This window comes from Sphingomonas sp. UV9 (assembly GCF_004101245.1).
In the GTDB taxonomy this organism is placed as follows: domain Bacteria; phylum Pseudomonadota; class Alphaproteobacteria; order Sphingomonadales; family Sphingomonadaceae; genus Sphingomonas.
In genome coordinates this window covers 57,260-111,337 of sequence record NZ_SCIN01000003.1, presented here as the reverse complement: position 1 = coordinate 111,337, position 54,078 = coordinate 57,260, and the positions used below count along the sequence as shown (strand labels likewise).

60 protein-coding genes and 1 tRNA gene (1 of these 61 running past the window's edge) are annotated in these 54,078 nt (G+C 67.1%); 27 read left to right on the top strand and 34 right to left on the bottom strand.

Annotated elements, in window-relative coordinates:
- The first annotated feature begins 87 nt into the window (after nt 1–87).
- Nucleotides 88–807 carry a TerC family protein gene (locus EQZ23_RS12875; protein ID WP_206364287.1) on the top strand — a complete coding sequence of 240 codons (720 nt, stop codon included), beginning with the start codon at nt 88–90 and terminating at the stop codon, nt 805–807.
- A gap of 205 nt (nt 808–1,012) precedes the next feature.
- On the opposite strand, the gene EQZ23_RS12870 is transcribed toward EQZ23_RS12875, so the two are convergent.
- On the bottom strand, nt 1,013–1,714 hold the full coding sequence (locus EQZ23_RS12870; protein ID WP_128454860.1) for a dienelactone hydrolase family protein: 702 nt from the start codon (nt 1,712–1,714) through the stop codon (nt 1,013–1,015).
- Nucleotides 1,711–2,184, bottom strand: coding sequence for a methylated-DNA--[protein]-cysteine S-methyltransferase (locus EQZ23_RS12865; protein WP_128454859.1), 474 nt, complete (start codon nt 2,182–2,184; stop codon nt 1,711–1,713). The genes EQZ23_RS12870 and EQZ23_RS12865 overlap by 4 nt, the downstream gene beginning before the upstream one ends.
- A 56-nt stretch (nt 2,185–2,240) precedes the next feature.
- Here EQZ23_RS12865 and EQZ23_RS12860 point away from each other — a divergent pair, with 56 nt between their 5' ends.
- From EQZ23_RS12860 to EQZ23_RS12835, 6 genes are read left to right on the top strand one after another with little or no spacing between them, the layout of a single operon-like run.
- Nucleotides 2,241–2,474, top strand: coding sequence for a DUF6489 family protein (locus tag EQZ23_RS12860; protein ID WP_128454858.1), 234 nt, complete (start codon nt 2,241–2,243; stop codon nt 2,472–2,474).
- 7 nt (nt 2,475–2,481) lie between these two features.
- Nucleotides 2,482–3,759, top strand: coding sequence for a tRNA uridine-5-carboxymethylaminomethyl(34) synthesis GTPase MnmE (gene mnmE / locus EQZ23_RS12855; protein WP_128454857.1), 1,278 nt, complete (start codon nt 2,482–2,484; stop codon nt 3,757–3,759).
- Nucleotides 3,760–3,813: 54 nt separating this feature from the next.
- Entirely contained in the window at nt 3,814–5,649 is a 1,836-nt protein-coding gene (gene mnmG / locus EQZ23_RS12850; RefSeq protein ID WP_128454856.1) for a tRNA uridine-5-carboxymethylaminomethyl(34) synthesis enzyme MnmG, read from the top strand.
- Nucleotides 5,646–6,266, top strand: coding sequence for a 16S rRNA (guanine(527)-N(7))-methyltransferase RsmG (gene rsmG, locus EQZ23_RS12845; RefSeq protein ID WP_128454855.1), 621 nt, complete (start codon nt 5,646–5,648; stop codon nt 6,264–6,266). The genes mnmG and rsmG overlap by 4 nt, the downstream gene beginning before the upstream one ends.
- A complete protein-coding gene (locus EQZ23_RS12840; RefSeq protein ID WP_128454854.1) occupies nt 6,263–7,045 on the top strand; it encodes an AAA family ATPase in 783 nt (260 codons plus the stop codon). The genes rsmG and EQZ23_RS12840 overlap by 4 nt, the downstream gene beginning before the upstream one ends.
- Nucleotides 7,042–7,938 (top strand): ParB/RepB/Spo0J family partition protein, encoded by an 897-nt coding sequence (locus EQZ23_RS12835; protein WP_128454853.1) that lies wholly within the window; start codon nt 7,042–7,044, stop codon nt 7,936–7,938. Before EQZ23_RS12840 ends, EQZ23_RS12835 begins: the two co-directional genes overlap by 4 nt.
- A 110-nt stretch (nt 7,939–8,048) precedes the next feature.
- Here EQZ23_RS12835 and holA read toward each other — a convergent pair whose 3' ends face one another.
- The 4 genes from holA to EQZ23_RS12815 are packed head-to-tail and all read right to left on the bottom strand — an operon-like array spanning nt 8,049 to nt 12,628.
- Nucleotides 8,049–9,068 (bottom strand): DNA polymerase III subunit delta, encoded by a 1,020-nt coding sequence (gene holA / locus EQZ23_RS12830; protein WP_128454852.1) that lies wholly within the window; start codon nt 9,066–9,068, stop codon nt 8,049–8,051.
- Entirely contained in the window at nt 9,065–9,598 is a 534-nt protein-coding gene (gene lptE, locus EQZ23_RS12825) for an LPS assembly lipoprotein LptE (RefSeq protein WP_128454851.1), read from the bottom strand. Before lptE ends, holA begins: the two co-directional genes overlap by 4 nt.
- A complete protein-coding gene (gene leuS / locus EQZ23_RS12820; RefSeq protein WP_128454850.1) occupies nt 9,595–12,186 on the bottom strand; it encodes a leucine--tRNA ligase in 2,592 nt (863 codons plus the stop codon). The genes lptE and leuS overlap by 4 nt, the downstream gene beginning before the upstream one ends.
- A 10-nt stretch (nt 12,187–12,196) precedes the next feature.
- On the bottom strand, nt 12,197–12,628 hold the full coding sequence (locus tag EQZ23_RS12815; RefSeq protein WP_121886534.1) for a DUF3576 domain-containing protein: 432 nt from the start codon (nt 12,626–12,628) through the stop codon (nt 12,197–12,199).
- Nucleotides 12,629–12,919: 291 nt separating this feature from the next.
- On the opposite strand from EQZ23_RS12815, the gene EQZ23_RS12810 reads away from it, so the two are divergent.
- A complete protein-coding gene (locus tag EQZ23_RS12810; protein ID WP_206364255.1) occupies nt 12,920–13,627 on the top strand; it encodes a hypothetical protein in 708 nt (235 codons plus the stop codon).
- A gap of 42 nt (nt 13,628–13,669) precedes the next feature.
- Here the strand turns inward: EQZ23_RS12810 and EQZ23_RS12805 are convergent, their stop codons facing one another.
- Nucleotides 13,670–14,134, bottom strand: a complete 465-nt coding sequence (locus EQZ23_RS12805) for a thiamine phosphate synthase (protein ID WP_346427831.1) — start codon at nt 14,132–14,134, stop codon at nt 13,670–13,672.
- Nucleotides 14,135–14,219: 85 nt separating this feature from the next.
- Here EQZ23_RS12805 and EQZ23_RS12800 point away from each other — a divergent pair, with 85 nt between their 5' ends.
- Together EQZ23_RS12800 and EQZ23_RS12795 are read left to right on the top strand one after the other, a co-directional pair.
- Nucleotides 14,220–14,894, top strand: coding sequence for a YggS family pyridoxal phosphate-dependent enzyme (locus EQZ23_RS12800; RefSeq protein WP_128454849.1), 675 nt, complete (start codon nt 14,220–14,222; stop codon nt 14,892–14,894).
- The gene (locus tag EQZ23_RS12795) at nt 14,891–15,559 is read left to right on the top strand and encodes an HAD family phosphatase (protein ID WP_128454848.1); all 669 of its coding nucleotides are present in this window, start codon (nt 14,891–14,893) and stop codon (nt 15,557–15,559) included. Before EQZ23_RS12800 ends, EQZ23_RS12795 begins: the two co-directional genes overlap by 4 nt.
- Nucleotides 15,560–15,741: 182 nt before the next feature.
- Here the strand turns inward: EQZ23_RS12795 and EQZ23_RS12790 are convergent, their stop codons facing one another.
- The 5 genes from EQZ23_RS12790 to EQZ23_RS12775 form a co-directional block, all read right to left on the bottom strand.
- Nucleotides 15,742–16,239, bottom strand: coding sequence for a YdcF family protein (locus tag EQZ23_RS12790; protein WP_164913450.1), 498 nt, complete (start codon nt 16,237–16,239; stop codon nt 15,742–15,744).
- A gap of 32 nt (nt 16,240–16,271) precedes the next feature.
- Nucleotides 16,272–17,315 (bottom strand): GTP cyclohydrolase II, encoded by a 1,044-nt coding sequence (gene ribA, locus EQZ23_RS12785; protein ID WP_128454846.1) that lies wholly within the window; start codon nt 17,313–17,315, stop codon nt 16,272–16,274.
- Nucleotides 17,312–18,094 carry an exodeoxyribonuclease III gene (locus EQZ23_RS12780; RefSeq protein WP_128454845.1) on the bottom strand — a complete coding sequence of 261 codons (783 nt, stop codon included), beginning with the start codon at nt 18,092–18,094 and terminating at the stop codon, nt 17,312–17,314. Before EQZ23_RS12780 ends, ribA begins: the two co-directional genes overlap by 4 nt.
- Before the next feature lie 197 nt (nt 18,095–18,291).
- Entirely contained in the window at nt 18,292–18,444 is a 153-nt protein-coding gene (locus tag EQZ23_RS19845) for a hypothetical protein (protein ID WP_164913449.1), read from the bottom strand.
- A gap of 106 nt (nt 18,445–18,550) precedes the next feature.
- Nucleotides 18,551–18,637, bottom strand: a tRNA-Leu gene (locus tag EQZ23_RS12775).
- A 112-nt stretch (nt 18,638–18,749) separates the two neighbouring features.
- Between EQZ23_RS12775 and EQZ23_RS12770 the strand changes: the two genes are divergently transcribed.
- Nucleotides 18,750–20,114, top strand: a complete 1,365-nt coding sequence (locus EQZ23_RS12770) for an MATE family efflux transporter (protein WP_240663562.1) — start codon at nt 18,750–18,752, stop codon at nt 20,112–20,114.
- A gap of 34 nt (nt 20,115–20,148) precedes the next feature.
- Here the strand turns inward: EQZ23_RS12770 and EQZ23_RS12765 are convergent, their stop codons facing one another.
- Nucleotides 20,149–20,946: an MJ0042-type zinc finger domain-containing protein gene (locus EQZ23_RS12765; RefSeq protein WP_128454844.1), complete on the bottom strand. Its 798-nt coding sequence runs from the start codon at nt 20,944–20,946 to the stop codon at nt 20,149–20,151.
- Nucleotides 20,947–21,110: 164 nt separating this feature from the next.
- Between EQZ23_RS12765 and ftsE the strand changes: the two genes are divergently transcribed.
- The 4 genes from ftsE to EQZ23_RS12745 are packed head-to-tail and all read left to right on the top strand — an operon-like array spanning nt 21,111 to nt 23,930.
- Nucleotides 21,111–21,830: a cell division ATP-binding protein FtsE gene (gene ftsE, locus EQZ23_RS12760; protein WP_128455567.1), complete on the top strand. Its 720-nt coding sequence runs from the start codon at nt 21,111–21,113 to the stop codon at nt 21,828–21,830.
- Entirely contained in the window at nt 21,827–22,720 is an 894-nt protein-coding gene (locus tag EQZ23_RS12755; protein ID WP_128454843.1) for a permease, read from the top strand. The genes ftsE and EQZ23_RS12755 overlap by 4 nt, the downstream gene beginning before the upstream one ends.
- Complete coding sequence (locus EQZ23_RS12750) at nt 22,717–23,253, top strand: YdcF family protein (RefSeq protein ID WP_128454842.1); 537 nt, start codon at nt 22,717–22,719, stop codon at nt 23,251–23,253. The genes EQZ23_RS12755 and EQZ23_RS12750 overlap by 4 nt, the downstream gene beginning before the upstream one ends.
- Nucleotides 23,250–23,930: a 1-acyl-sn-glycerol-3-phosphate acyltransferase gene (locus tag EQZ23_RS12745; protein WP_128454841.1), complete on the top strand. Its 681-nt coding sequence runs from the start codon at nt 23,250–23,252 to the stop codon at nt 23,928–23,930. Before EQZ23_RS12750 ends, EQZ23_RS12745 begins: the two co-directional genes overlap by 4 nt.
- Nucleotides 23,931–23,968: 38 nt before the next feature.
- Here EQZ23_RS12745 and EQZ23_RS12740 read toward each other — a convergent pair whose 3' ends face one another.
- The gene (locus EQZ23_RS12740; RefSeq protein WP_128454840.1) at nt 23,969–24,877 is read right to left on the bottom strand and encodes a prephenate/arogenate dehydrogenase family protein; all 909 of its coding nucleotides are present in this window, start codon (nt 24,875–24,877) and stop codon (nt 23,969–23,971) included.
- The gene (gene hisC, locus EQZ23_RS12735) at nt 24,878–25,987 is read right to left on the bottom strand and encodes a histidinol-phosphate transaminase (protein WP_240663561.1); all 1,110 of its coding nucleotides are present in this window, start codon (nt 25,985–25,987) and stop codon (nt 24,878–24,880) included.
- Between the two features lie 186 nt (nt 25,988–26,173).
- On the opposite strand from hisC, the gene EQZ23_RS12730 reads away from it, so the two are divergent.
- The 4 genes from EQZ23_RS12730 (at nt 26,174) to EQZ23_RS12715 (ending at nt 28,817) form a co-directional block, all read left to right on the top strand.
- Complete coding sequence (locus EQZ23_RS12730; RefSeq protein ID WP_128454839.1) at nt 26,174–27,313, top strand: homoserine O-acetyltransferase; 1,140 nt, start codon at nt 26,174–26,176, stop codon at nt 27,311–27,313.
- A complete protein-coding gene (locus EQZ23_RS12725) occupies nt 27,310–27,744 on the top strand; it encodes a GNAT family N-acetyltransferase (RefSeq protein WP_128454838.1) in 435 nt (144 codons plus the stop codon). Before EQZ23_RS12730 ends, EQZ23_RS12725 begins: the two co-directional genes overlap by 4 nt.
- Nucleotides 27,741–28,340: a methionine biosynthesis protein MetW gene (gene metW / locus EQZ23_RS12720; protein WP_128454837.1), complete on the top strand. Its 600-nt coding sequence runs from the start codon at nt 27,741–27,743 to the stop codon at nt 28,338–28,340. The genes EQZ23_RS12725 and metW overlap by 4 nt, the downstream gene beginning before the upstream one ends.
- A 96-nt stretch (nt 28,341–28,436) precedes the next feature.
- The gene (locus tag EQZ23_RS12715; RefSeq protein WP_128454836.1) at nt 28,437–28,817 is read left to right on the top strand and encodes a response regulator; all 381 of its coding nucleotides are present in this window, start codon (nt 28,437–28,439) and stop codon (nt 28,815–28,817) included.
- Here the strand turns inward: EQZ23_RS12715 and EQZ23_RS12710 are convergent.
- Genes EQZ23_RS12710 through EQZ23_RS12685 form a run of 6 tightly spaced genes read right to left on the bottom strand, consistent with a single transcriptional unit; the run spans nt 28,814 to nt 34,765 of the window.
- Nucleotides 28,814–30,346: a PAS domain-containing protein gene (locus tag EQZ23_RS12710; RefSeq protein WP_240663560.1), complete on the bottom strand. Its 1,533-nt coding sequence runs from the start codon at nt 30,344–30,346 to the stop codon at nt 28,814–28,816. The two genes, EQZ23_RS12715 and EQZ23_RS12710, sit on opposite strands and share 4 nt — an antisense overlap.
- Nucleotides 30,347–30,351: 5 nt before the next feature.
- Nucleotides 30,352–30,951: a single-stranded DNA-binding protein gene (gene ssb / locus EQZ23_RS12705; RefSeq protein ID WP_128454835.1), complete on the bottom strand. Its 600-nt coding sequence runs from the start codon at nt 30,949–30,951 to the stop codon at nt 30,352–30,354.
- Nucleotides 30,952–30,959: 8 nt separating this feature from the next.
- Nucleotides 30,960–32,822, bottom strand: coding sequence for a ferrous iron transport protein B (gene feoB / locus EQZ23_RS12700; RefSeq protein WP_128454834.1), 1,863 nt, complete (start codon nt 32,820–32,822; stop codon nt 30,960–30,962).
- 13 nt (nt 32,823–32,835) lie between these two features.
- Nucleotides 32,836–33,111 carry a FeoA family protein gene (locus EQZ23_RS12695; protein ID WP_128454833.1) on the bottom strand — a complete coding sequence of 92 codons (276 nt, stop codon included), beginning with the start codon at nt 33,109–33,111 and terminating at the stop codon, nt 32,836–32,838.
- 41 nt (nt 33,112–33,152) lie between these two features.
- A complete protein-coding gene (locus tag EQZ23_RS12690; protein WP_128454832.1) occupies nt 33,153–33,806 on the bottom strand; it encodes a COQ9 family protein in 654 nt (217 codons plus the stop codon).
- The gene (locus EQZ23_RS12685) at nt 33,803–34,765 is read right to left on the bottom strand and encodes a DMT family transporter (RefSeq protein ID WP_128454831.1); all 963 of its coding nucleotides are present in this window, start codon (nt 34,763–34,765) and stop codon (nt 33,803–33,805) included. The genes EQZ23_RS12690 and EQZ23_RS12685 overlap by 4 nt, the downstream gene beginning before the upstream one ends.
- Nucleotides 34,766–34,815: 50 nt before the next feature.
- Between EQZ23_RS12685 and EQZ23_RS12680 the strand changes: the two genes are divergently transcribed.
- Both EQZ23_RS12680 and EQZ23_RS12675 read left to right on the top strand, forming a co-directional pair.
- Nucleotides 34,816–35,904 (top strand): alkene reductase, encoded by a 1,089-nt coding sequence (locus EQZ23_RS12680; RefSeq protein WP_128454830.1) that lies wholly within the window; start codon nt 34,816–34,818, stop codon nt 35,902–35,904.
- 345 nt (nt 35,905–36,249) lie between these two features.
- Nucleotides 36,250–36,741, top strand: coding sequence for a hypothetical protein (locus EQZ23_RS12675; RefSeq protein WP_240663559.1), 492 nt, complete (start codon nt 36,250–36,252; stop codon nt 36,739–36,741).
- A gap of 23 nt (nt 36,742–36,764) precedes the next feature.
- On the opposite strand, the gene EQZ23_RS12670 is transcribed toward EQZ23_RS12675, so the two are convergent.
- The 10 genes from EQZ23_RS12670 to gltX all read right to left on the bottom strand — a co-directional run bounded on the left by EQZ23_RS12670 (nt 36,765) and on the right by gltX (nt 44,499).
- Complete coding sequence (locus tag EQZ23_RS12670; RefSeq protein WP_164913448.1) at nt 36,765–37,580, bottom strand: DUF1206 domain-containing protein; 816 nt, start codon at nt 37,578–37,580, stop codon at nt 36,765–36,767.
- A gap of 153 nt (nt 37,581–37,733) precedes the next feature.
- Nucleotides 37,734–37,934: a DUF4169 family protein gene (locus EQZ23_RS12665; protein ID WP_128454828.1), complete on the bottom strand. Its 201-nt coding sequence runs from the start codon at nt 37,932–37,934 to the stop codon at nt 37,734–37,736.
- Entirely contained in the window at nt 37,927–38,469 is a 543-nt protein-coding gene (locus tag EQZ23_RS12660; RefSeq protein WP_128454827.1) for a GNAT family N-acetyltransferase, read from the bottom strand. Before EQZ23_RS12660 ends, EQZ23_RS12665 begins: the two co-directional genes overlap by 8 nt.
- A 13-nt stretch (nt 38,470–38,482) precedes the next feature.
- On the bottom strand, nt 38,483–38,905 hold the full coding sequence (ribH, locus tag EQZ23_RS12655) for a 6,7-dimethyl-8-ribityllumazine synthase (RefSeq protein WP_128454826.1): 423 nt from the start codon (nt 38,903–38,905) through the stop codon (nt 38,483–38,485).
- Nucleotides 38,905–40,062, bottom strand: coding sequence for a 3,4-dihydroxy-2-butanone-4-phosphate synthase (gene ribB / locus EQZ23_RS12650; protein ID WP_128455563.1), 1,158 nt, complete (start codon nt 40,060–40,062; stop codon nt 38,905–38,907). Before ribB ends, ribH begins: the two co-directional genes overlap by 1 nt.
- Nucleotides 40,052–40,663, bottom strand: a complete 612-nt coding sequence (locus EQZ23_RS12645; protein ID WP_128454825.1) for a riboflavin synthase — start codon at nt 40,661–40,663, stop codon at nt 40,052–40,054. Before EQZ23_RS12645 ends, ribB begins: the two co-directional genes overlap by 11 nt.
- Nucleotides 40,663–41,733 carry a bifunctional diaminohydroxyphosphoribosylaminopyrimidine deaminase/5-amino-6-(5-phosphoribosylamino)uracil reductase RibD gene (gene ribD / locus EQZ23_RS12640; RefSeq protein ID WP_128455562.1) on the bottom strand — a complete coding sequence of 357 codons (1,071 nt, stop codon included), beginning with the start codon at nt 41,731–41,733 and terminating at the stop codon, nt 40,663–40,665. The genes EQZ23_RS12645 and ribD overlap by 1 nt, the downstream gene beginning before the upstream one ends.
- 23 nt (nt 41,734–41,756) lie before the next feature.
- On the bottom strand, nt 41,757–42,104 hold the full coding sequence (locus EQZ23_RS12635) for a hypothetical protein (protein WP_128454824.1): 348 nt from the start codon (nt 42,102–42,104) through the stop codon (nt 41,757–41,759).
- 76 nt (nt 42,105–42,180) lie between these two features.
- Nucleotides 42,181–42,849, bottom strand: coding sequence for a TonB family protein (locus EQZ23_RS12630; RefSeq protein WP_164913447.1), 669 nt, complete (start codon nt 42,847–42,849; stop codon nt 42,181–42,183).
- 318 nt (nt 42,850–43,167) lie between these two features.
- Entirely contained in the window at nt 43,168–44,499 is a 1,332-nt protein-coding gene (gene gltX, locus EQZ23_RS12625) for a glutamate--tRNA ligase (protein WP_128454822.1), read from the bottom strand.
- Nucleotides 44,500–44,596: 97 nt separating this feature from the next.
- Here gltX and EQZ23_RS12620 point away from each other — a divergent pair, with 97 nt between their 5' ends.
- Nucleotides 44,597–45,535 carry a ribose-phosphate pyrophosphokinase gene (locus EQZ23_RS12620; protein ID WP_128454821.1) on the top strand — a complete coding sequence of 313 codons (939 nt, stop codon included), beginning with the start codon at nt 44,597–44,599 and terminating at the stop codon, nt 45,533–45,535.
- Between the two features lie 209 nt (nt 45,536–45,744).
- Here EQZ23_RS12620 and EQZ23_RS12615 read toward each other — a convergent pair whose 3' ends face one another.
- Nucleotides 45,745–46,074, bottom strand: a complete 330-nt coding sequence (locus EQZ23_RS12615; protein WP_128454820.1) for a PilZ domain-containing protein — start codon at nt 46,072–46,074, stop codon at nt 45,745–45,747.
- A 235-nt stretch (nt 46,075–46,309) separates the two neighbouring features.
- Between EQZ23_RS12615 and sucC the strand changes: the two genes are divergently transcribed.
- The 4 genes from sucC to EQZ23_RS12595 all read left to right on the top strand — a co-directional run bounded on the left by sucC (nt 46,310) and on the right by EQZ23_RS12595 (nt 50,823).
- A complete protein-coding gene (sucC, locus tag EQZ23_RS12610; RefSeq protein ID WP_128454819.1) occupies nt 46,310–47,512 on the top strand; it encodes an ADP-forming succinate--CoA ligase subunit beta in 1,203 nt (400 codons plus the stop codon).
- A gap of 380 nt (nt 47,513–47,892) precedes the next feature.
- Nucleotides 47,893–48,639 carry an electron transfer flavoprotein subunit beta/FixA family protein gene (locus EQZ23_RS12605; protein ID WP_128454818.1) on the top strand — a complete coding sequence of 249 codons (747 nt, stop codon included), beginning with the start codon at nt 47,893–47,895 and terminating at the stop codon, nt 48,637–48,639.
- The gene (locus EQZ23_RS12600; RefSeq protein WP_128454817.1) at nt 48,636–49,565 is read left to right on the top strand and encodes an electron transfer flavoprotein subunit alpha/FixB family protein; all 930 of its coding nucleotides are present in this window, start codon (nt 48,636–48,638) and stop codon (nt 49,563–49,565) included. The genes EQZ23_RS12605 and EQZ23_RS12600 overlap by 4 nt, the downstream gene beginning before the upstream one ends.
- Nucleotides 49,566–50,064: 499 nt before the next feature.
- The gene (locus tag EQZ23_RS12595; RefSeq protein ID WP_128454816.1) at nt 50,065–50,823 is read left to right on the top strand and encodes a TonB family protein; all 759 of its coding nucleotides are present in this window, start codon (nt 50,065–50,067) and stop codon (nt 50,821–50,823) included.
- 4 nt (nt 50,824–50,827) lie between these two features.
- Here EQZ23_RS12595 and EQZ23_RS12590 read toward each other — a convergent pair whose 3' ends face one another.
- The gene (locus tag EQZ23_RS12590; RefSeq protein ID WP_240663558.1) at nt 50,828–51,940 is read right to left on the bottom strand and encodes an acyltransferase; all 1,113 of its coding nucleotides are present in this window, start codon (nt 51,938–51,940) and stop codon (nt 50,828–50,830) included.
- A gap of 90 nt (nt 51,941–52,030) precedes the next feature.
- On the opposite strand from EQZ23_RS12590, the gene EQZ23_RS12585 reads away from it, so the two are divergent.
- On the top strand, nt 52,031–53,272 hold the full coding sequence (locus EQZ23_RS12585) for a dipeptidase (RefSeq protein ID WP_128454815.1): 1,242 nt from the start codon (nt 52,031–52,033) through the stop codon (nt 53,270–53,272).
- Nucleotides 53,273–53,441: 169 nt separating this feature from the next.
- Here EQZ23_RS12585 and EQZ23_RS12580 read toward each other — a convergent pair whose 3' ends face one another.
- Nucleotides 53,442–54,078, bottom strand: the 3' portion of a protein-coding gene (locus EQZ23_RS12580) for an MFS transporter (protein WP_240663557.1). The gene runs 608 nt beyond the window's last position; the window shows 637 of its 1,245 coding nt (coding positions 609–1,245); its start codon lies beyond the right edge, outside the window; it ends in the stop codon at nt 53,442–53,444.

Sequence of the window (54,078 nt, the reverse complement as noted above, 5' to 3'; positions counted from 1 at the left end):
CTTTGCTATTAAACCCCATGAAATCCGCCACCCCCGCGCACCGGCGGTGGCCTGTCACCGGGAGCTGACATCTTGAGTATCATCGCCATGCTGGCCGCCGCCGCATCGGAAGTCGCCGGACCCGGCTCGCCGCTGGAGATCTGGCAGCACATCGTCGCCGACTTCTCCAACCTCGGCGATCCCAAGGCGCTCGCCGCGTTCGGATCGGTCCTGATGATCGATCTCGTCCTCGCGGGTGACAATGCGATCGTCGTCGGCGCGCTTGCCGCGGGGCTTCCTGCGGACCAGCGCAAGAAGGTCATCCTGATCGGCATCGGCGCCGCTCTGGTGCTGCGCATCTTCTTCGCGCTGATCGTGACGTGGCTGATGGGCATCGTCGGCCTGATCTTCGCGGGCGGCCTGTTGCTGCTGTGGGTCAGCTGGAAATTCTGGCGTGAAATCCGCGAGGGCGCGGATAATCCCGGCTCCGAAGAGATCGAGGGCGATGAGCATTCCGGCATCAAGTCGCGCAAGAGCTTCGTCGCCGCGGCCTGGGCGGTCGCGGTCGCCGACGTCTCGATGAGCCTCGACAACGTGCTCGCGGTCGCGGGCGCGGCGCGCGAGCATCCCGGCATCCTCGTCATCGGCCTGCTGCTGTCGGTCGCGATGATGGGGCTCGCAGCGAACTTCATCGCGCGCATCATCAACCGCCATCGCTGGATCGCCTATATCGGCCTGGCAGTCATCGTCCTGGTCGCGTTCAAGATGATCTACGAAGGCTGGACCGGCACCACCGACACGTTGGGGATCATCACGCTGTTCAAGTGATCGTGTCGCGCCAATGATAGTAAAAAGGCCTCGCCGGGATCATCCGGCGAGGCCTTTTTCATGCGTGACGTCAGCGCCCCCGTCATGCCGGACTCGTTCCGGCATCCACCGTTCCGCACGCTCGATGGCGGTGAGTTCGCGGGACCGTGGACCCCGGAACGAGGCTCTCCTGAGCTTGTCGAAGGGTCCGGGGTGACGGTGTAGGTTAGGCCAAATTCTCGGCAAAGAACTTGGCCGTCCGCTCGTCCGCCACCCTAGCCGACGCATCCGACCGGCGCTCGCCGAACTCGGTTGCGAAGCCGTGATCCTCGCCCGCATAATCGTAGATCGTCACCTTGGGATGATCGTCGAGGCCCGCGTGCATCGCCGCCTGCGCGGCCTTGTCGACGAAGTGATCCTCCTCGGGAACATGCAGCAGCACCGGGTGTGCGATCGCGTGCTTTTCGCCGAGCAGCCCGTCGATGCCGACCCCGTAATAGCCGACGCTTGCATCGACATCGGTCCGCGCCGCGGTCATGAACGCGAGGCGGCCGCCGAGGCAGTAGCCGACGACACCGACCTTCGCATCGTCACCCAGTTCGGCACGCGCCGCGCGGATCGTCGCCTCGATATCGGCAATACCCTTGTCCTGGTCGAACTTGCCCATCAGGTCGAGCGCGCGATCGAACTCGGGCTTGATGTCGGGATCGAGCTCGATGCCGGGTTCGAGCCGCCAGAACAGGTCGGGTGCGATCGCGAGATAGCCGGCCTCGGCGAGCGTATCGCATTTCCGGCGGATGCCGGCGTTCACGCCGAAGATCTCCTGGATCACGACGATCGCGGCCTTGGGCGTGCCGGCAGGCGTAGCGCGATAGGCATGGAAATCGTTGGCGCCGTCGAGCGTCGCGATGGTGGTGGTGTTCGTCATAACAATCCTCCTTGCGGCCGCTCGAGGTCGAGCAGCCGGGATTTGGTGATCGGGCCTCTACCCGCGGAATACGCACCAAGCGCCCCGCCGGCTCCAAGGATCCGGTGGCAGGGGACGACGATCGGAAACGGGTTGCGTGCACATGCCTGGCCGATCGCGCGGGGGCTCGACTGGATAGCCCTCGCAAGCGCGCCATAGCTCGCGGTCTGGCCGTAGGCGATGTCGACGATCCCTTGGCGCAGCACCGCACCGCGCTCGGTAGGGCAGGGCGCGAGCGGCAGATCGAACGCCGTCAGCCGTCCCGCGAAATACGCATCGACCTGTCGAAGCGCTTCCCGCAACGCTGGCGCATCGCTCGCCACCGCAGCGCCGTCCGCCAGAATCTCGATCGCGTCGATCCGGTCCGCGCTGCCGGTCACGCGGACCAGCCCGATTGGCGTTGCGATCGAGGCTGCATCGCGCGCATACATCCTGATGCTATGCAGCGCGCCAACAGGCGGCTCAAGCGCCATCTGGGGGCCAGTCTATGAAGATGAATATCGAGATCGAATGCACGCCCGAAGAGGCGCGTCGCGCAGTCGGGCTGCCCGATCTGACGCCGATCCACGATCGCTATATCGCGATGATGATGGAAGCGATTCCAGACGGCCAGATGAAGCCCGAGATGCTCGAAACGATGATGCGCGGCTGGCAACCGATGGGCGAGGCGGGGATGGCGATCTGGAAACGCTTGTTCGAGACCGCGACCAAGAGCGGCTGATTTTTACATGGAAACGATTTTCGCGGTATCGAGCGGCCGGCCACCCGCGGCTATCGCGGTTGTCCGGATAAGTGGCCCGCAGGCGTTCGCCGCAGCCGAGGGAATGGCTGGGTCGCTGCCCGCCCCGCGTCACGCGAGCCTGCGTGGGCTACGCGATGCTAGCGGCGCGCTGCTCGATCGCGCGCTGGTCATCGTCTTTCCGGGGCCGACGACGGCGACCGGTGAGGATCTGGTCGAACTCCACTGCCATGGCGGGCGCGCGGTTATCGCCGCGGTGGAGCGCGCGTTGTCGGCACGGCCCGGCCTACGCCCAGCCGAACCGGGCGAGTTCACCCGCCGCGCGCTGACCAATGGGCGCATAGACCTGACCGAGGCGGAGGGTCTCGCCGATCTGCTTGAAGCCGAAACCGAGAGCCAGCGCGTCGCGGCAATGACTGCAGCCGAGGGCCGCGTGAGTCAGGCCGTCCGTGGCTGGATGGATGCCGTCGCGATGCTCTCCGCGCGGATCGAGGCGATGCTCGATTTTGCGGACGAAGACGACGTGGCGAGCGATACCGCGGCATTCGACGCGATCGTTGCGGACATCGACGCGCTGGCCGCGGAGATCGAAGCGGTGGTCGACGCTCCACCGGTCGAGCGCCTGAAGGATGGGCTTCGCGTCGTCATCGGCGGCCCGCCCAATAGCGGCAAGTCGACGCTGCTCAATCTGCTCGGCGAGCGCGACGCAGCGATCGTGTCGCCGATCTCCGGCACGACGCGCGATCGGATCGAGGTGCCGGTGATCCGCAACGGCGTCGCCTATGTGCTGACCGATACTGCCGGCCTGATCGATACGCTGGACCCGATCGAGGCGATCGGCGTGACGCGCGCCGAGGACGCGCTGGCTGCGGCCGACATCGTCCTCTGGCTTGCCGATACGCCGCCACCGCGCGCCGACGCGCTCTGGATCCATGCCCGCGCGGATCTGCCGGGGCGCGGGGATATTCCCGCAGGGCGTGCGCTCGCGGTTGCGCAGACCGACCGCGGTTCGCTCGATCGGCTTTGGATGGAGGTGCACCAGCGGGCGATGGCCATGTTGCCGCGCAATGATGGCATTGCGCTCAAACAGCATCAGCGGCACCAGTGCGGGTCTGCTGCCGATGCGCTGCGCTACCGGAGTTCCGACGCGCTCATCGTCGCCGAGCATCTTCGCGAAGCTCGCGCGATCCTTGCCGGCGTCCTGGGGCTCGACGCGACCGGCGAGATGCTCGACGCTCTGTTCGGACGATTCTGCATCGGTAAGTGATGTTCCACGTGGAACATCTTTGACGCGATCACCGCGTCGCTCTAGGGCAACAACATGTTCGATGTAGTGGTGGTTGGCGGAGGCCATGCCGGAACCGAAGCCGCAGCCGCGGCGGCGCGCAGGGGCGCGCGTACCGCGCTCGTGTCGTTCGACGCGCGGCATATCGGCGCGATGTCCTGCAATCCCGCGATTGGCGGCCTCGGCAAGGGCCACATGGTCCGCGAAGTCGATGCATTCGACGGCTTGATCGGTCGCGCGTCGGATGCCGCGGCGATCCACTACCGGATGCTCAATCGCAGCAAGGGCTCGGCGGTGCAGGGCCCTCGCATCCAGGCCGATCGTCGGCTGTATGCGGGCGCGATCCAGGCGATGTTGGCGGCGACCGAAGGACTACACATCGTCGAGGGTGAAGCGACTGCGCTGCATCTCGACGGTAATCGCGTGGCGGGAATCGTTCTCGCAGATGGCTCGATTGTCGCAGCCCGCGCGGTCGTTCTTGCAACGGGTACGTTCCTCGGCGGCCGTATCTTCCGGGGCGATGACCGCGAGGAGGGCGGCCGGATCGGCGAACGCGCGGCCAAGCCGCTGGCGGATCAGCTCCGCGCTTGCGACCTGCCGATGGCGCGGCTGAAGACGGGTACGCCGCCCCGGCTCGACGGTCGCACGATCGACTGGGGTGCGCTCGCCGAGCAGCCGTCGGATCTCGATCCGTGGACGATGTCGCCAATGACGCAGGCGCGGCAACTCCCGCAGATCGCCTGCGCCATCACGCGGACTACCGACCGGAGCCACGCGATCATCCGCGACGCCTTCCATCGGTCGCCGCTGTTCACCGGCGCGATCGAGGCGGCGGGTCCGCGCTATTGTCCGTCGATCGAGGACAAGGTCCACCGCTTCGGCGACCGCGACGGTCACCAGATTTTCCTCGAACCCGAGGGGCTCGACGACGCGACGGTCTATCCAAACGGTTTATCGACCTCGCTCCCGGTCGAGGTCCAGGCCGAGATGCTCGCCAGCATTCCAGGGCTCGAACGCGTCACGATGACGATGCCGGGCTACGCGGTCGAATATGATTACATCGATCCGCGCGCGCTCGACACGCGGCTCGCGCTCGGCGCGATCGAAGGCGTGTTCTGCGCCGGCCAGATCAACGGCACGACCGGGTATGAGGAAGCGGCGGGGCAGGGCCTCGTCGCTGGACTCAATGCGGCGGCCTATGCTTGCGACTTGGCACCGGTCATCCTCGATCGCGCCTCAAGCTATCTCGGCGTAATGATCGACGACCTGACCTTGCAGGGGGTCACCGAACCCTACCGCATGCTCACCGCCCGCGCGGAGTTCCGCCTCTCGCTCCGTGCGGACAATGCCGAGACCCGACTTGGCGGTATCGCCGAAGCCGCAGGGTGTCTGGGGGCGGAGCGTCTCGCGCATCAGCACGCGCTTGCCGAGGATCGTGCGCGCTTCAGGTCGGCGCTGGATACCGAGCGGACTGCAACCCATGTCGCGGATCAGGGCGTGGCGATCGGCCGCGATGGCGCGCGGCGGACCGCATTCGACTGGCTCCGGTTCGAAGGCGTCACGCTGGCGCATGTCGCGCCGGAGGCTGCGGCAGGTATCCCGGCTGTGGTCGTTGACGAAGTGTTAGAGGACGCGTGCTACGCCCCGTATATCGAACGCCAGGCACAGGAAGTTGCACGGCTGCGTGCCGACGAGGCGATCCGCTTGCCGGAAGATCTCTCTTATGCACGCGTACCGGGACTATCGAACGAGATGATCGACCGCTTGAGCGCTGCGCGACCAACCTCTCTAGCGGCCGCGGCACGCGTACGCGGCATCACGCCGGCCGCGTTGTCGGCCGTCCTGTTACATACGAAACGAGCAACCGCATGACCGAAGACGACGCACAGGCCTGGGCCACCGAGCGGTTCGGGGCAGCGGCGACCGAGCGGCTGGCGGCGTTCGTTGCGATGGTCGTCGAGGAAGCGCCGCACCAGAATTTGATCGCACCGTCGACGATCCCGACGATCTGGGACCGCCATGTCGTCGACTCGCTTCAGCTCGTTGCACTGGCCAGCGAGGACACCGCGGCGAAGCGCTGGGTTGATATCGGTACCGGTGGCGGCTTCCCCGGGATGGTCGTCGCGCTCGTTCGCGAAGGTCCGGTCGACCTCGTCGAACCCCGGCGTCGGCGCGCGGACTTCCTTCAGCTCTGCGTTGCGCGTCTCGGTCTCGGCGAGCAGGTCCGCGTCCACGCCTCCAAGGTGGAGAATGCGACGGCCGACGCAACGATCATTTCGGCTCGTGCGGTGGCATCGCTGCAAAACCTTTTGCGTGGCGCGGCGCACTGCGCCACAACGCAGACGCGGTGGCTGCTTCCTCGGGGGCGTTTCGATGAAGAGGAGCTTGCCGCGCTCAAGCAGCATTGGCGGTTTATGTTCCACGTGGAACAAAGCGTCACGAACCCGGAGTCGTCGATCGTGGTTCTGGATCGGGTAAGCGCGCGATGATCACCATCGCGGTCGCCAATCAGAAGGGCGGGGTGGGCAAGACCACCAGTGCCATCAACCTCGCGACTGCGCTCGCGGCGACGGGGATGCGCGTGCTGCTGGTCGATCTCGATCCGCAGGGCAACGCATCGACCGGGCTAGGCATCGGCCATGCGCAGCGCGAGCGATCGAGCTATGACGTGCTGATCGGCGAGACGTCGATCGCCGAAGCGGTAGTGCACACGCGTGTGCCCCGGCTCGATATCGTCCCGGCGACGGTCGACCTGTCTGGCGCCGAGATCGAACTGGTCGATTTCGATGCGCGCACGCATCGGCTGGATCGGGCGATCAAGGCGGCGCAGGGGCCGTGGGATATCGCGCTGATCGATTGCCCGCCCTCGCTCGGGCTTCTGACGATCAATGCGATGGTCGCGGCGGACTCGTTGCTCGTGCCGCTGCAGTGCGAGTTCTTTGCGCTGGAGGGGTTGTCGCAGTTGCTGAGCACGGTCGAACGCATTCGCCAGCGGTTCAATCCGGGGTTGTCGATCCTCGGCGTCGCGCTGACGATGTTCGATCGGCGCAACCGGCTGACCGACCAGGTTTCGGCGGACGTGCGTGCGGTATTGGGGAAAGTGGTGTTCGAGACGGTGATCCCGCGCAACGTGCGCCTGTCCGAGGCGCCGAGCCACGGGCTCCCTGCGTTGATCTACGACCATCGCTGCTCGGGGTCGCAGGCGTATATCGCGCTGGCCCGCGAGCTTATCGGCCGGCTTCCCGCTACCGCGCAGGCCGCGGCATGAGCGACGGCAACAAACGCGGTCGGCCGGGGCTGGGCAGGGGCCTCAACGCACTGCTGGGCGAGATGGCGCGCGAGACACCGGTCTCTGCCGATGGTGCAGCGCAGCAATCGTCCGGCGTGCGGATGCTGCCGGTCAGTTCGCTGTCGCCGCATCCCGACCAGCCGCGCCGCCATTTCGACGAGGCGATGCTCGACGAGCTGGCCGCGTCGATCGCCTCGCGCGGGCTGATCCAGCCGATCGTCGTCCGCCCGCATGGCCACGACTATCAGATCGTCGCGGGCGAGCGGCGTTGGCGGGCGGCGCAGCGCGCGCGGCTGCACGAGGTGCCGGTCGTCGTCCGCGACTTCGACGATGCCGAGACGCTCGAGATCGCGCTGATCGAGAACATCCAGCGCGAGGACCTCAACGCGATCGAAGAGGCACAGGCGTATCAGCGGTTGGCGGGCGAATATGGCCACACGCAGGAGGTGCTCGCCAAGATCGTCCACAAGTCGCGCAGCCACGTCGCGAACCTGCTGCGGTTGCTGGAATTGCCGGCGCAGGTGCAGTCGCAGGTCGTCGATGGATCGCTGTCGATGGGCCATGCGCGGGCACTGCTCGGCTCGCCCGATGTCGAGGCTCTGGCGGACCAGGTCGTCTCGCGCGGGCTGTCGGTGCGCGAAACCGAGAAGTTGGCGCGCGAGGCCAAGCCCGGGCGCAACCGCAGCGGCAAGCCGGCCGAACCGCGTATCCCTGACGCTGATATCGCGGCGCTCGAACGCCAGTTGGCGGATTTGCTCGGGCTACAGGTTCGCGTCGCGCATACCGAGACGGGGGGCACGCTGACCCTCAGTTATTCGACATTGGACCAGCTCGATATGGTGTGCCAGCGGCTGACCGGTGGGGCGATCTGAGCCACGCTGATCCCAAACCCGTTCGTCCTGAGTAGCCATCGAGTAGGGGCATCGCCGCGTATCGAGATGGCGTATCGAAGGACGAACGGGGGTAGGGGAAAGCGTGCGGACTAGTTCCGCCGCGCGATCGCTTGCGAGAGTGCCACCACGGCCACTTCCGCCACGACCGACCCAGCATTCCCCGACGCCATGATCGCGCGTTCTGCAGTCCGCACGCGCTGGATCGCGGTGGCGAGCATCGTCGGGGACCAGCGGCGCAGCGACCGCGCGGTGCTGGCCTCTTCCTTGAAGAACACCCGGTGGCGTTTCATCACCGCGTCGACCGCGTCGCCCCGGTCGATATCGCCGCGCATCTCGGCGAGCGCGATCAGGCGGCGGACGAGTTGGCGGAGCCACGGGATCGGCGACGTGCCCGCCTCTTCGAGAACCGCGAGTTCGGCGCCCAGATCGTCGACCCGTCCCTCGATCACCGCATCGATCGCGCGGCTCATCTCCGCATCGCCGAGATCTGCACCCACAGCGTCCAGCGCGTGATGATCGAGGTCCGTTGGCCGATCGGGTGCGGCATCGAGATACAGCGCGAGCTTCTCAATCTCGCGCGACATCACCGCACGGTCGCCACCAGTCGTATCGACCAGGCGCCGCGCGACCCCTGGGGCAGGGCGCAAGCCATTCTCACCGGCGATCGTCGTTGCAAGGCGCTCGGCGTCCTGCGCGGTGGGCGCGTAGCAGGCGAACGCCATCGCACGCGGAGACTCGATCGCGAGCTTGACGATTTTGGAGGTCGATTTGACCGTCGGCGCGATCGCCACGACCGGGTTGCCGACGCGCTCGGCCGCGAGCAAATTGGTGAAGGCTTCGAGGCTTTCCTCGCCCGCCGACGCGACGCGGACGAACCGCGCACCCGCGAACAGCGATAGCGAGGCGGCTTCGTCGGTCAATCGGCCGGGATCGCCCTTGAGCGTCGAGCCGTCGAGATCGACGCGCTCGGCATCGGCCCCCATCGCCTTGGCCAGGACCCGCGCGAGATCGCTGGCGCCTGCCTCGTCGGGTCCGTGGAGCAGATACAGGCGGATGTCGGCGCCCGGCTTGGCCAGCGCGCCGCGGATCTGGCCGGCGCTGGCCTTCACTTTGCCGGTGCGCTGCCCTGCGCGGCCGAGATGGCGGGCGTGTTGCGGGCATAGAGCGCGATGCGCGCGACGATCTGGTCCGCGACGATGCCCGACAGGCGTTCGAGCGCGGTGTTCTCCGCCGCGATCGTCGCATATTCGGAGCGGACGACGTCGATGCCGGCATCCGAGCCCGCGGTCGCGTCGAGCAGCACCGAGCCATCGCCGACCCGCACGAGCTGATAGCGCGCGCGCAGAGTCCGGCGTTCGCGCGAGACGCTGTCGTCGGTGCGGACGCCGAGGCCGCTGATCTCGTCGTCGAGCCGGATGTCGATCCGGTACACCGCCGGCGCGCCGTTCGAGGGCAGGCGGTCGCGCAAAGCGGTCGCCATCAGCCAGCCGTTCTTGCCGGCGATCGGCGCGATCTCGACCTGGCCGAGCGCGCCTGCAACCGGGCCGCTGCTGCCGCCCGCGTACAGTGGGTGCAGGCCGCAGCCCGACAGCGTGGAGGTCAGGACGAGTGCCGTGGCAAGGAGCCGGGCGCGGTTCATGCGACGATGTTCACGAGACGGTCGGGCACGACGATCACTTTCCGGGGCGGCTTGCCCTCGAGCAGGCGGACGATCTTCTCGGACGCGAGCGCGGCGGCTTCGACCGCGTCCTTCGGTGCGCCCTTGGGGAACACCAGCGTATCGCGCAGCTTGCCGTTGACCTGCACCGCGATCGTGACCTCGTCGTCGACCAGCATCGCCGGATCGACGATCGGCCACGCGGCGTCGGCGATCAGGCCGTCGTTGCCTCCTGTCGCCCAGGCTTCCTCGGCAACGTGCGGGACCATCGGGCTGACGAGCAGCAGCAACGTGCGGATCGCCTCTTCGCGGTCGGCGGAGGGCGCGGCCTTCTCGATCGCGCTGCACAGCGAATAGAGCCGCGCGACCGCCTTGTTGAACTGCAAGGCGTTGATATCGCTCTCGATACCGACCGTGGTGCGGTGGCACAGCTTGCGCAGTGCGATGTCGTCCCCTTCGGCTTTCGCTGCGCCATCGGACTCGATCAGCCGCCAGAGACGCTGGACGAACCGCCAAGCACCTTCGATCCCGGATTCGCTCCATGGCAGATCGCGCTCGGGCGGCGAGTCGGAGAGCACGAACCAGCGCACCGCGTCGGCGCCGTACTGGTCGACGATCGGCTCGGGATCGACGGTGTTCTTCTTCGACTTCGACATCTTCGTCACGCGACCGACCGTTACAGGGCCGCCGGTCGCGATCTCGATATACCCTGAATCCGTCTTGCGGACCTCGTCGGGAGACAGCCACTTCGTCTTCACCGGCGCGTCGCTCGAATCGTCGTCTTCGTCGGTTTCGACTTCGGGCTGCGCGTCGCCGGCGTCGCCTCGGCTATACGTCTCGTGCGTGACCATGCCCTGCGTGAACAGCCCGGCGAACGGCTCGGCGATGTCGAGCATGCCGATATGCTTCAGCGCGCGCGTCCAGAAGCGCGCATAGAGCAGATGCAGGATCGCATGCTCGACGCCGCCGATATACTGGTTGACCGGCAGCCACTTCTCCGCGCCCGTCCGGTCGAACGGTTTCGCGTCTGGCTGGCTGGCGAAACGGATGAAATACCAAGACGAATCGACGAACGTGTCGAGCGTATCGGTCTCGCGTCGCGCATCGCCGCCGCAAGCAGGGCAGGGGACGCTCTTCCAGGTCGGATGGCGATCGAGCGGGTTGCCGGGGATGTCGAACGAGACATCCTCGGGCAGCACGATCGGCAGCTGGTTCTTGGGCACCGGCACCGCGCCGCATGCGTCGCAGTGGATGATCGGGATCGGCGTGCCCCAGTAACGCTGGCGGCTGACGCCCCAGTCGCGCAGGCGGAACACGGTCGTGCCCTTGCCCCAGCCTTCGCCCTCGGCGCGTTCGATCACGACGCGCTTGGCGTCCTCGATGTCCATCCCGTCGAGGAAGTGCGAGTTCACGAGGGCGCCGGCGCCGGTCCAGGCGGTGTCGCCGACGAACACGGGCGCGTCCTCGTCGCCGTCGCTGACGACTCGCTTGACGGGAAGGTCGTATTTGCGCGCGAAATCGAGATCGCGCTGGTCGTGCGCGGGTACGCCGAACACCGCGCCGGTGCCGTAGTCCATGAGCACGAAGTTCGCGATGTAAACGGGGAGTTCCCACGCCGTATCAAGCGGATGAACCGCGCGCAGGCCGGTATCGAAGCCCAACTTCTCCTGCGTGTCGAGCTCGGCCGCGGTGGTGCCGCCACGCTTGCATAGCTCGATGAAGGCGGCAGCGTCAGGGTTCGTCTCGGCGATCGCGCGCGCGATCGGATGATCGGCGGCAACCGCGACGAAGCTCGATCCGAACATCGTGTCGGGGCGCGTGGTGAACACGTCGACCGAGTCGATCCCGGTCACGTTGCCCGCCAGCGCGAACTTGAACTGCAACCCCTGGCTGCGGCCGATCCAGTTTTCCTGCATCAGCTTGACCTTGTCGGGCCAATGCTTGAGCGCGCCGAGGCCGTCGACCAGCTCGTCGGCGAAGTCGGTGATCTTCAGGAACCACTGCGACAGCTTGCGCCGCTCGACCAGCGCGCCCGAGCGCCAGCCGCGCCCGTCGATCACCTGCTCGTTGGCGAGCACGGTCATGTCGACCGGATCCCAGTTGACCGCAGATTCCTTGCGGTAGACCAGCCCCGCCGCGAACAGATCGAGGAACAGCGCCTGTTCGTGCCCGTAATACTCAGGCTCGCACGTCGCCAGTTCGCGCGTCCAGTCCAGCGCGAAGCCGAGGCGCTTCAGCTGTGCCTTCATTGTCGCGATGTTGGCGCGCGTCCAGTTGCCCGGATGCACGCCCTTTTCCATCGCCGCATTCTCGGCGGGCATGCCGAACGCGTCCCAGCCCATCGGATGGAGCACTTCCATGCCCTTCATCCGACGGAACCGCGCGAGCACGTCGCCCATCGTGTAGTTCCGGACATGCCCCATATGGATGCGCCCCGACGGATAGGGGAACATCTCGAGCACGTACGAACGCGGCTTGGTCGACAGGTCGTCGGCGGCGAACGTCTTGCGCTCGTCCCAGACTTTCTGCCACGCCGCGTCCGCCTTCAACGCATTGAAACGCGACGCCATTATTTAGTCCTCAGCCCGCGATCGAGGCACGGCGCAGGTCGCGGGCCTTGGTCAGGATGATATCTTCCAGCTTCTGCGTGGTCGCAGCCTGAACCGGCGACGAGACCCACTGGCCGCCGCGGTTGACTTCGCGGAGAGCGGCGACGCGCAGCGCATCGGCGCGCAGATCCTGGTCGAGGATCGAGACGGTCACCTTCATCCGCTCCGTCGGCGTCTGCGGGTTGATGTACCAGTCGGTGACGATCACGCCGCCGTTGGAGTCGGTCTGCAGCAATGGCATGAAGCCAAGCGTGTCGAGGCTCGCGCGCCACAGATAGCTGTTGACGCCGATCGTCGTGATCTTCGACGCGGCGAGATCCGCCTTGGGGCGGGCCGAACCGCCGCCGCAAGCGACGAGGGGCAGGGCAAACAGCACGACTGCGATACGCGAGCGGCGGAACATGGGCATCATCCTGGCAAGAAAATCTGGCTTTGCTCTACAGGCCAGCCTGCGTGCCCGCAAGCTGACGCCGGTGCACGGAACGGCGCGCGATGTCGTGGTCCGATCAGCGACCCCGCGGCTCGATACTGTAGCGGTATCGCGGCGATCTGTGTGCTGATTGCAACACTGTCCGACAATTCGGCGACAAACAGGGCAATCCGCAGGTCCTGTGGCCTTTGCGGTGGATCAATTCATGTTAGACGCGGTTTCACGAGGATCCGATTACGGGATTCGAAGGACAGATTCGTTGTGATGACGCGTGGGGGAATATTCGGGATGGTTGCCGGGGCGCTTGTCGCCACCGCTGCTATCGTCGCGCCCGCGTTCGGCGCCAGCGAACAGACCGCCCGCATCGCCAAGCGCAACGTCGCCGCCGTCCGCGGCATCGGTTCGTTCACCCCCGCCGCTGCCGATCCCCGTCTCGCAGCCATGTTCGCGCGTGGCGGCTTCGACGCTGGCAGCTTCCGCTTCACCCCCGCCGAAACCCGGCAGGACAACCGCGCGGTAACCGTCGCGGTCCGTGCGCAGACCAACCGCGGCATCGCAAACACGGCAAGCCTCGCGTCGACGACGCCGACTGTCGGCATCGCCCCGATCGCGTATAATCTCGGTATGTCGGTCGGCTGGAAGCGGTTCGCGATCTCGGGCGACGTAAACAAGCTCGATCTTGGTGGTTTGCCGGGCAGCCGCCAAGCGGCCGATCTGGCGATCAGCTACAGTGCCAAGCGGTTCAGCGGCACCGTCAAGGCCGCCGCGGATCGTCCGCTGGCGAACACGCCGAACCTGATCGAGGAAACACCGAGCTATTCGGTCGATCTCGGCGGCTCCTACTCGCTGACGCGTAACCTGGCCGTGACGGCAGGGGTAAGGTATCGTTCGGACCGCGAGCGCTTCGTCAAGGTCGACGACAATCGCCGCGACAGCCAAGCCGTCTATCTGGGCACCGCGTTCCGCTTCTAAGCTACCGTTTGTCGCGCGTTTGGATCCAGCGGGCGACCAAGTCTAGCAAATCCAGGCGTCTATCGCGGCCCAGCCGTGAAATCCGAAACGGCGAACCCGCTGCCAGCGTGACTCGTCCATTCCCCCAAGCGCGATCACGGGTATCCCAAGCCCGCGCCCGATCCGCATCGCCCGCGCAGATCCAAGTCCGGACGTCCCCGCGTGCGACCGCGTGGCATGAACCGGCGACACGAACAGCGCATCTGCGCCCGCGCGCTGCCCGGCCAGGGCCTCGACACGATCATGCGCCGGCCAGGTCCTGATCCCGGAAGTCTTTCGAGTCCGTGCCCGGCCATGCACCCCATCGGCCCCGATCGACGACGCACCGGCCACCACCAGGACAAGTCCCCGTGCAAACGCAACGCGCTTTACCCGCCGCAACATCACGCGCCGCTCCCGCTCAGGCGTGGCATAATGGCGCAACACCACCCCAGACCCCGGCGGCAACCGGCGTAGAGCAGGCCACATTGCGTCACCCATCCGCTCATCGGTCATCAGCCAGCGCGCGGGGATGGGCTTTCGAAGCGACACGCCGCTGCCTATAGCGCCCGGCATGACATCTGACGACACCACGCCGCTCGCGTCCATCCGCACCCGGATCGCCAAGGCCGCCGAGATCGCCGACCGCCGCGTGACCGACGTCACGCTGATCGCGGTCTCCAAAACGCACCCGGTCGAGGCGATCGAACCGCTGCTCGCCCTGGGCCAGCGCGTGTTCGGCGAGAATCGTGTCCAGGAGGCGGCGGAGAAATGGCCCGCATTGCGCGCGGCCTATCCCGACGTTGAGTTGCACCTGATCGGCCAGCTCCAGTCGAACAAGGCGGCGGAAGCCGTGGCGCTGTTCGACTGCATCCACGCGGTCGACCGCCCGTCGCTGGTCGAGGCGCTGGGCAAGGCGATGGCCGCGAGCGATCGCCGCCCGGACTGTTTCCTCCAGGTCAACATCGGCGACGAACCGCAAAAGGGCGGCTGCGCGATCGCCGATCTCCCTGCGCTGGTCGCGAAGGCGCGCGCCGCCGGACTACCGATCGCCGGGCTGATGTGCCTGCCCCCCGCCGACATCGAGCCGGCACCGTATTTCGCGCTGTTGGCAAAACTAGCGCGGGATAACGGCCTGACCGGCCTCAGCATGGGGATGTCCGACGATTTCGAAACAGCAGTGACGATCGGCGCGACTCATGTCCGGATCGGCAGCGCGCTGTTCGGCGCGCGGGGTGTCGCGGCGTGAAGTTCGACGCACTCCTGTTCGACTTCGACGGCGTCCTGATCGACAGCGAGTCCCTCGGCAACCGCCACATCGCCGAATGGCTTACCGCAGCGGGGCATCCGACGACCGCCGCCGAGTCGATGGCGAACTTCATGGGACTTGCCGGCCCGCAGTTCATCGACGCGATCGAACGCTGGATCGACCGACCTCTCCCCGAAGACTTCTATGCCGCGCGGAAAGCCGAGGACGACCGCGTGATGGCGGCGGGCATCGATGCGATCGAGGGCGCGGTGGCGTTCGTCCGCTCGCTGCCGGCGGACCTTCCCAAGGCGATCGTCTCGTCGAGCCCGGTCAGCTGGATCGCACGGCATCTCGACCATATCGGCCTGCGCGACGCGTTCGGCGACCACCTCTACAGCGGCCGCGAACACGTGACGAACGGCAAGCCGGCGCCGGACCTGTACCTGTTCGGCGCACGCCAACTCGGCGTCGACATCGCGCGGACGGCGATCCTCGAAGACTCCCCCGTCGGCGCGACCGGCGCGGTGGCATCGGGCGGGTATGTCATTGGGTTATCGGCGGGATCGCACTGCGCGCCGGACCACGGCGAGCGCCTAAAGGCGATCGGGGTCGATGCCTCGGCCGATGATTTCGACGACGTGACGCGGTTGCTCGGGCACGTCTGACGGCGGTTTTTGGATCTAGGATCAGGCCAGCCGGTATCCCCTCCTTTAACTACACCTCCCCGGCGAAGGCCGGGGTCCAGCTGGGGGACGGGAGTAACGGCGGACGGACCTACGTTACATCAACCTTCCCAACTGGACCCCGGCCTTCGCCGGGGAAGTGCTCGCTCAAGGCATATGTTTGCTCAACGAATCCGCGGTAGCCCCCACCCCCGCTTGCGCCGCCAGATCGCGCCGATCCCCGCCACCAGGTCATACGGGATCGCCGCCGCCTCGCGCGTGCGCATCTTGAGCTGGTACCGACGGCTGCCGCCATGCGGCACGTGGATCGTGCTTGCGGGCATACCGAGCATCGCGAACAGCATGCGGATGCGCGGCTGGTGATAGCCGTCGGTGCAGATCATGCACTGCGCATAGTCGCCGGCGCGGGCGAACGCGGTCGCCGCGACGACGCTTTGCAATGTGTCCACGCTCGCCTCGTCGAGGTGAATCCGCGACCGATCGACCGTCTCGGCCAGCACCTCCGCCATCACCGACGCTTCCGAAGGCCCATGCGTCCCCTTCGCGCCGGAGCAGAACAGGTCGGCATCGACATACCGCGCCGCCGCGGCCGCCGCGAACGCGATGCGCCGCGCGAGCGTCGGGCTAGGGCTGCCATCGGGACGAACGGCGGCGCCGAACACGACGATCAGGCGCCGGGAGGGTGGAATATCGGTCAGAACTGGTGTCCGGTACGATCGCGCTTTGTTGCAAGATACTGCGCGTTATGCGGGTTCGACGGCAGGAAATGCGGCACGCGCTCGATCACCGCCACGCCGGCTGCTTCCAGCCCCGCAACCTTGGCCGGGTTGTTGGTCAGCAATCGCACCTCGCGCTGCCCCAGCAACGTCAGCATCCGCGCCGCCACGCCGAAATCGCGCGCATCGACCGCAAAGCCAAGCCGCGTGTTCGCGTCGACGGTATCGAAGCCCTGGTCCTGCAAGGCATAGGCGCGCAGCTTGTTCACCAGACCGATCCCGCGCCCCTCCTGCCGCAGATAGAGCAGGATGCCCCAGCCGTTATGCTGGATCGCGTGGATCGCGGCGTGCAATTGAGGCCCGCAATCGCATTTCAGGCTGCCGAGCACGTCGCCCGTCAGGCACTCGCTATGCAACCGAACCAGCGGCGGCTGGCCATTGGGCTGTCCGATCAGCAGCGCGATATGCTCGTCGGCGCTCTCCGGCGACCGGAACGCAACGATCTCCGCATCCTCGGCGCCTTCGACCGGCAACCGCGCACGTGCTGCCAGCGTCAGGCGGTTCGCATCCTCATGCGCGTCGATATCGGCGTGCGTTATCGACACTTCGGGTTCACCGGTGCCGAGGAAGAAGGCCGGCAACAGCCCGGCGATCCGCGCAAGGCGCAAGGCTGCAGCCGCCGCGGCAGGATCGGCCACCGCGACCGTACGAAAGGGCCCCTTCATCGGTGTCGCGAGGTCGAACTGCGGATCGGCCAACGCGGTTGCCGCGGCAAAGTCGATCCACGGCGCGCGGTCGACCAGTACCGGCTCGGTAGGGTCCGCGGCCGCCAACTGGTTCGCCAGCTTCAACGTCGCCGCACGCCCCGACGAGATCAGCACGCCGCCCTGCGCATCGGGATCGAACGCGGCCAACCGCTCGGCATCCGCCGTCTCCACCGCCAGCAGAACCAGCCCGTCGATCGCGATCGGCCAGCCACGCCGCAATGCATCGACCGCCCGGGCGGAGGCGCGCGGGTTCAAAACGCGAACTCGGTCATGATCGGGACGTGGTCGGACGGCTTCAGCCAGCTCCGGCAGCGCTCGTAGACATGGTGCGACACTGCGGCGTCCGCGGCGGCACCGGTCGCCCACATGTGATCAAGCCGACGCCCGCGGTCCGACGCTTCCCAATCCTTGGCGCGGTAGCTCCACCACGTGAACAGGCGGGCAGGGGCAGGGTGAAAGCGGCGGCCGAGATCGACCCAGTCGCCCGCCGCCTGCAACTTGGCCAGTGCTTCGACCTCGATGGGTGTGTGGCTGACGACGTCGAGCAACTGCTTGTGGCTCCACACGTCCGATTCGAGCGGCGCGATGTTGAAGTCGCCGACCAGGATCGTCGGGCCGGGGAGCGTTTCCGACCAACGCGTCATGCGTTCGATGAAGTCGAGCTTCTGGCCGAACTTCGGGTTCACCGCGCGGTCGGGCACATCGCCGCCAGCGGGGACGTAGACGTTTTCGAGCCGTACGCCGTTCTCCAGCCGTACGCCGATGTGACGTGCCTCGCTGTTCGCCTGCCAGTCAAAGCGGTCGTCCTCGACGATGGGTACCCGGCTGAGGATCGCCACGCCGTGGTGCATGCGCTGGCCGTGCAGGACGATGTGCTCGTAGCCGAGCGCGCGGAAGGCCTCCAACGGGAAGTCGCCATCGATGACCTTGGTCTCCTGCAGGCACAGGATGTCGGGTTGCTCGTCACGCAGGAACTGCTCGACGATGGCGATCCGGAAACGGACCGAGTTGATGTTCCAGGATACGATCTTCACGGCCGCGATGTAGCGTTGCGTTGGGGTGGCGACAAGGAAGGGCCGGACGGGACCGAAACGCTTTAGCGAGGGCAGGGCCGGATCGGGTTCCACTCCGGCCGTTCATCGCGCTCGATCGGACTGAGCCAAACCCGAGCCCTGCTGTCGGGGGGGGAACATGGCTATCGTCGGCACCGACCGATCGACCCCAATGCGCGCTATGTCTCGTCGGTCGTCAGCTTCACCTTGTTCGGCAGCTTCTTGCCCTTGGTCCGCCGCGATGGCAGCTGGACCGGGTTCTTCTTCTTCCACTGCGCAAACGTCATCGGGCCCTCGGGCGTTTCGATGATCGTATCGTCGATCGAACTCATGCAATTCCTCCACGCGGCCAACGCACGATCGCGCCATGAGTCGCAATCACAGGGGTCGCAATCACAGGGGTGCCCCTCGAAAGGGTGGTTCATTCTATCGGGAAAATGGTGCGGCCAAGAAGACTCGAACTTCCACGGGCTTTCGCCCACAACGACCTCAACGTTGCGCGTCTACCAGTTCCGCCATGGCCGCCCATGAAACATCACCGGGCGGACCCGGCATCTGGTAGGCGAGCGCCACTAGCAAGGCTTTCCGCATCACGCAACGGCCTTTGCGAAAAAGCGTTCGTCCGGTACCGCGAACGATGCCCGCACCACTTCCTTCCTCCGATCTGAAGGCCGAAACGCGGCGCGTTCTCGCGCTCGCTTGGCCGGTGATGCTGACCAGCCTCAACTGGACGATCCTGCACGTCACCGACGTGATCGTGGTCGGGCTGGTCGGCGCGCACGAGGTGGCCGCGCTGGGCGCGAGCCGTTCGCTGACGTTCATCGCGATCGTCACCGGACTCGCATGGCTGTCGGGCGTACTCGTCCATGCCGCGCGTGCCGACGGGGCGGGGGACCTGCCACGGACCGGGCAGATCTTGCGCGAAGGGCTGGTACTGGGACTGTTGCTGGGGCTGGTGGTCGGCGCGGTGATGTTCGTGTTCGCGGATACGATGCTGGCCGGGATCGGTGTCGCGCCCGCATTGGTCGAGCCGGCGGGACGAGTCGTGCGGGTGATGGCGTTCACCTATCCGCCGCAGCTGATGATCGTCGCCGCCAGCTTCTTCCTGGAGGGCGTCAGCCGACCGCGGCGCGTCGCGGTGGTCAACCTGTCGATCCTGCCGCTCAACGCGCTGCTGGCCTGGGCGATGTCGGGTGGTCATCTCGGGTTGCCGGCGATGGGGGCGGTCGGTGCTGCAACGGCGACTGCGATCGCATCGGGTCTCGGCGCGATCGGCATGATCGCCGCCGCGCTGACCTTGCCGCGAGCCAGGGAACGCGGCGTTCGGCGAACCGATCTTGCGGCGTGGCGCGGCGTGCCGGCCGGAATCGCCGCGCTCGCGGTGTTCGGGATCGTCCCCGCGGTCGCGTCGGGGCTGGAGCTTGCCGGCTTCTCGATCCTGATCGCGCTGTCGACGCAGTTCGGCGACGACGTCGCCCATGCGTTCCAGATCGTCTTTTCGGTCCACAACGTCACGTTCGGGCTGGCGTTGGGGCTGGGTTCCGCATGCGGGGTGCGGGTGGGCAACGCGGTCGGCGAGGGAGACCCGAAAGGCGGTATCTCGCGCGCGCTGATCGCGACCGGGCTGTCGATGCTCGCGCTGGGCGTGTGCGGAATCGTCCTGATCGTTGCGCGTAGTCCGATCGTCGCGGCGTTTCCAGCCGACGCGGCCACCCACGCCGTTGCGTTGGCGATGCTGCCGGTCTGGGCGCCGTTCATCCTGTTCGACGGCGCGCAGGTGGTGCTGGTGTACGCGCTTCGCTCGCTCGGCGATCAGGTTGTGGCAGGGGTGAACAGCATCGTCGCGTATTTCATCGTCACCGGCGGCGCAGGCTGGTGGATGGTGCGCGCGGGGGTCGGGCCGATGGCGCTGGTCTATGCATCCGGGCTCGGGATGCTGACGGCGGCGGTGCTGCACGGCGGGCGGTTCTGGATCGTGAGCCGACGGTTGCGGCGCACCTAGTGTATCCGGCCCCGCCAGGGGGAGGATTGAAGAATTACCGCGTCGCCTCGCCCGCGAAGCTCAGTTCCAGCCGCTTCGAGTTCGCCGGCACGTTCAGCGTTGCCGAGTTGAAATCGATCGCGCCGCCCGGCGCCAGCGTCCGCTGTTGCGGGGTGATCGTCCAGCTATACACCAGCCGCCCCTGCGCATCGCGGAGTTCGGCGCGGATGTCGGGCACGCGCTGGCGCTGGTTGGACGGGTTGGTCACCTGGCCACTGACTGCGAACAGCTCCGAGCCATTGTCGAGTTCGCGCCGCTCGATCGGATTGTCGCGCAGTCGCAGGGGGCTTTCGTCGGTCGCAACGCCGATGCCGAGCTTCGCGGCCACGCCCGGCGCGCCGAGATACACGATCGCTCCCGCCGCGATCAGCATCAGCAGCCCGGCGAGCACGGCCACGATCGTCCAGCGGCGCGTGGTATTGCGACGCGGGCGGAAGGGGGCCTGCTCGGTTACCGGCGGGAAGGTCGGCGCGGCATAGGTGGGCGCACTCACCGGCTCGGGCGTCGCCGGCGCGGCCGTCGTCGGCGCGGCCGTCGTCGGCGCAGGGGGCGCAAAGGGCACGAATCGTTCCGCCGGCTCTGCGATCGGCGTCCGCGCCAGCGGGGCCAACGGCGGTGGTGCAGGCGGAAGTGGGGTCGGTTCGGGCAGGTCGAGCGCGCCCTCGACCACCGACGCGGCGGCCTGGAACCAGCTATGCCGGCAATTGGCGCAGCGCACGGTCCGTCCGTCGGTCCCGATCGCGCTGTCGGGCACCAGATAGCGGGTGCTGCACTCGGGACATTGGAGGATCATGGACACGCTTTACCAGCGGCCGCCGGGGCGCGACCGTTCTAGCGGCGAATAAGCACGCCACCGCCGGATGTGGCAAGCTTGAAGCGGCCCGCGCTTTCATGCGAAAGCGCCGTTACGGGCATTGGCACGGGCATCAAGCGGGCGAGAGCGGGCGCAACACCGTCATGGCGAATATCGTCCAATTCGAGAATGTCGGGCTTCGTTACGGCACCGGTCCGGACGCTGGACCCGAGACGCTCTCAGACGTCAGCTTCACGTTGCGGAGCGGCGCGTTCTATTTTCTTACCGGTGCGAGTGGCGCCGGCAAGACCTCGTTGCTCAAGCTGCTGTATCTCGCGCAACGGCCGACGCGCGGCGTCATCCGGCTGTTCGGCGAGGATGCAGTGGTGCTGTCACGCGATCGCCTGCCGGGTTTTCGCCGCCGGATCGGCGTCGTGTTCCAGGATTTCCGGCTCGTGCCGCATCTGTCGACCTGGGACAATATCGCGCTGCCGTTGCGGGTTGCCGGCATGCCCGAGGCGGATATCGAACAGCCGGTGCGCGAGATGCTCGCCTGGGTCGGGCTTGCCGAGCGTGCCGATGCGCGTCCGGCCACGCTGTCGGGCGGCGAGCAACAGCGCGTCGCAATCGCGCGCGCGGTGATCGCCCGGCCGGAGATCCTGGTGGCGGACGAGCCGACCGGTAACGTCGATCCCGACATGGCCGAGCGGCTTCTGCATCTGTTCGAATCGCTCAACAAGCTGGGCACGACCGTGGTCGTCGCGACGCACGACTTCCATCTGCTCGGGCGGATACCGGGGGCGCAGATGATGCGGCTCGATCGCGGAAGGCTGCTCGATCCGACGGGGGCGCTCCGTTATCCGCCGACGCGGCCCGATTCATGATCGCGTCGAAGGCCCGATCCTCGGCCGAACGCCGCGTGCTCGACGAAGCGGGCGGCCTGCGCGCGATGACGTGGGTGATGGCGATCATGCTGTTCCTGACGATGCTGGCGGCGGCCTTGGGGCTCGCGACGGCAGGGGCGGCGCGGCTGCTCGATCGGCAGTTGGCGGGGCGGCTGACGGTGCAGATCGTCGATGGCGATCCGGTACGCCGCGACGTTGCCGCGGCGCGCGTTCTCGCTGCGTTGCGCAAGATGCCGGCGGTGGCGCGCGCTATGCCGGTCGACCGCGCGGAATTGACGCGGCTGCTGCAACCCTGGCTCGGCTCGGACGGTGCCGATCCGCAATTGCCGGTGCCGGCCATGATCGATGTCGACCTTGCCGCTCAGGACGAAGCGGCGGCCACGCGCGTCGCGGCCATGGTTCGGCGTCTGAACCCGACCGTCCGCGTCGATCGCCACGAAAGCTGGATGTCCCCGGTCAACGACGTGATGCGCTCGCTGACCTTCCTTGCGCTGGCACTGGTCCTGCTGATGGCGAGCGCGACCGCGGCGGTCGTCGTGCTGGCGGCGCGCGCCGGGCTCGAGACGCACCGCGCGACGATCGCGGTCATGCACATGCTCGGCTCGACCGATCTTCAGGTCGCGCGGCTGTTCCAGCGGCGGATCGCGCTCGATGCGACGATCGGCGGCGTCGGCGGCGGGGTGGGCGCGTTGCTGGTGGTCGCGTTCATCGGCATCCGGTTGCACGGGTTGGGCTCCGAACTGCTCGGCGGCGTAACGCTCGGCGGGGTGGATTGGGTGGTGCTTGCCTTGCTCCCGATCGCGTTCGTGATCCTGGCTACACTGGCGGCACGCGTGACGATCGTCCGCGCGTTGAGGCACATCCTGTGATCGTCCGGCTGTTCGGTATCCTCGGCCTCGCCTGGGCATTCGGGTTCGCGGTATTCATGCTGATGCTGCCCCAGCCGCTGGACGGCTTCACCTCGGATGCGATCGTCGTGCCGACCGGCGGCGCCGGGCGAATCGATCGCGGCATCGCGCTGCTGCGCGATCACCAGGCGAAGCGGATGCTCGTGACCGGCGTCGCGCCGGGGGTGCGACCGATCGATCTCGCGCTGGAGTATCGCACGTCGCCCGCCTTGTTCGCCTGCTGTATCGATCTCGGGGCGGACGCGGTCGATACGCGCTCGAACGCGGAGGAGACCGCGCAGTGGGTGCGGGTGCACAAATACCGATCGGTACGGCTGGTGACGTCGGACTGGCATGTCGCGCGGGCGCGGATGGAACTGTCGGCGGCGCTCGACAAGAATGTCGTGATCCTCGGCGACGGCGTGCCGGGCACGCCGCGCCTCGGGACGTTGGTCAACGAATATAACAAGTTGATCCTGCGCCGGATCGCGTTGTGGATTGGATTTGGCGGATGATTTGGTTGCGCAACTGGGCGTTCATGCTCGTTTTCTACACGATTTCGGTGCCGATCGTGGTGACCGTGCCGATCTCCGCGCTGTTCGGATCGCGCGCGGTGATCGTGCATTCGACGATCTGGACGCGGTTTCACCGCTGGTGCGCGCGCGTGATCCTGGGCGTGCATATCCGGATCGAGGGGACGCGGCCGACCGAGCCGGCCTTCTATGCGTGCAAGCATCAGGCGATGTTCGAGACGCTGGAATTGCAGGGTTTGCTCGACGGCCCGGCGATCGTGTTGAAGCGCGAACTCGCGGATATCCCGGCCTGGGGCTGGGCAGCGCGGCGGTATGGCGCGATCGTGGTCGACCGCGAGGCGTCGGCCAAGGCGATGCGCAACATGATGCGCGAAGCGAGCGCGGCCAAGGCGACGGGCCGCTCGATCCTGATCTTCCCCGAGGGAACACGCGTCTTGCCCGGTGAGCATCCGCCATTGAAGCCGGGCTTTGCTGGCCTCTACCGTGCGCTGAAGATGCCGACGGTGCCGATCGCGTGCGACAGCGGGCTCGTCTGGCCGAAAAAGGGGCCGAAGCTGCCGGGCGTCATCACCTTCCGGTTCGGCGAAGTCGTCCCGCCGGGCCTGCCGCGCGAGGAAGCCGAACAGCGCGTCCATGCGGCGATGAACGCGCTCGACTAGAAGTTTACCACCCCGACCTCCCCGGGATGGGTATCCCGTTATTCGTGCGTGCGGCCGAAATCGGGGACGTCGTCATCCTGACCCTGTTCGACGATGCTGCGGCGGATCGTGCGGGTGCGGGTGAACAGGTCGTGCAGCGCGTCGCCATCGCCCCAGCGGATCGCGCGCTGGAGATGGCTCAGATCCTCCGAGAAGCGCTGGAGCATTTCCAGCACCGCTTCGCGGTTGTTGAGGAAGATGTCGCGCCACATCGTCGGGTCCGACGCGGCGATTCGGGTGAAATCGCGGAACCCGCCGGCGGAGTATTTGATGACCTCCGACTGCGTCACTTCCTCCAGATCGCCCGCGGTGCCGACGATCGTATAGGCGATCAGATGCGGCAGATGGCTGGTGACGGCGAGGACGCGGTCGTGATGCTCGGGCGCCATCGTCTCGACCTCCGCACCTAGCCGCCGCCAGAATTCCGAGACGCGCTCAATCGCGACCGGGTCGGCGCCTTCGGGTGGCGTGACGATGCACCAGCGGTGACGAAACAGCGTCGCGAAGCCGGCCTCGGGGCCGCTGCGCTCGGTGCCCGCGACCGGGTGCGCGGGGATCACGGTAGCGTTGGGCAAGGCCTGGGTCAGTGCACGGGCGATCTCCGCCTTGCAGCTCCCCACGTCGCTGACGATCGCATCGGCGGGGAGGTCCGCGGCGAACTCGCTCGCCACCGCGCCCATGATTCCGACGGGTACGCACAGGATCACCAGATCGGCATCGATCACCGCCGCGCCGGCCGATCCCGCGACGTCATCGCAGAAGCCCAGCCGATCCGCCGTCTCGCGCACGCTCTCGTCGGCGTCATAGCCGGTGACGCGCACCGTCGGCATCGTCGCCTGGATCGCGCGCGCCACCGACGAGCCGATCAGTCCCAGCCCGATGATCGTGACGCGCGCGAACGGCAGCATTCAGGCGCGCTCGACCAGCGCGCGCAATGCCGCGATCACGCCGCGCGTCTCGTCCTCGGTGCCGATCGTGATGCGCAGCGCGTTGGGCAGGCCCTGGCCGGGCAGCCAGCGGACGATATACCCCGCCTCCATCAGCCCGTGATACGCCGCGTCGGCGGTCAGCGTGCCCTCGAACAGGATCAGCACGAAGTTCGCTTTTGACGGCACGCAGCGCAGCCCCGCATTGCCCATCTGCTCGACCTGCTCGACGAACCAGCCACGCCACATATCGTTGTGCGCGCGGGTCGCATCGACGAAGCCGGTGTCGGCCAGCGCCGCGACCGCTGCCGCCTGGCCCGCGGTCGTGACGTTGAAGGGCGCGCGGATGCGGTGCATCGCGTCGATGATCGGTCCGCAGGCATAGCCCCAGCCGATCCGCTCCGCCGCAAGCCCGTGGATCTTCGAGAAGGTTCGCGTGACGAGCACGTTCGCCTCGGTCATCGCCAGCGCGAGACCCGCATCATCCTCTTCGGGCGACAGATATTCGGCATAGGCCTGGTCGAGCACCAGCAGCACCGACTTCGGCAGGCCGGCATGCAGGCGCGCGATTTCCGTGCGCGACGTGAACGTGCCGGTCGGGTTGTTCGGATTGGCGACGAACACGACGCGGGTACGCTCGGTCACGGCGGCGAGGATCGCGTCGACGTCGGTGGCATAGTCGCGGTCGTCGACGATGACGGGCTCGGCGCCGACCCGGCGCGTGGCGATCTCGTAGACCGCAAAACCGTAGCGGACGTGGATGATCTCGTCGCCGGGACCCGCATAGGCACCCGCGACGAGGTGGAGGATCTCGTCCGAACCGGTGCCGTAGATCACGCGCGCCGGATCGAGGTCGTAATGCGCGGCCAGCGCCTCGCGCAGTTCGGTCGCGCCGGCGTCGGGATAGCGTTCCAGCGTGCGGTCGGCGGCATCGAACGCGGCCTTGGCGGCGGGGCTGGTGCCGAGCGGATTCTCGTTCGACGACAGCTTGATCACGGTGCGGCCATCGTCGGTCGTCGAGCGGCCGGGCGTGTACGGCGCGATCCCCAGGATCCAGGGCTTCGGCGCGGGTGCGGGCATGATGTTGGTCATGGTCGCGGGGCATAGCGGTCGCGGTGGCGCGGTGGCAAATATTTGTGCGTGGATACGATGTGTGTTGATCGGCTGCAAAGATTGGTGGCCGTGCCCTTCGGATGATCCTCCCCCTGGCGGGGGAGGATAGAGGATGCTGACGACTGCACGCTGGTGCGACCGCGCGCGCTTATGGTAGCGCGCGGCATGCCCGACACGCCTGTCATCGACCACACCATCGACAGCCGCTTCGGTCTCGCGCGGCGCGTGACCCTGCCGGGGCCGCTCAGGCTCGACGGCGGCGTGCTGCTGTCGCCCGTGGACATCGCGTATGAGACCTACGGCACGCTCAACGCCGACGCCTCGAACGCCGTCCTGATCTGCCACGCACTCACCGGCGACCAGCACGTCGCGTCGCACCACCCCCGCACCGGCAAACCCGGCTGGTGGACCCGCATGGTCGGCGAGGGGAAGCCGATCGACCCCGCCCGCCACTTCGTCGTCTGCGCAAACGTGCTTGGCAGCTGCATGGGATCGTCGGGGCCGGCGACGATCAACCCGGCGACCGGCCGCCCCTGGGCGATGGCGTTCCCGGTCATCACGATCCGCGACATGGTGCGTGCGCAAGGCATGCTGCTCGATCATCTCGGCATCGGCGTGCTGCACGCGGTGGTCGGCGGATCGATGGGCGGGATGCAGGCGCTGAGCTGGCCCGCGACCTTCCCCGACCGGGTGAAGGCGTGCGTCGTGATCGCCTCGACCGCGCGCCATACCGCGCAGAACATCGCGTTCCACGAGGTTGGGCGCCAAGCCGTGATGGCCGATCCGAACTGGCGCGGCGGCGACTATCACGACGACGACGCACCGACCGCGGGGCTGGCTGTCGCGCGGATGGCGGCGCACATCACGTATCTGTCGGAAGCCGGGCTGACCGAGAAGTTCGGGCGGCGGTTGCAAGCACGGGATGCGAAGTCGTTCGGGTTCGACGCCGATTTCCAGGTCGAGAGCTATCTGCGGCACCAGGGCCTAGCGTTCACCGACCGGTTCGACGCCAACTCCTATCTCTACATCACGCGGGCGATGGATTATTTCGATCTAGCGGAGGAGCATGGCGGCCTGCTCGCCAACGCCTTCCGCGCAACCAAATCGCGGTTCTGCCTCGTGAGCTTCGACACCGACTGGCTATATCCGACCGCCGAATCGCGCGCGATCGTCCAAGCCTTGAACGCGGCCGGTGCGCCGGTCAGCTTCGTCGAACTGTCGAGCCCGTATGGCCATGACGCGTTCCTGCTGGAGGCGCCCGACCTGAACCGGGTCGTCGACGGCTTCCTGAGGGCCGGGCGATGACGCTCATTCTCTCCGACGACGCGGCCAAGTTGCAGATCGACCGCATCCACGCGTGGTTGGCGAGCAGTTACTGGTCGCCCGGCATCGAGCGGTCGCTGGTCGAACGCGCGATCGCCGGCTCGCATTGCCTCGGCGCATACCAAGCCGGCCTGCAAGTCGGGTTTGCGCGAATGATCACCGATCACGCGACGTTCGCGTGGCTCGCGGACGTCTGGGTCGAGGAGTCGGTGCGCGGGCAGGGGCTTGGGCGGCGAATGGTGAGCTGGTTCCTCGATCACCCGTCGTTCGCCGGACTGCGGCGGATCGGGCTGGTCACGGCCGACGCGCACGGCGTGTATGCAGACCTCGGCTTTCATCCGCTGGTCCGCGCCGATCGCTACATGGAGCGGCTTGCACCGGGCCTCGCCGAGCACTTACGGACCGCATCATGACGCCCCCCGAAACATTGCGGACCGACCTGGCCGTCATCGCCGAGAACGTCGCGCAAGGGAGTCGGGTGCTCGATATCGGCTGTGGCGACGGTGCGCTGATGGCGGCGCTCCGCGACACCCGGGACGTCGATGCGCGCGGGCTGGAGATCGACGCGCGCAACGTCGCCTCGGCGGTCGCACGCGGGTTGTCGGTGATCCAGGGTGACGCGGATATCGACCTCGCCGGCTATCCCGACGGCAGCTTCGATTACGCCATCCTCAGCCAGACGCTGCAGACCGCACGCGCGCCTGACCTGGTGCTCGATCATCTGCTTCGGATCGGTCGGCGCGCGTTCGTCAGCTTCCCAAATTTCGCGCATTGGCGCGTGCGGCTGTCGCTGCTGTGGGGCGGGCGGATGCCGGTGACGCGGCAATTGCCCGAGAGCTGGTACGACACGCCCAACATCCACCACGTCACGATCGACGATTTCCGCAGCTTCGTGAAAGCGCGCGGCATCATCGTCGAGGATGCGTGGTTCCTGTCGGGGGAAAAACGCACCGGGGCGGCGGCGGCGAACCTGCTGGCCGAGCACGCGGTCTTCCTCCTACGCCGGTAACGCGACCGCGATAAAAATGTAACACTATGACACACCATACTGAGTGAGATCAGTATCAGCGCGGAACCGATCGGTCGCCGACCGGTTAACACGCGGATGACCAAGACCGCCCTCATTGTCGAAGACGAGATTTTCGTCGCGCTCGACCTGGAGAGAATTCTCACCGATGCCGGCTATGGCGTCGCGGGAATCGCGGCCGATCGCGAGAGCGCGATCGCGGCTGCACCCGGATGCAGCTTCGCCTTTGTCGATATCAACCTGCGCGACGGACCGACCGGGCCCGAAATCGCGCGACGCATGGCCACGGACTACGGCGTGAAAGTCGTATTCGTCACCGCGAACCCCGCGCAGATCGGCGATGCGGAATGCCTCGGCTATATCCGCAAGCCGTTCAGCGACGCGGCGATCTTGGCTGCGGCTGCACTGGCCTGCGACGAGCAGCCGGCCGTCCACGACGACGTCATCCGCATCGTCTAGCGGCTGAACGCGGCCTTCGGGATGTCGAGCACGACGGTCAGGCCCGAGGCGTTCCACTGCCGATCGATATTGCCGCCCAACTGACGCACCGCGCTCATTTCGATGAGCTGCGTGCCAAACCCCGCCGGGGTCGTTGGTTCGCTGACGACAAGCCCACCTTCCTCGCTCCATGTCAGCCTGACCATGTCGTCGGCCGCGGTCACGATGATCCGTACGAAGCCCAGCTCGGTGGCGAGCCCGCCATATTTGGTCGCGTTGGTCGCCAGCTCGTGGAACAGCAGGGCAAGCGGCGTGGCGGAGCGATCGTCGATCGTCACGTCGTCGCCCGACACCGTCACGCGCACCGAGTCGACGCGCTGATACGGCTCGAACAGCTCCTGCAAGAGGCCGTGCAGGCTGTTCTGCGCCGCCGATGGGCGCGAGTTCGCACTGTGCGGCCGGACGAAGTCGTGCGCGCGGCCCAGCGCAGTGATGCGGTGACGCAGGTCGGTGGCGATGCCGGCGAATTCGGGCTTGCCGCGCGCCGCGAACGCGATCAGCCCGGCGATCACCGCGAAGATGTTCTTGATGCGGTGGCTCAGCTCCTGGCTGATGATCTCGCGCTCTTCATAGGCGAGCTTCTGCTCGTGGATGTCGGTGCACGTTCCGAACCAGCGCTGGATCGCACCGCCTTCGTCCCGCACCGGCAGCGCGCGGCCGAGCACCCAACGATAGGTGCCGTCGAAATGCCGCAGTCGGTATTCGATGTTGTACGGCTCGCCCGTGTCGAGCGAGTGCCGCCAGACCGACCAGGCACGATCCTGATCCTCGGGATGGAACATGTCGTTCCAGCCTTCGCCGTCGGTCGTCCCCGGGGGCGTGCCGGTAAATTCGTACCAGCGCACATTGAAATAATCGTGGAAGCCATCGGGCAGCGTCGACCACACCATCTGCGGCATGGTGTCGGCGAGCGTGCGGAACTTGAGGTCGCTCGCCTCGAGAACGCGGCGCGCCTCGGCCTCGGCAAAGGCCTGCTCGCGGGCTGTGCGACGATCGTCGAGCCGGCCCATCGCCGCCTTGGCGAGCAACGTGAGGCCATCGCGCTGGAACCGCGTCAGTCCCTCGCGGGCGTCGGGCGCCAGCACGCACAGCGCGCCGAGCGGGACGCCTTCGCTGGAGACCAGCGGCGCGCCCGCGTAGAACCGCACATACGGCTCGCCGGTCACCAGAGGGTTGTCGACGAAGCGCGGATCGCTTCGCGCATCGGGCACTTCCATCACCTCGTAATGGTGCATCGCGTGCGCGCAGAACGACATGCTGCGCGGGGTCTGCTCGAGCTCGGTGCCGCTACGCGCGAGGAACCGCTGATATTCCTCCTCGACCAGGCTCAGCAACGCAATCGGCGCGTCGCAAAGCTCGGCCGCGAACGACACGATGTCGTCGAGCTGACCCTTCGCGCGCGCGCCCGCCACGTCATAGGACGAGATCACGCGCGAACGCTCGGCCTCGTCGAACACGGTCCTGGTCGGAATGGAATACAGCGTCGTCACGGACCTTAGAACGGCACGTCGTCGTCGAGATCGTCCGAGAAGCCGCCGGTCTGGCCGAAGCTGCCGCCGCGTGCGCCGCCGCCATTGCCGCCACCCGAGGGTGCGCTGCCACCACGACCGCCACCGCCGCCGTAACCGCCGCCGCCACCCGACGAGCCGCCGCCAAAGTCGTTGCCGCCGCCACCGCCGGCCCAGTCGTCGCCGCCGCCGCGGCTACCACCGCCGCCGCCTGCGCCGCCGCCCTGGCCGCCATTCGGGCCGTCGAGCATCGTCAGCACGCTGTTGAAGCCCTGCAGCACGATCTCGGTCGAGTACTTGTCCTGGCCCTGCGCGTCCTGCCATTTGCGGGTCTGGAGCGCGCCCTCGATATAGACCTTCGAGCCCTTGCGCAGATACTTTTCCGCGACGTTGGCGAGACCCTCGTTGAAGATCGCGACCGAATGCCATTCGGTCTTTTCCTTGCGCTCGCCCGACATCTTGTCCTTCCAGGACTCGGATGTCGCGATGCGCAGATTGACGACCTTGCCGCCGTTCTGGAATGCCTTGCTCTCGGGATCGCGACCCAGATTGCCGACGATGATGACCTTGTTGACGCTGCCTGCCATGTTGCCCCTCAGAGGCCGGCGAACACCGCCAGCCAGTATGTAATGCCAGCCATGATGTAGGCGGCGGCGAACAAATAGCCAACCATGAACGCCGGCCATTTCCACCCATTGGTCTCGCGACGGGTTACGGCGATCGTCGAAATGCACTGCGGCGCGAACACGAACCACATCAGGAAGGCGAGCGCGGTCGGCAGGCTCCAGCGGCCTCGGAGGTTCTCGACCATTGCCTTGCCGCCCTGGTTGCTCTCGGGATCGTCGATTGCGTAGACCGTGCCGATCGCCGCCACCGCGACTTCGCGCGCGGCCATCGCCGGGATCAGCGCGAGGACGATGTCGCGGTTGAAGCCGATCGGCGCGAACACCGGTGCGATGCCGTTGGCGATGCGCCCGGCGACCGAATAGTCGACCGGCGAGACCTTGCTGCCCTCGGGTGGCTTGGGGAAGCTCAGCATCACCCACAGCACCACGGTGGAGACGAGGATGATGCCGCCGGCGCGCTTCAGGAAGATCTGTGCGCGGCTCCACAGGCCGATGCCGACGTCGCGCCACTGCGGCCACTGATATTTGGGCATCTCCATCATGAAGCCCGACGACACGCCCTTGGTCACCGTCCGGCGCAGCACCAGCGCGGCGACGAACGCGCCGACGATGCCCATCACGTACAGTCCGAGCATCACCAGCCCCTGAAGCCCCACGAACGGCAGCACCTGCGTGTTCGGAATGAACGCGCCGATGATGAGGGTATAGACCGGCAGCCGCGCCGAGCACGTCATCAGCGGCGCGATCAGGATCGTCGTCAGCCGGTCCTTCTCGTCGTCGATCGTCCGCGTCGCCATGATCCCGGGAATCGCGCACGCAAAGCTCGACAGCAGCGGAATGAACGCGCGGCCGGACAGCCCGACACTCGCCATCACCCGGTCCATTAGGAACGCCGCGCGGACCATGTAGCCGCTCGCCTCTAGGACGAGGATGAAGAGGAACAGGATCAGGATTTGCGGCAGGAACACGATCACCGCACCGACGCCCTTGATCACCCCGTCGACCAGCAGCGAGCGAAGCAGCGAGGGGGGAAGTTCGGACGTGATCAACGCCTGCAACGCGGTGAAGCCGCCGTCGATCGCGTCCATGAACGGCTGTGCCCAGCTGAACACCGCCTGGAACATCAGGAACATGATCGCGAGCAGCAGGATCGGCCCGGCCACCGGGTGCAGCGCGACCGCGTCGAGCATGTGAGTCCAGCGGCGGACGGTCGTCTCGGACACGGTCGCCGACGTGGCGATTGCGCGCGCGCGGCGCTGGAGCGTGACGATGTCGTCCTGCACGCTGCCGTCGGATTTACGCAATCGCATCGGCCCGTTGACGACGATACCCGACAGTGCCGCCTTCAGCTCGTCGAGGCCGCGCTTGCGCACCGCGACGGTCGGGATCACCGGCACGCCGAGTTCGCGTTCGAGCACCTTGGGATCGAGTTTGAGCCCATCGCGCTCGGCGAGGTCGACCATGTTGAGCGCGACCACGACCGGCAGGCCCAGCGCGATCAGCTGGAGCGTGAAGCGCAGATGATTGTCGAGATTGGCGGCGTCGACGACGACGACCAGCGCGTCAGGCAGGCGCTCGCCGTCCTGCGTGCCGGTGACGACGTCGCGTGTGACTCGCTCGTCGGGGGAGGAGGGTTCCAGGCTGTACGCGCCGGGCAGGTCGACCAGTTCCACGGGGCGCCCGTCGTCGAGCATCAGTCGCCCGACCTTCCGCTCGACCGTCACGCCCGGATAATTGCCGACCTTCTGGCGCGCACCCGTCAGCGCATTGAACAGCGCGCTCTTGCCGGCGTTGGGATTGCCGACCAGCGCGACCAGCGGTGCTGCGTTCATTCTTGAAGGCTGATTATTCGGCGGCGGCGGGCGTCGGCGAAACGTGGATGGCGCCCGCGACGGCGCGGCGCAGCGCGACGGTCATGCGACCGATCCGGCAGGCGATCGGCCCCTGGCCGAGAGTCGCGCGGTGCAGGACCTCGACATCGACGCCCTCGTCGAAGCCCAGTTCGCGCAACCGGCGTGCCTCGGGGCCCGCGAGTCGCGCCCAGTCGATCGCGGCCACGATGCCGTGCTGCTTGCGAGGCAGGGTTTCGAGACTGACGGAAGGATCGCGACGGGTTTCCATGATGCGAGTGATTATCAGTAACCGTCGGGGAAGGAAAGCCCTTACGCCGTCGGATAGCGCAACCGGCCGACGAACCGCGACAGGCTGAAGCCATGCTCGGTCCGCTTGAGGAATCCCGCCTTCGCCTTCTCGAACCGCATGATCCCGTCGATCCGCCGCGCGAGGAACGCGCGGGTGTCGGCAAGGCCTTCGCTCTCGTCGTCGAGAAACACCGTGACCGTCGAGGCGTACACGCCGAGCAGGATGGTCCGCTTGGTATAGTGGTTATAGTCGGTCGCGACGTCGCCTGCGGCGTGCCAGACCGTGTCGACCGTGCGCCAGCCGAGCCGCGTGGTCTTCGCCAAATTCTTCGGCAGCGCCAGGATCGCCAGCGCGCGACGCAGTGATTCGCGATCCGCCGACGTCGCATCGAGCCGCGCCTCGATCAGCGCGGTGATCTTCTCGCGGACCTTCATGAGCGCGAGTCGCTCGGGCGGGACCGCGGCGAGCATCACGCCGTCGATATGCGCGAACCACGCGTCGATCATATCGACCGGGCCGTGCTTGAACGCGAGCGCGGCGACGTCCTTGTCGACCCCTGCGCCGTCCGCGGCCATGTCGCGCGCGGCGTCGCCCCAGCCGTCGAACGCCGCGTTGGCGGCGATGCCGGGGGCGAGCTTTGCGCGGATTTCGTCGAGCGTAAGGTCCTGGGTCATACCGTCTCCTGCCGTTCAAAATCAGGTGTATCAAGCGCCTCTTCAAGAGGCACCACAACCGGGGGCGACCGGCGAACGAGCACCAGCGCCACCGCGACCATGACGACGCCGACCAGATCGGCCGCACCGAGCCGCTCGCCGTACACGAACCAGCCGACGATGCCCGCCACCACCGGCTGGATCAGCAAGGCGATACCGATCACCAGCGGCGAGAACCGGCCGAGCGCGTAGATCATCAGCCCCTGGCCGATCACCTGGCTGCACAGAGCGAGCCCGATCAGCGGCCCCCAGTGCGTCGGCAGCACGCGCTCGCCCATCGCCAGCGCAAATATCAGCAGCGGCACGATCCCCGCGAGCGTCGACAGCGTCAGTGCGGAAACCGGGGCAAGCGTCGCCCGCGCGCGCGCCATCAGGATGAAATAGATCGTGTAGAGCAGCCCCGCGAGCAGGCAGAACAGATCGCCCGCCAGGTTCTTCGCATCGAGCTGGTACGACCGCCCGAGCAGCAACGCGCCGCCCGCCGCCGCCAGTGCGAGCGCCCAGCCTTGCGTCCGCGTCGGCCAGCTTCGCGCGATCAGGAAGCCGTAGATCGGGAAGATCAGCGTCGCGACGTTGCCGAACAGCGTGGCGTTGGCGAGCGTCGTCCGCAGGATGCCGAGGTGCCACGTCCCGAGGTCAGCGGCAAAGCACACGCCGCCGAGCAACAGCCCTGCCCATAATTTCCATCCCAGCCGCCGCGGTCGCGCGCCTTGCTGGACTGCGAGCGCGACCAGGAACGGTACCGCCAGCGTCAGTCGCCAGAAGCCGGCGGCGACCGGCCCGACCTCGGTCGCGCGGACGAACCACGGCCCGAACGCCAGCGCGACGTTGGCGATGATCAGCGCGACGAACGCGATCAGCCCTGGTGTGGCCGGCGTATCGGGCACGCTAGATAATCTTTGCGGGTCGGGGCGGTGCATGCGGCCGTGTAGCCTCCTATCTTCCGCCCGTCAGGCATTAAGGAGTTTCCATGCCAAGCCTTTTTGATTCCGTAACGATCGGCGCAGTCGACGCGCCCAACCGCATCCTCATGGCGCCGCTCACTCGCGGGCGTGCCGACAAAGATGCAGTCCCGTCCGACCTGATGGTCGAGTATTACACGCAGCGCGCGAGCGCCGGTCTGATCATCTCGGAAGCCACCGGCATCAGCCGCGAAGGCCTTGGCTGGCCGTTCGCGCCGGGTCTTTGGACCGATGCGCAGGTCGCCGCTTGGAAGCCCGTCACCGACTCGGTGCACGCCGCTGGTGGCCGGATCGTCGCGCAGCTGTGGCACATGGGTCGTCAGGTCCATTCGTCGGTGATCGGCACACAGCCCGTGTCGTCGTCCGCCACCGCGACCGAAGGCCAGGCGCACACGTTCGAGGGCAAGCAGGATTTCGAGGTCGCGCGTCCGCTCGAGCTGAACGAAATCCCGCGCCTGCTCAACGACTATGAGCTGGCGACGAAGAACGCGATGGCGGCCGGCTTCGACGGCGTTCAGATCCACGCCGCGAACGGCTATCTGATCGACCAGTTCCTGCGCGACAACGCGAACCTGCGTACGGACGAGTATGGTGGCTCGATCGAGAACCGTATCCGCCTGCTGCGTGAAGTAACCGAGCGCGTCATCTCGGTCGCCGGTGCCGATCGCACGAGCGTCCGCCTGTCGCCCAACGGCGATTCGCAGGGCGTCGACGACAGCAATCCCGAGCCGCTCTTCACCGCCGCCGCCAAGGCGCTGTCGGATCTCGGCATCGCGTTCCTCGAACTGCGCGAGCCCGGCCCCGACGGCACGTTCGGCAAGACCGACGTGCCGAAGCTCAGCCCGGCGATCCGCAAGGTCTTCAAGGGCGTGCTGGTCGTGAACTCCGACTATACGACGGTCGAGGAGGCGCAGGCGGAGCTCGATTCGGGCAATGCGGACGCGATCAGCTTCGGTCGCACGTTCATCGCCAATCCGGACCTGCCCGCACGTCTTCGCGCCGGCGCGGCGCTCGCGAAGGACGACGCCAAGACGTGGTACAGCCGCGGCCCCGAGGGCTATATCGACTATCCCGCGCTGCAAACCGCCAACGCATAAGTGATAGGGGGCCGGCTTACGGCAGCCGGCTCCCATACCCCGACGTCGCCGGCACCCACCCCGTCGCCGGGCCCCTAACTCGTCGCCCACACCCCGCGCCCCACACTGTTGCCCGCCCCCCACCTCCGTCACCCCAGCGAAAGCTGGGGTATCCCTCTTGGGTCGCGACGACTGCCTCACGATAAGATCCCAGCTTTCGCTGCGATGACGGGAGGGTGTTGAGATGAAGGCTCGGCGGAATGCCGGGCCGGCGGGGTCTCGGCAGACCGATTGTCACCGGTGCCGCCATCGCCTAGCAGCGCGCTTCCGCGCCGTGGGCGCGCACAGGTGACGACAGGATTTGCAATGACCGATGGCTGGCCGAGCGGCAGGGGACCGGGGCCGCTCATGCCCGGTACCGCCGACCGCGCCGCGCGACGGGCGGAGGAGCGGGCCAGGGACCGCGACCAGCGCGCGAAAGAACGGCTGGCCGCATCCGAACAGCGCTCCGAATCGCGTGCCGCGCAACGCGACCTCCAGTCGCAGGAACGCGAACGTGCCCGTGAAAGCCGGCGCATCGAGGATGATCAGCGCATCAAGGCACGGCTCGACGCCCCGCCGACCAATGATGTCGAGGCGCTGAAGATCTCCAAGCGCCGTCGCTCGGGCGCGCTTGCGCGCAGCGGCGACGAATCGAAGACCGATCGCGACACCCGCAGCTACAAGACGATCGTCGACGTCGCGCGCATCCGCACGCTCGCGGATCGCGGTGCCTCTCTGTCAGGACTGGCGGGTGCGTTCGGGATCACGATCGAGGAGGTCGAAGCGGCGTTGTCGCAGACCACGCCGCAGACCTGACGCCGCAGGACTGACGCCCGGCGTCAATTGGTCCCGGGCAGGTCGACATGGATGCGACGAAAGCGCGCTTCGACCAGGCTGTACGCGCCGAACAGCGCCAGTCCGATTCCGGTAAGCACGAGCAGCCATTTGCCCCCCGGCTGCGCCTGCAACATTTGCAGCGCGTCGGCGACGCCGCCCGCATCGCTGGCATGCGCGCTCCACGCCGCCAGTCCGAACAGTCCCGCGACGATCAGGAACACCAGCGCGCGGGCGCCGTAGCCGATCCGGCCCACCGTACAGACGTAACCGGGCAGGGGCGCATCGCCGCGCAGGTCCTTGATGAAATTGCCGCGCCACGCCTTTTGCGCCTGCTGGAATGCCGCGACCAGGATACCGATCGCGACAGCGCCGACCAGTACCCGACCCGCCGGTTGATCGAGCAGCAGCGCGGTCCAGTCGCGCGCGCTTTCGTCGCCGGGCGAGACCGCACCGTCCCGCGATCCCGCGTTCATCGCGAGCTTGGCCGCGGTCCAGGCGAGGACCACATGCGCGATTCCGCTGACGAGATGGCCGATGCGCTTGAGGCTGCTCTTGACGTCGCTGCCGATCCGCTCGGGATTGGCGGCCGCCTCGGTCAATCGCCAGACCGCGTACCCCAGGAGCCCGGCCGCAATGATCGCGAGTAGGACCGGCCCGAACGACTCGTTCGCCATCGACCCGATCGCACCCTGGTTGTCCGCCACCTCGCCACCGCGCAACGCGGCGTCGACGGCGAACCAGCCGACCAGGATATACACCACGCCGCGCGCGGCGAAGCCGAGCTTGGCGAGCAATGTTGCGTTGGTATCGGAAATCATGACGGCCCCTTTATTACGCAGGCATAACGGCGCTTCGCCCGCTACGTTCCTGATGGGGGCACTGTACCTTCCCACCCACGCCGTCATCCTGGGCTCGACCCAGGATCCAGAGGCATAGGAGCCTGCGTTCCCCAGGATGACAGAGGGCGTGGGTTAACCCGACGTGTCGTCCGACGGTCCAGCCTCGAGCCGCGCGCCGTCGAGCGTTTTCTCGACCCGTTCCCGCACGCGCGCTTCCGCCGCCTTCTCCGCCGCGGTCCGCCCGAACAGCCGCCGGTTCTGGTCCGCCTGCACGGCCGACGCCACGCGGTTCCGCTGCTTGCGCGCCAGGCGAAGGTTGATCACCTCACCCATGTGCCGCCCTATGCGCGCGCCATTCGGCAGCCGTCTGACCCCAATCATCGACCGGCAACGTCTCGAGCGGGGGAGGGAGCATCGTCGGCCCGCGATTGGTCGAACCGAGCCGGCGGGCCAGCGCGATCGACTCGGCGTTGTCGGGGGCGATGGTGTGCATGACGTCGGTCCACCCCAGCACGTCGATGGCATAGTCGATCGTCGCGACCGCGGCCTCGCGCGCGTAACCGTGGCCGGCGAATCGCGATGCCAGGCCCCAGCCGATCTCGGTGCCCGGCCAGCCCTCGGGCTGCCACGGGCCGATCCGGCCGAGCCATTCGCCGGTGTCGCGCAACGTCACCGCGAACATCGAGAAGCCGCGAATGCTCCACGCGCCGGCCATCGCGCATAATCCGCGCCACGCGACGCTGCGCGGCTGCACGCCGCCGAGATAGCGCATCGTCACCGGATCGGCGTGGAAAGCGTACCACGCCTCGACATCCTCCGGCGCCAACGGCCGGAGCAACAGGCGCTCGGTCACGAGCACCGGCATCATGCCGGACGCCGGCTCACGCGATGAAGCGGTCCTTGAGCGCCAGCATCGCCAGTGCAGCCTTGGCCGCGCCGCCGCCCTTGTCGCCCTCGGTCGGCTTTGCGCGGGTCAGTGCCTGCGCCTCGGTCTCGGTGGTCAGGATGCCGTTGCCGATCGGCAGGCCGTCCATGGTCAGTTGCATGATCCCACGCGCGCTCTCGCCCGCGACGATCTCGAAATGATAGGTCTCGCCGCGGATCACGACGCCCAGCGCGACATACGCGTCGAACGTCTCGCTCTCGGCCGCCAGCGCGATCGCACCGGGGACTTCGAGCGCGCCAGGCACCGTGATCATCTCGTGGGTGTGGCCAGCGGCTTCGATCGCCGCCTTGGCGCCTTCGACGAGGAGGTCGTTCAGATGGTCGTAGAAACGCGCTTCGACGATGAGGAGATGCGCCATCAGGTAAGACTTTCTATGCGTCGCTCGCCGACGATCGACAGGCCGTAGCCATCGAGCCCGACCAGCGTGTGATGCGTATTGGTGATCAGGACCATGTCGTGCACGCCGAGTTCGGTCAGGATCATCGCGCCGACGCCGTAGTCGCGCAGTTCCTCCATGTCCGGGGTGATCTCCGCACCCGCCTTGCGCAATACGGCCGAGGTGAAGGTGTTGCCGCGCGGACGGTTGATGACGACGATCACGCCCGCGCCCTCGTCCGCGATCATCTGCATCGAGCGCGCGAGGATACGGCCGCGATCGCCCGATTCGCCGAAGATGTCGGCGAACGGCGACAGCGCATGCATGCGGACGAGCGTTGGCGTGGCGGGGTCGATCCTGCCCTTGACCAGCGCGACCTGCTCGGTGCCGGTCGCCTTGTTCCAGAACGTCAGCGCGGTCCAGTCGCCGCCCCATTCCGAGGTGAACTTCGCCTCGGCGCGCTTCTCGACAAGGTGATCGTAGCGGCGGCGATACGCGATCAGGTCGCGGATCGTGCCGATCTTGACGTTGTGGAACTGCGCGAAGGTGACGAGGTCGTCCATCCGCGCCATCGTCCCGTCCTCGTTCATGATCTCGCAGATCACGCCCGAGGGGTTGAGCCCGGCGAGCCGCGCGACGTCGACCGCCGCCTCGGTATGGCCGGCGCGGATCAGCACGCCGCCGTCGCGCGCGACCAGCGGGAAGACGTGGCCGGGGGTGACGATGTCCGGCTTGCCCTTGGTCGCATCGACCGCCACCGCGATGGTGCGCGCGCGGTCCGCGGCCGAGATCCCGGTGGTGACGCCTTCGAGCGCCTCGATCGAGACGGTGAACGCGGTCTCGTGCCGCGTGCCGTTGTTGCGGCTCATCAGCTCGAGCCCGAGTTCCTCGGTCCGGTCCTTGGTGAGCGCAAGGCAGATCAGGCCACGGCCGAACTTGGCCATGAAGTTGATCTTCTCAGGGGTCGCCATCTGCGCGGGGATGACGAGATCGCCCTCGTTCTCGCGATCCTCGTCGTCGACCAGGATGAACATCCGGCCGTTGCGTGCCTCGTCGATGATCTCTTCGGGCGTCGAGAGATAGCCGTGCTTCAGGCGCGATAGTTCGGCAGTCCGTTCGGCGGTGCGGTCAGCTGGCAGTGGCACGGTAATGCTCCATCCGTTGGAGATAGCGGGCGAGGACGTCGATCTCGATATTGACCGATTGGCCCTGCTGGATCGTCCCGAGCGTGGTCACGCCCCAGGTATGCGGGATGATGTTCAGGCCGAATTCGACCGTACCGTCGACGTCTTTGACGGCGTTCACCGTCAGCGAGACGCCGTCGACCGTCACCGAACCCTTGGGCGCGATGAACGGCGCGATCTCGGGGCCGGCGCGGACCGTGAGGCGGTGCGAGCCACCCTCCTCGGTGATCGCGACTACGGTGCCGAGTCCGTCGACATGCCCGGTGACGATGTGGCCGCCAAGCTCGTCGCCGAGCTTCATCGCGCGTTCGAGGTTGAACTGGCGACCCTGCGTCCACTGATCCTTCGCGGTGCGGCTGATCGTCTCGCCCGAGACGTCGACAGCGAACCAGTTCGGACCCTTGTCCACGACGGTCAGGCAGACGCCCGAACATGCAATCGACGCGCCGAGATCGACGGTCGCGGTATCATAGGCGGTGCTGACGACGACGCGCGTATCGCCGGGCGACTCCACGCTCGCGACAGTGCCGATGTCGGTGACGATTCCGGTAAACATTATCCCTCGTTTCGTTCGCGCTCGTAGACCTCGAGCCGGTCCATGCCAAGTTGTCGTGCGTCGACCAACGCCCAGCGTTTGTGCGCAGTGCCCAGGTCAGTGAGGCCGATATCGCCGAGTGCGGGCTTGCCGGCTCCGATCAGGATCGGCGCGCGGTAGAGCAGCAGGCGATCGACCAGATCCGCCGCAAGGAACGCCGACGCTACGGCCGCGCCGCCCTCGACGAGGATATGGTCGACGGCGGGAAGGGCGGCGATGTCTCGCGGGGAGGCGATGACGGTCCAGTGCTCGCGGTCCGTGGCCTCCCACTTATTACCGTCGCCCCAGCGAAAGCTGGGGTCTCCCGGTGAGGTTCCGTCGCGGTCGCCAACTGAAATATTCCAGCTTTCGCTGGAACGACGGGTTGGCGGAAGGGTGCTCGACAGCATCACACGCTCCGGCCCACGCGCTTCCAACCCCGGCAATCGCACATCGAGTCGCGGTGCATCGGCCTCGTACGTGCCGCGTCCGACGAGAATCGCCTCGTGCCGACTCCGCTCCAGATGCGCATGGGCGCGGGCTTGCGGCCCGGTGATCCACCGGCTCGTTCCGTCCACCATCGCGATGCAGCCGTCGAGCGACGTGGCCAGCTTCAGCGTAACGTGAGGCCGCCCGAGAGCTTGGCGCGTGAGAAACCCTGCCATCGAGCGGCGCGCTTCGTTCGACCGTACGCCGCTTACTACCGCGATGCCGGCAGCCTTTAGTCGGGCGAACCCCAAGCCCGACGTCCGCGTATCCGGGTCCTCGATCGCCGCGACGACTCGGGAAACACCGGCCGCGATCAGGAGGTCGCTGCACGCCGAACCGCGTGGCGACACGTGCGCGCAGGGCTCGAGCGTGACGTAGCATGTCGCCCCACGCGCGCGCTCGCCCGCTTCGGCCAGCGCCATCGCCTCCGCGTGAGGTCGTCCGCCGGCTTGCGTCCAGCCACGTCCGACGACCCGGCCGTTCGCGACGATCACGCATCCCACGCCGGGGTTGGGCGCGGTCCGTCCGCGCCCCCGCTCGGCCAGCGCCAGCGCGGCGCCCATCCAGCGGGCCTCGAGCACTTGGGTCAGATGCCCATCTTATTGAGCTTGTCGTCCAACCGCTTGAACGAGGCGCGCTGCGCATCCTCGCGCGCCTTCTGCTCGGCGCGCCTCTTGGCCTGGATCGGCGCGTCGAGCTTCTGCTGCGCGATGATCTCAGCATCGGTCCGGTTGGCCGGCCATTGCTCGACATAAACGATGTTCGGTCGATACTCCTTCTCGACGTACGAATCCTTCATGAACGCGTAGATCAGGAAGCTCGTCACGCCGAGTGCGGCTATGAGAAAGATCAGCTCGTACGGCTGGCGCTGACTCAGGAAGAGCCGCAGGTCGCGATAGGCGACGATCGGTGAGAAGCGACGGAAAAGGCCCATGGCGCAGAAGATAGGGGTGCGGAGCCGGCGAGGCCAGCCCCGCGCACCCCAGCTTTGGTTCTGCAAGACGCCAGGGTCAGTTCTGCAGGACGAAGGTCAGCGACATCGATCGCCACGCCTTGACCGGCACGCCGTCGCGAGTCGCGGGCTTGAACCGCCATTTCGCCATCGCCCGGTCGAGCGTCGCGCGGTAGAAGGTGTCGGTGGTCGCGCTGATCCGCTCGACCTGCTTCACGCGGCCATCGACGCCCACCAGCACGCGCACCACGACCTTGCCCTCGCGTTCGGCGCGGCGTTCCTCTGACGGATAGCTCGGCTGGAAGTCGGCGGCGTACCGCGGGTCGATCCCCGGCTGGACGAAGACCGGTGCGGGTTTGGGCGGATCGATAGCGACGGTCCCGGTTCCGGTGCCCTCGACACCGATCGGCGGTATGTAGGGCAGCGGATCGGGGGTGACGGCAAAGCCCTCGGTTTGCGGGATCTGCACCACCGTGATCGGCGCATCGGGACGCGGGGCGGGGCGCGGCTGCTGGCGAACCAGCGGATCGGCGGGCGGCACCGGTTCCGGCGGGGGCGGCGGGGTGTACGGAACATAGGTGATGAGCGGCCCCTCGGGTGGTGTACTCGTCACCAGTCCCGGTGCCGCGAAGAACAACGCCCCGATCACCGCACCATTGATGACCAGCGCAACGCCAAGGCTTCCGGGATTGAATCCGCCCGTCCGGTTCAGTCGATCCGCGTACATGTCCGTCTCCCCTGTATCTCCTCGAGGATGGCGGCGAGGTAGATACCGCTGAATGGGATGGTACATCGTTACATTTTGAAGGCAAGGGGGGGGAATGAAGGTTCGGGGCGACACACGTCTTTCCATTTTTACCCCCACCCCGGCCTCCGCCGGGGGGGTGGAGCGGGCCTAGCAGCACGACCTGAAGAGGCGGCGCACGCAACCCGACCGCCAGCCCACCCTTCCGTGTTCTCCCGCGAAGGCGGGAGCCCAGTCTGGACTCCCGCCTTCGCGGGAGAACATTCTACCTTCTGTTGGCCGCAATCTAACGCGCGGGCGTCACCGCGCCGCCAACCGCGCCAACGCCCGCTCGCGCCCGATCAACGGCAGCAGCGCCGCCATGTCCGGCCCATGATCGCGCCCGGTCAGCGCGAGCCGCAGCGGCAGGAACAGCGCCTTGCCCTTGCGCCCCGTCTCCGCCTTCAGCCGCGCGGTCAGCGCATGCCAGGGATCGCCCGACCAATCGATCGCCTCGGCCGCCGCCAGCGCCTGGTCGAGATACGCCGCGTCCACCTCGCCCTTCGCCTCGACCGCCACCGGCCCCTCGATCACGCCCCACCAGTCCGCCGCATCCGCCAGCGTCACCAAGTTCGGCCGCACCGCTTCCCACGCCGCGACGTCCATTCCCGCCGGCAGCCGCTCGGCGACGTCCTCATACGCCAGGCCATGCAGGATCCGCGCGTTCAGCTGCGCCAGCTCCGCCTCGTCGAACCGCGCCGGCGCCCGCCCGAACCGGGCAAAGTCGAACCCGGCGATCAGCGGCGCGGCGTCGGCGATCGGCTCGACCGGATCGCTCGTCCCGATCCGCGCGAGCAGCGCACGCACCGCCTGCGGCTCGATCCCGACCTCGCGGAAATGATCGACGCCGAGCGAGCCGAGTCGCTTCGACAGCTTCCCCTCCGCGCCCGTCAACAACGCCTCATGCGCAAACCGCGGCGGCTCGGCGCCCATCGCCACGAACATCTGCAACTGGAGTGCGGTGTTCGACACGTGATCCTCGCCGCGCACGACGTGGGTCACGCCCATCTCGGCATCGTCGATCGCCGACGGCAGCATGTACAGCCATGATCCGTCCGCGCGCCGGATCACCGGATCGCTCATCGTCTTTGCCTCGAAATGCTGAGCCCCGCGGATCAGATCGTCCCAGTCGATCGCCGAGTCGTGATCCAGCTTGAACCGCCAATGCGGCTTCACGCCGTCCGCCTCCAGCTTCGCGCGCGCGTCGTCGTCCAACGCCAGCGCAGCGCGATCATAGATCGGCGGCAACCCACGCCCGGCCTGGATCTTCCGCTTCAGGTCGAGCTCCTGCGAAGACTCGTACGCCGGATAGACATGTCCGCTCGCGACCAGCTCGGCGAACCGCGCCTCGTACAGCGCGAACCGCGCCGACTGCCGCTCCTCCGCATCGGGCGTCATCCCGAGCCAGTCGAGATCGGCGCGGATCGCCTCGACGAACCGCTCTTCGCTGCGTTCGGGATCGGTATCGTCGATCCGCAGCACGAATTTGCCGCCCTGCGCGCGCGCGAACATCCAGTTGTGGAGCGCGGTACGGATGTTGCCGACATGCAGGCGGCCGGTGGGCGAGGGGGCGAAACGGGTAATCACGGTCATGGCTTCGCTGTAGGTAGCAAGGCGCAAACGGGCAAACCCTTCCACCGAACGATAGCTGCGCCTAAGGGGTGCGCGAGATCGAGCGGGGAAGACCTACATGAAACTGATGACCGGCAATTCGAACCTGCCACTCGCGCAGGAGATCGCCGCCTATCTCGAGACGCCGTTGACCGATGTCAGCGTGCGCCGGTTCGCCGACGAGGAAGTGTTCGTCGAGATCAACGAGAACGTCCGCGGCGAGGACGTGTTCGTGATCCAGTCGACCGGCTATCCGGCCAACGACAACCTCATGGAACTGCTCATCATGATCGACGCGCTGAAGCGTGCGTCGGCACGGCGCATCACCGCGGTGATCCCGTACATGGGCTATGCGCGGCAGGACCGGAAGCCGGGGCCACGCACGCCGATCTCGGCCAAGCTGGTCGCCAACCTGATTACCGTCGCCGGCGCCAACCGCGTGCTGTCGGTCGATCTGCACGCCGGGCAGATCCAGGGCTTCTTCGATATCCCGACCGACAATCTCTACGCGGCGCCCGTCATGTCCGCGGACATCCTCGCCCGGTTCAAAGGCAAGAACCTGATGGTCGTGTCGCCCGACGTCGGCGGCGTGGTCCGCGCGCGCGTGCTCGCCAAGCGGCTCGACAATGCGCCGCTCGCGATCGTCGACAAGCGCCGCGAGCGCGCGGGCGAGTCGGAGGTCATGAACATCATAGGCGAGGTCGAGGGGCGTTTCTGCATCCTGATCGACGATATCGTCGATTCGGCGGGCACGTTGTGCAACGCGGCGGCGGCGTTGAAGGCCGCGGGCGCGGAGGACGTCGTCGCCTATGTCACGCACGGCGTCCTGTCGGGCGGCGCGGTGGCGCGGGTCGAGGGTTCGGAACTGCGCGAACTGGTGATCACCGATTCGATCGGCAATCACGACGTGATCAAGGGCGCCCACGGCAAGATTCGCCACCTCCAGATCGCACCGTTGCTCGGCGAGGCGATCAAGCGGATCGCGGACGAGACGTCGGTCTCCAGCCTGTTCGACTGATGACGGACGCAGGCGCGGCCACGCCCGCGCCGATGACCGCAACGCGGTCAGCGCCCGGCACGGCCGGCGGTCGCGCGTAGCGAGAACCGTCCGACGACGACGGCTTTGCCGACGTCTTGGGCCGTTTTCCTGCGAACGCAGGAATCCAAGGTAACTAAAGGCCGCGCTGAATAACCTGGGCTCCTGCGCTCGCAGGAGAACGCAGCCGTCTATCGCTGCGACAGCGCCACGATATGCTCGAACACCGCTGGATGCAGCGGCTTGGCGAACGCGCAGCCATATTTGAACTTGTCGCGCCAGGCGACCACAGCCTCCAGCGCGGCGAGCCCCGGTAGCGTCAGCCAGACGACCGTACCCGGCCACAAGGTAAAGCTCGTTTCCGCCCGGAACCCGGAAAGCGACAGGTCGGTGACCTCGATCTCGAACCGGGTCTGGCCACGATCGCGCAGATGCGCGCGCATCTTGACCGCACGGCGAAGCGCCTGACGAAGCTCCTCGCCGGTCGAATCGGTGGGCTCGAGAGAAACGGGCTGTGTCATGGCACTGCGATACCCGAAAAGGGTTACCATTGTGCAAACGGCCCGACGAGCGGCAAAGGTCCGCGCGTCACGGCGCTCGGCGCCGTACTAGAATCCCGCCGCGCAACGCCCTCGAACGCATCTTGTTGCGAACGAGACGCAACTGCAAATGCCTTAAGGGTGGATTTGCAGCCCGCCCTGTGCTTTACGCCCAACCAATTCCCGAGTTTCCTAAAAATTGCGTGGAGCCTTCCCGATGAACATCCATGAATACCAGGCCAAGGAACTGCTGGCCAAGTTCGGCGTCCCCGTCCCCGCCGGTTTCGCGGCGCTGACCGTCGAGGAGGCCGTCGAGGCCTCGAAGAAGCTTCCCGGACCGCTCTATGTCGTCAAGGCGCAGATCCACGCCGGCGGCCGCGGCAAGGGCAAGTTCGTCGAGCTCGGCCCCGACGCCAAGGGCGGCGTTCGCCTCGCCAAGACCGAGGACGAGGTTCGCGCAGCCGCGACCGACATGCTCGGCAACACGCTCGTCACGATCCAGACGGGTGACGCGGGCAAGCAGGTCAATCGCCTGTACGTTACCGACGGCGTCGACATCGAGAAGGAATTCTACCTCGCGCTGACGCTCAACCGCACCACCGGCCGGGTGATGATGGTGGCCTCGACCGAAGGCGGCATGGACATCGAGGCGGTCGCGCACGACACGCCCGAGAAGATCCAGTCGATCGACATCGACCAGGCGACCGGCTTCATGCCGCATCACGGCCGCGCCGTTGCCGCCGCGCTCGAACTGACCGGCGATCTCGCCAAGCAGGCGGCCAGCACCGCGTCGAAGCTGTATGACGCGTTCATGGGCACCGATGCCGAGCAGATCGAGATCAACCCGCTCGCCGTCACCAAGGACGGCAAGCTGATGGTGCTCGACGCGAAGGTCGCGTTCGACGGCAACGCGCTGTTCCGCCACAAGGACCTGCTGCAGCTTCGCGACGAGACCGAGGAAGATCCCGCAGAGCTCGAAGCGTCGAAGTACGACCTGGCCTACATCAAGCTCGACGGCGACATCGGTTGCATGGTCAACGGTGCCGGCCTCGCGATGGCAACGATGGACATCATCAAGCTGAACGGCATGTTCCCCGCCAACTTCCTCGACGTCGGCGGCGGCGCCAACAAGGAGAAGGTGACGGCCGCGTTCAAGATCATCCTCGCGGATCCGAACGTGAAGGGCATCCTCGTCAACATCTTCGGTGGCATCATGAAGTGCGACATCATCGCAGACGGCATCGTCGCCGCGGCGAAGGAAGTGAACCTGTCGGTCCCGCTCGTCGTCCGCCTCGAGGGCACCAATGTCGAGAAGGGCAAGGAGATCCTCGCGAACTCCGGCCTGGCGATCGTTCCCGCGAACGACCTCGGCGATGCGGCCAAGAAGATCGTCGCAGAGGTGCAGAAGGTCGCGGCGTAACGCGCTTCGCTTCGCATACTGATTCTGCGAAAACGGGGCTCGGACGGAAACGTCCGGGCCCTTTTTCGTTCGATCACATGACGCACCTCGCGATCCTCCCCCGCCAGGGGGAGGTGTCGCCGAAGGTGACGGAGGGGGAGGACACGAAACAGGCGTTACCGTGTCCTCCCCCTCCGTCTGGCAAGCGCCAGCCACCCCCCCTGACGGGGGAGGATCGGTGGAATGCCAACTGGTCTGCCGGGCCTACCGCCGTGACGCTACGGCAACCCCGTTTTTCCGTACCGCACTTGCGAAAACGGCTCGAAACCGCCATCTGACCGGTCAACGCCGCCGGGTGACCGGCGGGCGAAACGAACATATTCACCTTGGAAGGAATCCCGATGAAGGTGCTGGTGCCGGTCAAGCGCGTGCTTGACTACAACGTGAAGCCTCGCGTGAAGGCGGACGGAACGGGCGTCGATCTGGCGAACGTCAAGATGAGCATGAACCCATTCGACGAGATCGCGGTCGAAGAAGCGATCCGCCTGAAGGACAAGGGCGTGACCGAGATCGTCGTCGTCTCGATCGGCGAGCAGAAAAGCCAGGAAACGCTGCGCACCGCGCTAGCGATGGGCGCGGACCGTGCGATCCTCGTCGTCAGCGAGACCAAGGTCGAGCCGCTCGGCGTTGCCAAGATCCTCGCCAAGATCGTCGAGGAGGAACAGCCCGACATGGTGATCCTCGGCAAGCAGGCGATCGACGACGACAACAACCAGACCGGGCAGATGCTCGCCGGCATCCTGAACTGGGGCCAGGGCACGTTCGCGTCGAAGGTCGAGATCGCCGACGGTTCGGTTCACGTGACGCGCGAAGTCGATGGCGGTGCCGAGACCGACACGCTGAAGCTGCCCGCGATCATCACCACCGATCTTCGCCTCAACGAGCCGCGCTACGCCTCGTTGCCGAACATCATGAAGGCCAAATCGAAGCCGATGGCGCAGAAGACGCCGGCCGATTTCGGCATCGACGTGACGCCGCGCCTGACCACGCTGAAGGTCGTCGAGCCCGCCAAGCGCTCGGCCGGGATCAAGGTCGCCGATGTCGACGCGCTGGTCGGCAAGCTCAAGGAAATGGGAGTCACCAAGTGAAGACGCTCGTCTGGGTCGAACATGACGGCACGGCCGTCAAGGATGCCACGCTGTCTGCCGTCACGGCGGCAAGCCAGCTTGGCGAAGTCCATCTGCTGGTCGCCGGCCAGGGCGTCGACGGCGTTGCGGCCGAAGCCGCGAAGATCGCCGGCGTCGGCAAGGTGCATGTCGCCGACGACGCCGCGTTCGCGCATGCGCTGGCCGAGAACGTCGCGCCGCTGATCGTCGAGCTGATGGGCCATCACGACGCGTTCCTCGCGCCGTCGACCACGCACGGCAAGAACATCGCGCCGCGCGTTGCCGCCTTGCTCGACGTCATGCAGATCAGCGACATCCTGTCGGTCGAGAGCGAGGACACGTTCACGCGTCCGATCTACGCCGGCAACGCGATCGCAACCGTGCAGTCGTCGGATGCGAAGAAGGTCATCACGGTGCGCGGCACGGCCTTCGCCAAGGCCGCGACCGAGGGTGGTTCGGGCGAGATCGAGGCGGTCGCGTCGACCGGTGACAAGGGTCTGTCGACCTTCGCCAGCGCCGAGATCGCCAAGAACGAGCGTCCGGAGCTGACCAGCGCGAAGATCATCGTCTCGGGCGGCCGAGCGTTGGCCTCGAGCGAGCAGTTCCACGCGACGATCGATCCGCTGGCGGACAAGCTCGGTGCCGGCGTCGGTGCCTCGCGCGCCGCGGTCGATGCCGGTTATGCCCCGAACGACTATCAGGTCGGTCAGACCGGCAAGATCGTCGCGCCGGAAGTGTATGTCGCGATCGGCATCTCGGGCGCGATCCAGCATCTCGCGGGCATGAAGGACTCGAAGGTCATCGTCGCGATCAACAAGGACGAGGACGCGCCGATCTTCCAGGTCGCGGACATCGGCCTGGTCGGCGATCTGTTCAAGATCGTGCCGGAGTTGACGGCGAAGCTGTAGGCGAACGCCGCTGCGCAAGGCAAAGCCGAGCGCAACAGCAAGCCCGGCCGCCGGCGCTTCAGCGTCGACCGACGACGCGGGATTTACTCCCGCGTCGCGCGCCAAGAACGGGCGGTGTGACTTAGGTCGCACCGCCCGTTCTCGTACCTACCAAATCGGCGTATCGCCCGCGCCCGTGATGCCGGGCACGTCACGGCACCCACCGATCCGAGCATCCAGCATGCGATCGGTGACACTCGGAATACCTCGGTACCTATCGTCCTGAAGCAGGGACGCGCTCGCGTTCGAACGACAGTCCGCTCTTCCGTGTTCTCCCGCGAAGGCGGGAGCCCAGTCTGGGTCCCCGCCTTCGCAGGGATGCAAGCTACCTTTGTCTCGCACGGATAGCGCCGAACAGCAGGCCCTGACCGAATAGATGTCGGACGGTCGGGCTATCACCACTCACGCAACCCCGACGCGCGGAGTTGCCCCCCACCGTCCGCCTCCCCAACTACCCAGCATGTACGGCGCCCACCAGAACCCGCGCGACCGCCTGCTATCCGCCGCCAGCGCGGCGCTCCTCTGCGCGCTGATCGGTTACGCGCTTGTCCTCGGCCTCGGCGTCAGCCTCCCCACCGCGGTCCCCGACGCCCTCAAGACCTTTGCGGTAGGTCCACCGCCCCCACCACCGCCACCGGAAAAGATCGTCCCCCGCCCCGCGAAAAGCCACCGCCCCGAAGGCGCAGCGTCCCCCGCGAACCTGCGCGCCAAGGCGACCGAAATCGTCGTCCCCAAACCGATCGTCCCCCCGATCATCCCCCCGCCGCCGGTCATCGCCGCGCTGAAGCCAGGCCCCGGCAACGACGCCACCACCGGCGCCGCGCCCGTCCCCGGACCGGGCACAGGTGCCGGCGGCGAGGGAAACGGCACCGGCAGCGGCCGCTCCGGAAACGGCGACGGCGATGGCGGCGACGAGACTCCGCCCCGCCTCCTCAAGGGCCGCTTCAAGAACAAGGATTTCCCCAATGCCGAGGCGGTGATCGGTGCGGGCGGGATCGTCGGCGTCCGCTACACGGTCGAGACCGACGGCAGCGTCACGCATTGCAGCGTCACGCACTCCAGCGGCAACGCGGTGCTCGACGCGACCACCTGCCGCCTGATCGAACTGCGCTTCCGCTATCGCCCCTGGCTCGACGCCGCCGGCCGGCCGGTGCGCTCGACCGTCGTCCACAACCAGGAATGGGTGAACCAGCTCGACCCGCCGTCGCGCGGGTCCTGACGCGCTAACGTCCCAGCCGCCCCCCGCTCAACACCCTCGCCGCCGCAGGCCAAACCGTCAGCAGCATCCGCCCCAAGACGATCGTCGCGCCGAGCACCAGCAGTGGCTGCACCAACAGATACAGCGGATAGATCGGCGCCCCGAGCGCTCCGGTCGCCAGCCCGATCACCGGCCCGAGCAGCCACAACAGCACCAGGTGATCGCAGAACGCGAGAAACCCGTACCGCTCCGTCGCCCGCAGCCGGTCCGCGACGCCGCTCCCCGCCAGCGCCCAGGCCAGCCGCCAGAACAGCACCGCGGACGCCAGCCGGAACACGAGATCGAACGCCGTCATCACATGCATGTGCGCGTCGAAAAACGTGTTTCCCAGCAAAGCCGTCCACAGCCTCGGCGCGATCAGCACCACGAACGGCAGAGCGCACAACACGACAGGCCACTTCGCCACCCGTTCTGCCAGGCCAAACCGCCGCGCGGCGATCCCCGCGGTAAAGAACAACAGGATCTGCGGCCGCAGCAATAGCGGGATATGCACCCCCGATACGCTCCACACGACCACCACCAGCGCGACCGCAGCCAGCCACGCACTCGACGCCCGCACCAGCACCGGCGCGATCATCATGCAGACGAACAGATCGCGCAGGAACGGCATCTGCACATTGATGTCGTTGGCATGCACCAGCGGCACGAGTTCGTTGAGCGTCCAGCCAAGGCTCGTCGGGGTCGGCGCCTTCAGATCGCCGAACGTCGCCGCCGCCCCCACCAGCAGAATCGCGATCGCGTTCCACAGCAGCATCGGCAACAGGATCGTCCGCGCCTTGCCCAACAGGAACGGCGCATAGCCCTGCCGCGCCGCGGTCGAGACGACGAGCCAGCCCGAGATCATGCCGAGCAACGGCACCGCGCTCCGCCCGAACAGCTCGGCGAGCATCGTCCGCAGCACCGCCTGCCCGCCGAACGCGACCGCCGCCAGCTCCTCGGCGGTCCGCCCGGTCCAGGCATGGACATAGACGATCCCCATGATCCCGATCAGCCGCGCGATCGCGATCGCGGTGGAGAGCCGGCTGTCGCTTGCATGTATTGCGCTGTCCCGCGCAGGCTTGGTCGATCTGATCTGCACGCCCTTCCTCGTTTTCGGACGCGGCTTTACCGCGCTTGTTGCCCGTGAACAGCTGCTTCAGGATGGAACGGACGTCACGGGGGACAAGTCATGATCGCCGCATTCCTGCTGTTGGCCGCGCAAGCGAGCCCCGCCGCTACCGCCGACGCCGCGCTGTTCCGCCGAATCGAGCGGGTGCTGGAACGCAGCCCGGTGATCGACGGCCACAACGACCTCGCCTGGGAAATCCGCGAGCTGCACGAGGCGAAAGTCGAATCCGTCGACCTCTCGCGCGACACCGCGCACCTGCCATACCCGCTGCAGACCGATATCCCCCGCCTGCGCAAAGGCCATGTCGGCGGCCAGTTCTGGTCGGTCTATATCCCCGCCGACGCAGCCCGCGCGGTCGAGATGACGCTGGAGGAGATCGACATCGTCCGCCGCTTCGTCGCCGCGAACCCGGCGACGTTCGAGCTCGCCACCACCGCCGCCGATATCCGCCGGATCGAAAAGGCCGGGCGGATCGCCTCGCTGATCGGCGTCGAGGGCGGGCACCAGATCGACGGGCGGCTCTCGGTACTGCGCCAATATCGCGCGCTCGGGGTGGCGTACATGACGCTGACGCACGGCAAGAGCCTGAACTGGGCGGATAGTTCCACCGACGCGCCCCGCGCCAACGGCTTGAGCGCATTCGGCCGCCAGGTGATCGCCGAGATGAACCGCATCGGCATGATCGTCGATGTTTCCCACGTGTCGGATGCGACGATGGCGGCAGCTTTGGCCGCGACCAAGGCGCCGGTGATCGCCTCGCACTCCAGCGCACGCGCGATCGCCGAGGCGCCGCGCAACATCCCGGACGACCTGCTGCGCGCGATCGGCACCAACGGCGGCGTGGTGATGGTGAACTTCTACCCGTCCTTCCTGTCGGGCGAGTGGCGCGCGTGGGATGTCGCGCGCTCAGCCTATGCCAAGAGCATCGGCGTGCCGGCAGGCGTCTACGGCGCCAAGGCGCCCGCGCCGCTGGTCGCGTGGGATGCGGCGCATCCCGAGCCGCCGGTCACCGCCGCAACGGTCGCCGATCATGTCGATCACATCGCCAAGGTAGCTGGCCACGACCATATCGGCATCGGCGGCGATTTCGACGGGATTCAGGGGACGGGGCCGATCGCAATGAAGGGCGTAGACGGCTACCCGCTGCTGTTCGCCGAACTCGCCCGCCGCGGCTGGAGCAACGCCGATCTCGCCAGGCTCTCGGGCGGCAACGTGTTGCGCGTGATGGTGCGGGTCGAGGCGGTCGCGAAGGGGATGGCGGGCATGCCGCCGGTCGACGCGACCGACGTGGCATCGCTGTAGGCGTGTTCCACACGATTAACCTATCGTCATCCCCGCGTAGGCGGGGATCCATATCCTCAAAGCTGCGCCATCCTGCAGTGAAGCCAGCCAATATGGGTTCCCGCCTCCGCGGGAATGACGGCTACGAGGCTGTACCGCTGGCAGAGACCGAGAACAGTTTGGCTCTCCCTCAAGGATCCGGCATCCGCTGCACAGCCGGCGGTTCCACCACCAGCGGCGGCACGGTGCGCAACACCAGCCCGATCACCAGCGCCACCACCCCGAGCAACAGGCAGAACGCGGTAACCCCCGGCCACCCGGCCCGCGTCCACGCGACACCGCCCGCCGATCCCAGCACGCTCGACCCCAGATAATAGAAGAACAGGTAGAACGCCGCCGCCTGCCCGCGCGACCCCTGCGCCCGCCTGCCGACCCACGCGCTGGCGATAGAATGCGCGCCGAAGAAGCCGATCGTCACCACCGCGATCCCCGCGATCACGAACGCCAGCGGCTGCATCGCGGTCAGCGCGACGCCGGCGATCAGCAGCACGACGGGAACCCAGAACACTTTCCGCCGCCCGAGCCGCCCGGCGAGCGTCCCGAACTTCGCCGAACTGACCGAGCCCAGCACGTACAGCAGGAACACCGCGCCGACCGCCGCCTGGCTCAGGCCGTACGGTGGCCCCATCAACCGGAAGCCGGCATAATTATAGATCGTGACGAACACGCCCATCAGCAGGAACGCCTCGAGATACAGCAGCGGCATCGCGCGATCGGTGAACAGCGATCCGGCACTCCGCAACAGCACGCCCGGCCGTCCCACGCTC

Excerpts from the sequence above, each read along its gene's own strand:
- EQZ23_RS12875 (WP_206364287.1), top strand. The coding sequence starts at position 88 with ATGCTGGCCGCCGCCGCATCGGAAGTCGCCGGACCCGGCTCGCCGCTG.
- EQZ23_RS12870 (WP_128454860.1), bottom strand. The coding sequence starts at position 1,714 with ATGACGAACACCACCACCATCGCGACGCTCGACGGCGCCAACGATTTC.
- EQZ23_RS12865 (WP_128454859.1), bottom strand. The coding sequence starts at position 2,184 with ATGTATGCGCGCGATGCAGCCTCGATCGCAACGCCAATCGGGCTGGTC.
- EQZ23_RS12860 (WP_128454858.1), top strand. The coding sequence starts at position 2,241 with ATGAAGATGAATATCGAGATCGAATGCACGCCCGAAGAGGCGCGTCGC.
- mnmE (WP_128454857.1), top strand. The coding sequence starts at position 2,482 with ATGGAAACGATTTTCGCGGTATCGAGCGGCCGGCCACCCGCGGCTATC.
- mnmG (WP_128454856.1), top strand. The coding sequence starts at position 3,814 with ATGTTCGATGTAGTGGTGGTTGGCGGAGGCCATGCCGGAACCGAAGCC.
- rsmG (WP_128454855.1), top strand. The coding sequence starts at position 5,646 with ATGACCGAAGACGACGCACAGGCCTGGGCCACCGAGCGGTTCGGGGCA.
- EQZ23_RS12840 (WP_128454854.1), top strand. The coding sequence starts at position 6,263 with ATGATCACCATCGCGGTCGCCAATCAGAAGGGCGGGGTGGGCAAGACC.
- EQZ23_RS12835 (WP_128454853.1), top strand. The coding sequence starts at position 7,042 with ATGAGCGACGGCAACAAACGCGGTCGGCCGGGGCTGGGCAGGGGCCTC.
- lptE (WP_128454851.1), bottom strand. The coding sequence starts at position 9,598 with ATGAACCGCGCCCGGCTCCTTGCCACGGCACTCGTCCTGACCTCCACG.
- leuS (WP_128454850.1), bottom strand. The coding sequence starts at position 12,186 with ATGGCGTCGCGTTTCAATGCGTTGAAGGCGGACGCGGCGTGGCAGAAA.
- EQZ23_RS12815 (WP_121886534.1), bottom strand. The coding sequence starts at position 12,628 with ATGTTCCGCCGCTCGCGTATCGCAGTCGTGCTGTTTGCCCTGCCCCTC.
- EQZ23_RS12810 (WP_206364255.1), top strand. The coding sequence starts at position 12,920 with ATGACGCGTGGGGGAATATTCGGGATGGTTGCCGGGGCGCTTGTCGCC.
- EQZ23_RS12805 (WP_346427831.1), bottom strand. The coding sequence starts at position 14,134 with ATGTGGCCTGCTCTACGCCGGTTGCCGCCGGGGTCTGGGGTGGTGTTG.
- EQZ23_RS12800 (WP_128454849.1), top strand. The coding sequence starts at position 14,220 with ATGACATCTGACGACACCACGCCGCTCGCGTCCATCCGCACCCGGATC.
- EQZ23_RS19845 (WP_164913449.1), bottom strand. The coding sequence starts at position 18,444 with ATGAGTTCGATCGACGATACGATCATCGAAACGCCCGAGGGCCCGATG.
- EQZ23_RS12770 (WP_240663562.1), top strand. The coding sequence starts at position 18,750 with ATGCCCGCACCACTTCCTTCCTCCGATCTGAAGGCCGAAACGCGGCGC.
- EQZ23_RS12765 (WP_128454844.1), bottom strand. The coding sequence starts at position 20,946 with ATGATCCTCCAATGTCCCGAGTGCAGCACCCGCTATCTGGTGCCCGAC.
- ftsE (WP_128455567.1), top strand. The coding sequence starts at position 21,111 with ATGGCGAATATCGTCCAATTCGAGAATGTCGGGCTTCGTTACGGCACC.
- EQZ23_RS12755 (WP_128454843.1), top strand. The coding sequence starts at position 21,827 with ATGATCGCGTCGAAGGCCCGATCCTCGGCCGAACGCCGCGTGCTCGAC.
- EQZ23_RS12745 (WP_128454841.1), top strand. The coding sequence starts at position 23,250 with ATGATTTGGTTGCGCAACTGGGCGTTCATGCTCGTTTTCTACACGATT.
- EQZ23_RS12740 (WP_128454840.1), bottom strand. The coding sequence starts at position 24,877 with ATGCTGCCGTTCGCGCGCGTCACGATCATCGGGCTGGGACTGATCGGC.
- hisC (WP_240663561.1), bottom strand. The coding sequence starts at position 25,987 with ATGACCAACATCATGCCCGCACCCGCGCCGAAGCCCTGGATCCTGGGG.
- EQZ23_RS12730 (WP_128454839.1), top strand. The coding sequence starts at position 26,174 with ATGCCCGACACGCCTGTCATCGACCACACCATCGACAGCCGCTTCGGT.
- EQZ23_RS12725 (WP_128454838.1), top strand. The coding sequence starts at position 27,310 with ATGACGCTCATTCTCTCCGACGACGCGGCCAAGTTGCAGATCGACCGC.
- metW (WP_128454837.1), top strand. The coding sequence starts at position 27,741 with ATGACGCCCCCCGAAACATTGCGGACCGACCTGGCCGTCATCGCCGAG.
- EQZ23_RS12715 (WP_128454836.1), top strand. The coding sequence starts at position 28,437 with ATGACCAAGACCGCCCTCATTGTCGAAGACGAGATTTTCGTCGCGCTC.
- ssb (WP_128454835.1), bottom strand. The coding sequence starts at position 30,951 with ATGGCAGGCAGCGTCAACAAGGTCATCATCGTCGGCAATCTGGGTCGC.
- feoB (WP_128454834.1), bottom strand. The coding sequence starts at position 32,822 with ATGAACGCAGCACCGCTGGTCGCGCTGGTCGGCAATCCCAACGCCGGC.
- EQZ23_RS12695 (WP_128454833.1), bottom strand. The coding sequence starts at position 33,111 with ATGGAAACCCGTCGCGATCCTTCCGTCAGTCTCGAAACCCTGCCTCGC.
- EQZ23_RS12690 (WP_128454832.1), bottom strand. The coding sequence starts at position 33,806 with ATGACCCAGGACCTTACGCTCGACGAAATCCGCGCAAAGCTCGCCCCC.
- EQZ23_RS12685 (WP_128454831.1), bottom strand. The coding sequence starts at position 34,765 with ATGCACCGCCCCGACCCGCAAAGATTATCTAGCGTGCCCGATACGCCG.
- EQZ23_RS12680 (WP_128454830.1), top strand. The coding sequence starts at position 34,816 with ATGCCAAGCCTTTTTGATTCCGTAACGATCGGCGCAGTCGACGCGCCC.
- EQZ23_RS12675 (WP_240663559.1), top strand. The coding sequence starts at position 36,250 with ATGACCGATGGCTGGCCGAGCGGCAGGGGACCGGGGCCGCTCATGCCC.
- EQZ23_RS12670 (WP_164913448.1), bottom strand. The coding sequence starts at position 37,580 with ATGATTTCCGATACCAACGCAACATTGCTCGCCAAGCTCGGCTTCGCC.
- EQZ23_RS12665 (WP_128454828.1), bottom strand. The coding sequence starts at position 37,934 with ATGGGTGAGGTGATCAACCTTCGCCTGGCGCGCAAGCAGCGGAACCGC.
- EQZ23_RS12660 (WP_128454827.1), bottom strand. The coding sequence starts at position 38,469 with ATGATGCCGGTGCTCGTGACCGAGCGCCTGTTGCTCCGGCCGTTGGCG.
- ribH (WP_128454826.1), bottom strand. The coding sequence starts at position 38,905 with ATGGCGCATCTCCTCATCGTCGAAGCGCGTTTCTACGACCATCTGAAC.
- EQZ23_RS12645 (WP_128454825.1), bottom strand. The coding sequence starts at position 40,663 with ATGTTTACCGGAATCGTCACCGACATCGGCACTGTCGCGAGCGTGGAG.
- ribD (WP_128455562.1), bottom strand. The coding sequence starts at position 41,733 with ATGGGCGCCGCGCTGGCGCTGGCCGAGCGGGGGCGCGGACGGACCGCG.
- EQZ23_RS12635 (WP_128454824.1), bottom strand. The coding sequence starts at position 42,104 with ATGGGCCTTTTCCGTCGCTTCTCACCGATCGTCGCCTATCGCGACCTG.
- EQZ23_RS12630 (WP_164913447.1), bottom strand. The coding sequence starts at position 42,849 with ATGTACGCGGATCGACTGAACCGGACGGGCGGATTCAATCCCGGAAGC.
- gltX (WP_128454822.1), bottom strand. The coding sequence starts at position 44,499 with ATGACCGTGATTACCCGTTTCGCCCCCTCGCCCACCGGCCGCCTGCAT.
- EQZ23_RS12620 (WP_128454821.1), top strand. The coding sequence starts at position 44,597 with ATGAAACTGATGACCGGCAATTCGAACCTGCCACTCGCGCAGGAGATC.
- EQZ23_RS12615 (WP_128454820.1), bottom strand. The coding sequence starts at position 46,074 with ATGACACAGCCCGTTTCTCTCGAGCCCACCGATTCGACCGGCGAGGAG.
- sucC (WP_128454819.1), top strand. The coding sequence starts at position 46,310 with ATGAACATCCATGAATACCAGGCCAAGGAACTGCTGGCCAAGTTCGGC.
- EQZ23_RS12605 (WP_128454818.1), top strand. The coding sequence starts at position 47,893 with ATGAAGGTGCTGGTGCCGGTCAAGCGCGTGCTTGACTACAACGTGAAG.
- EQZ23_RS12595 (WP_128454816.1), top strand. The coding sequence starts at position 50,065 with ATGTACGGCGCCCACCAGAACCCGCGCGACCGCCTGCTATCCGCCGCC.
- EQZ23_RS12585 (WP_128454815.1), top strand. The coding sequence starts at position 52,031 with ATGATCGCCGCATTCCTGCTGTTGGCCGCGCAAGCGAGCCCCGCCGCT.